The organism is Cuniculiplasma thermophilum, from assembly GCF_052315355.1.
GTDB lineage: Archaea > Thermoplasmatota > Thermoplasmata > Thermoplasmatales > Thermoplasmataceae > Cuniculiplasma.
Genome location: NZ_JBLSDF010000008.1, coordinates 1 through 48,413, shown reverse-complemented (window position 1 = coordinate 48,413; position 48,413 = coordinate 1). Strand labels below are relative to the sequence as shown.

The following is a 48,413-nucleotide window of genomic DNA, read 5'->3' as shown; positions in this document are numbered from 1 at the left end:
TGCTGATCCCATGAATAAAGCTTTACTTTCGCATAGCAGTCAATTCATGGCTGGAATGCGGATTCCGCATTACGTTTAATTGGAAATGTGAAAAGATCGGTCATAAAAAGAATTCTCATGGGAGGTTTATAGGAAAAGTCTGTAGTGTATTATATTCCCTATATCCATAACTTTTTCAGTTGTAAAAAATTAAGGATTTATACAACAAACTTAGCAAGGCTTTTTTGTAATTATCCTTCTATTGCTATATAAAAAAATAAGAGGACACAGACACACAAACTTTTAAATTCGCTAAGCGAAACATTTAATTCCAGAGTTTTTATAAGGGTTAGATTGCTAATTTACACTCAGAGGGATTAAATGGCTGGTGAACGAGGTCAAAAAAGAATAAAAGATAAGTGGAAAGAGAAAAAATGGTTTACCATAATGGCACCGAATCAACTTGGTGGTAAGGAAATAGGTATGACTCCAGGCAACAGTGGTGAAGAAATTAAGGGTAGGACCATAGAGATTCCGATTTCGGATTTTACTGGAAACTTCAAGAGATCTAATGCTAAAATAAATTTCAAAGTCGTTGATTGCACCGGCATGAAATGTAGTACATTATTCATAGGTCACACAGTAAACGACGATTATATTAGAAGAATGGTAAGAAGAAGAAAGGAAAAAATCGATATCGTTTTGGATGTTAAAACCACGGACAATTATACATTTACGTTGAAAATAGTTGCCATTATAGATGGTAAACTTACATCAGCCAAGAGGGTAGAGTTAAGAAACGCCATAATAAATATAGTTAAAGAAAGGACAAAGAATATGGATTATTTCGAGTTTGCCAGATATGTGATGGCCGATGAATCCATAAATGAGATACTTACGGGCGTCAAGGAAATTTACCCATTGAAGAAACTTGAATTCAGGAAGTCTGAATTGGTTGATACTGGTGAAAAATACAACTTCTCTGTTCCAGAAGAGGCTAAAGAAGAAGAGCCAGTACAAGAATAATATTTTTTGGGCCGGGGTGGCTTAGTAGGTGGAGCGCCGGACTCATAAGATTAATTTCTGAGAAATCCGGAGGTCTCGGGTTCGATCCCCGATCCCGGCATATATTCATCGCCTAACAAATAATGTTTGATGGCTTTTTATAAATTTTTAAATTGTTGCTGATAGTTGTTTTTTGTGAGACCTTTATTATATCCAATTCCAATTGCTATTTTATGTTTTTTTCCCATTAATATCTTCATTGAATTTTTTCCTGTACTTTTCAATCGTGCCTAATGATATTATTAGAAGAATACAAGAAATGAAGCCAGGCAATGTTGCCAATATCCATATCATAATAGATGATGAAAAATTGCTCAGTGCATATCCTCCAAGAAGAGGTCCAAATGCCCTTCCCATGGACATGAAGGCATTATAAATACCCATGTTGGTTCCAATTCTATCCTTTCTTGATATTTCAGCAACAATGGCGTATCCAGCTGGAAATGAAAGATCTTCACCAAATGTTAGAAGAATTGTAGATAGAATAAGTCCAAGAAAATTGCTGTCCAAACCGTAAGATAGGTACCCAGAAGTGTAAATGAATGATCCTACCAAAAGCGAAAAGTAGGATCCTATTTTGATTGAAACCTTGTACATTAAAGGCTGGAGTAATATCACAAAGATTCCATTTGTCATGTAAATTAAACCTATGTTAGTGAAGTTCCCATCCAGCATTCTGTCAGAAAATATGGATAGTGTAACGGTTTCCTGAGCCTGAACCATAAAAAGTAACAAAGCCGCTATCGAAAGTAAAATTAAGGAAAAATTACTCGTTTTAAAATTTAATTTCCTTTCTTCGGTTACCTTTACCTGGTTTACAAAAAAGGATATGAGGAAAGATATTAAACTCATATAGAAGCAGTAAATAAACAAAAAACCGAAACCAGTGGTATTGATAATGTAACCACCAATTGCAGGCCCCAGACCCCAGCCAAGGTTATTCCCTATCCTGATGATAGAAAAACCTTTCAATTTTACACTGCTGTCATTTGAAACCAACGCATTTGACGATGGGGACTGGAAAGAGTTCAATCCCATCAGAACAACAAAAAATATGGAGTAACTTTCAAAAGTTCCGCTTATTGATTTCAGGAGGGAAAGCATCAGCATCATAAATGCAATTAGAGTCATTGATGCAATGAAGGTTTTCCTGTATCCAAACCTATCCCCAGTTTTTCCTCCAACTATCTGACTTATGGAAGATATCACACCTCCAACAAAAAATATGAGAGAAGCAAAAAATATAGGCATACCTAAAATGAGTGTAACGTAAATTGAACTAAAAATCCAAATAGTGGAATATGAGAGAGAACGGAAAATTGAAGAGATTGTAACAACTTTTACGTTGTCCATTAAACGGAACCATAAAAAGTATATAGATAATACTTTTTGAACATGAAAAATAATCTAGTGCATAAAAGTCCAAGGGAAAATAATGGTTCAAGATATTGGTTTAAAATTTTGAATAATTTTTCTATTTAACAACTGAGAACACGCTAACTGTCTCGCTCTTTTCTACACCTTCTATTCCTCTCAACTTGTCTAGGACAAATTTCCCAACATCTTCATTGCTTGCAGCCCTTACCTTTACCAGGATATCCCACTGTCCTGCGATAATATATACTTCCTCAACTTCCCTGAACTGGGATATGGACTTTGCAACATCTCTTTGTGTGATTTTACCACTTGGTCTGAATGAGACAAAAATAAAAGCAACCACTGGAATCCCTATTTCTGCATAGTCAGGAACAACTGTAAATTTCTTAATAGTGCCCCTTGCTATCATACCCTGGATCCTCTCATGGACTGTAATTCTGGGGATATCAAGGTTTCTGGAAATATCTGCAATTTTATCTCTGCCCCTGTCCATAAGATAGGTTAATATTTTTCTATCCTTCTCATCCATGCACGATAATGTCAATATACATTATATATTTTTTGAATTTTGTCAAAATATCTAAAAGTTAACTAGAAAATATTAATCAAAATGTCTAAATTTTCAGACTAATTGTAATATATGCTGTATTACTTTTTGATTTATGGAAACTGAAATAGTAAGTTCAACGATTGAAAGGTTGAAAAGCGAGAAATTACGATATGCTCTAGAGGTAAACACATCGGTTAGAAGAATACTTGCCGAGACATTAATTAAAAAAGGATTTTTAGAGGCTCCCCCAGTAATTTTTTCCGTAGTGACAGATCCACTAAACCATCCCGTTTATGATCCATCTTTCCTGTATGGTGATTTCAAATATTCCTTAACAAAAAGTATGATTTTTCACAAACAGATACTTGTTCAGGAAATTCCAAAGTTTTTTATTTTTTCCCCAAACGTACGATTGGAGACTCCTGATAAAGCATCATCGGGAAGACATTTACTGGAGTTTACGCAATTAGACCTTGAAATTAAGGGAGCACACAGGGAAGAGTTGATGGATTTAGGGGAAGACTTGGTAATTGAGACATTCAAATATGTAAAGGAAAAGAACAGAGAAACTCTGGAAAAACTTGGCAGAAAACTGGATGTACCTAAAAAACCCTTTAAATCATTTAAATATCTAGATCTTTTGAGAGACTATGGGGAAGACTTTGAAGCCTTAAAGTCCAAGGAGGAGAAGGAGCCTTTCTGGATAATTGACATTCCTTTAGATAAAAGAGAATTTTATGATCGTGAGAAAGATGACGAGCCTGGTATATTAAGGGATATGGATCTGATCTACCCTGAGGGCTTTGGTGAGGCTTTAAGTGGCGGAGAAAGAGAATATGAAATTGAACGAATTCGAGAGAGGATAATAAAGAAAGGTCAGACCTTTGAGCAGTTCCACTGGTTCCTCGAGGTTGCGCAGGGAGGTCTGGAGTTATCCACGGGCTTCGGTATAGGAATTGAAAGACTCGTAAGATACATCTGCGGCTTTAAGAGAATAGAAGACGTGCACCCATTTCCAAAAATACCAGGAAAACTATCTTTGTAATTATCCTACATATTTTTTATTCAATTAGATGAAATCACGGGTGATACTGTTCTATATTTCTTCCATGTGGGCACTTCGTAGGTTTTCCTAGTTTTTCAAATATATCATCAATGCTTTTATGATCTATCAGGAAGTCTATATTTTCGCTTATGAGACAGGCCTTTTCAAGTTCCATTCCATTTTTAACCAACATAGTTTCAATGATTCTGTGGTTCTCAAGTATTTCTCTGTATCTTGAAATGCCCTTTTCTGTTAGCACGATCATACCCTTTTCCCTTTGAATGTAAGATTTAGTTTCAAGTCTCTTGATAAGATTCAATGTAGTAGGTGGCTTTAAAGACATTTCTGAAGAAATATCCACAAGTCTCATTGGAAACTCATCATTCATATGCTCTCCAAGTATTATCAATGTATCTCTCTCTTTCTTCGTTATATGAGTGTCGTTTGACATATTAGATATATACTAATGATATTAACGTATAATAAATTTGTCGAATATCTTAGGCTCAAAAATTATAAGTGGTTAATCAATCATATTTCAAAGATGATTTTATGGATGATATAGTTGAAATTGCTAAGAAAATAGGACTGCAAGATCATATAGAATTATACGGAAAGTATATGGCAAAGGTTGATTTTTTGAATTTTCTCAAAAATAAGCATCCAACGGGTAAATTAATCCTGGTAACTGCGATCAGTCCAACACCAGCTGGTGAGGGAAAAACCACAACTTCAATTGGACTCTCTATGGCCTTGTGGAAAATTGGAAAGAAGAATATTGTTTCTATCAGACAGCCCTCAATGGGTCCGGTATTTGGTATAAAGGGCGGGGCAACTGGTGGCGGGAAATCAAAGGTCGAGCCATCCGATAAGATCAATCTCTCTTTTACAGGGGATTTTTATGCAATTTCCCAGGCCCACAATCTTTTGAGTGCCTTAATCAATAATCATCTTTATCACGGAAATCATCTGAGAATTGATGTAAACACCATACAGTTTAACAGAACCATTGACATGAATGACAGATCATTGAGAAGCATAATAGTGGGAGTTGATGGAAGGGAGAGTGGAATATTGTCCAAAGATTCATTCCTTATAGTTCCCGCATCAGAGATTATGGCCATAGTGGGCCTTTCAAAGGATTACCAGGATCTTAAAATGAGGCTGGGCAACATATACATAGGGAAAGATTTTGATGGGAAGAATATTTATGCCCGCGATCTGAAAGCAGAAGGTGCAATGGCAGCTATTCTTTCTGACGCCCTGAAGCCAAATCTCGTACAAACCTCGGAATCAACACCAGCTTTTGTTCATACGGGCCCCTTCGGAAATATTGCTCACGGGACTTCCAGTATGGTGGCATTAAGGGTAGCTCTTTCTGCTGCTGACTATGTGGTGACTGAGGCGGGTTTTGGATCAGACCTTGGAGCCGAGAAGTTCTTCGATATTGTGTCCAGAACAAACGACCTTAAGATAGCCTCAGTGGTTTTGGTCGCCACCATAAGAAGTTTAAAGTATCATGGAGGGAGTTCCGATTACGAAAAAGAGGATTTGGAATCCCTAAGAAATGGTTTCGAAAATCTAAGGAAGCATATAGGAATCATCCGAGGTTTCGGGTTTGAACCTGTAGTTGCGATTAATCGTTTTTCAAATGACACACAGGGGGAAATAAATCTTCTAGAGAAACTTCTTGGAGAGGAAAATGTACAATATGCTATGTCCACAATATATAAAGATGGTTCATCAGGTGGAATTGATCTTGCCAATAAAGTAATAGAAGCGTGCGATAAGAATCCAAAGGCTCCCAATTTTGCATACGATCTTAAGGAAACATTGGAAGATAAAATACTTCAAGTGGCTAAAAAAGTATACGGAGCAAGTGATGTTGTGATTCCAAAGAATGTCGGCAAAAAAATACGTGATCTTGAAAAAAATGGTTACACCAATCTACCTATCTGCGTGGCTAAAACCCAGTATTCAATCACAGATAATCCGTCATTGCTGAAAATTCCGGAGCAATTTAATGTCACTGTTTCAGATATAAAATTATCATCAGGTGCCGGGTTCATTGTCGTCTACCTGGGTCAGATCATGACTATGCCCGGGCTTCCTTTGCATCCTGCATCAGAAAATATAGATATAGATGAAAATGGTAAAATCTCCGGTCTATTCTAATTGGACTGGAGCGAACGTAATTTTCTTTCCATTTTTTAAAGCCTTCTGTATATTCTGTCCATTTTCACTATCGATTTTGATTCTTATTATACCCTTGCTTGATGTCCTTCCCTGCAGAATCATCATATCATCAACATACACATTTACAAGTCTGTTTTCAAGGCCGCAATATAGGTAAAGTATCTTATTTTTCGTTTCCACGTGAACTTCCATTTTTCTATTATCGTCAAGTGTATCCACATCAATAGATATGCCAAGATTTTTTTCGATTTCATTGATATTGCTCCCCTTGCGTCCTATAAGTTTAGGTCTCAGGCTTTCAGGCACTGTAACTTTCGCCCTTCTTGTTCCGAACATCTGAACGTCGATCTGATCTGTTCTCAGGTGGTCTGCCAGATAGGTTTTTATCTTATTTACATCCACACTTTTTTTTGATTGATTTTCAGTTTCGACCGGAACAACTACGATCTGCTCGCCGAATGAATAAACCTCATACAGGGATCTTCTGGTTAACCAGTCACTTACCACAATAACCGGTCTAGCAAGATCCTCCTGTGTCATTCCTTCTGGAACCTTTACGTGCTGTTCTATCTTCAGGATGGTATCAACATTTCCATTCTTTATGAACAGAATTGTATCCACGACCTGAGGAATCATTCCCAGTTCAATTCTACCAATAAATCTCTGAAGAGCATCGATAGGTCTTGTGGCATGTACAACTCCTACCATTCCGACTCCGGCCAATCTGAGATCAGAATAGACTTTGAAGTCAGAAGTTATTCTCATTTCATCAAAAATCGTGTAGTCGTTTCTTACAAGAAGTAAAATGTCTCCGGTTCTTTCCATTGAGCCTTCAAGTCCTGTGTACTGGGTTATCTCCTGGTCAACCTGAAGGTCTCTGGGTCTTTCCATTGTCTTAACAATCATACCCTGTCTGTTCAAAAAATTTGCCATTGCCTGAACAAATGTGCTCTTACCAGCCCCCGGTGATCCTCCCACAAGAACGCCCGCAGATCCACTTTTTATATGCTCTATAATCTCATCATCAAGGTCATAATCTTCAAGTGATGTGATTTTTATTGGCCTTACTGCTGTAATTTCAGTTGATGTTGAAAATGGAGGCCTGGTTATGACAATTCTGAAATTTTTCAGCTGTACTACCGTTGCCCCTGATGAGTCCATCTCAATAAATGATCCTGTTTCATTACCTGCCCTTTTTATTATATTATTGGCGATCGCATCAGTTTCCTTTGAAGTCGTGAGGATATCAGTTGTTGTAAGAACCACAGAACCTGGAAAACCATCTTTCCTCCTCACTAAAGTGTCAGATTTAATATGAACAGAAATAGTATTTTCTTCAAAAAAATCTTCGATATTGGATGCCTTTTCTGTCTGAGCTGGTAAGTAAATGTTCCTTATGCCCTTTACTTCTGCCATATCCCTCTGTATAATATCTCCAGTAACCAGGGTGGCCTCATTTTCCCACGCAAGGTTTCTTATTAATTCATCAATTTCTCCACTTTTTCCATTTCTCATTTGCCAGTCGTTAGGTCTTTTGCCTGCGAATGAAATCTCAATATTGTTTTTTTCTGCAATTTTTCGAATTTTCTTAAGCTCATCAAGAGCTGCAAAGCCTGTTGCCCTATTTTCGTTAGCCTGATGCTCGACTTCAGCCAGCATGGCCTCCGAAAAAATAATTCTCCCCTCCTTTATTGTTTTCATAAACCTGGTAAAGCGACCATCTACAATTACCGAAGTATCTGGTATATAATCCACAGAGGAATAGGATTTAAGATTATTTATTAATTCCCATGGAATGTGGAAACGTGGAATATACAGATCTCCCAGATAAACTGATAGAAATTCTCAGGGCTGAGTCTAAAAAAATAGGCGAATCTGCATTGATGCTTTCAGGTGGTGTGGATAGTTCATTGATACTTGCCATATTTGGTGAAAAGGTTCATCCCTATACCATTTCATATAACGAATCTATTGATCTCAAGGAGTCAAGATATATTTCTTCATTTTTCAACATAGAATTAAGGGAACTGAACGTATCCAAGGAGGATATAATTGATGCTTCAAGAGAGATAGAGAAATTAGATCCAACGGTTTCAACAATGGAACTTTCCTTTGAAATTCCATTTTATATTGGGTGCAAGAACATTGAAGAAAGTAACATAGTCACAGGTCAGGGAGCAGATGAAATTTTTTATGGTTATTCAAAATTTCGTGACGGAAGGGAGCAAACCAACAAACTTAGTATGGAAACCCTGAAAAAAAGAACAATCCCAAGAGAAAACAAAATTTCAGATAAGTTTGGAAAGATACCCATAATGCCATACATGAACGTGGAAATAGAGTCATTTTTCGCTAATTTGCCACCGGAAATGCACATGAACAAGGAGAGGAACAAATTAATAATAAGGAAAGCATGCGAAAAGGTAGGAATTCCTGAAAGAATTTACAATAGACCAAAAAAGGCTGCTCAATATGGGTCAGGCATCATGAAGGTGGTGCGTGAGATGAGAGGTGTCACTAAAATTTGAAGAAACTGGGCATGGGTGGAAGTTTAGTACTGATGCTTATACTTCGTGCTCTCTACTCAATGAACTGGTATAACGTTTCACCACTTCTATTCAGAATTACGGATTTCTATGGAGTATCCGGTTCATTGACCGGTCTCATACTTTCCTCATTTCTAATAGGAACCGCGATATTTCAGGTCCCTTCAGGAATTGTTGCGGCAAGAATTGGTTCCAGGAATACAGCTCTTACTGGCATGGTTATAATGTCAGTTTCTGTCATTTTGTCCATATTTTCCCCCGATTTTCTTGTGTTCCTGATTTCAAGATTTTTCGTGGGTTTAGGTTCTGCGTTTTTCTTCTCGTCAGGAATCGGTGTATTAAATGATCTTGATAGGACGAATTATTCCAGAAATATAGCCGCTTTCAATACGGCTTTTTCAGTGGGTGGAGGTGTAGGTGTAATCTCATATTCTGTTGGAGTCATATATGTAAATTGGCAGCTACTCCTATTATGGGGAGGAATAGTGACACTAGTATTCACAATACTCGCCTTTATTTTTATACCCTCATCACCATTGGCAGATTACAGGTCCGATCTAATAAAAAATGTAAAGGGAAGGCTTACTTCAAAGCCACTTATATTCCTTTCTCTGTCACTGGCAGGTTACTGGGGCCTTAATTTTACCTTTGAAGAATATGAGAAGCCATTCGCAGGGATTCTGAATTTTTCATCATCCACTGCAGGTCTAATCGGAAGTTTAACACTCTTTGCAGGCATACTAGGATTAATAATCTTCAAAAAAATTTCATTGAGAAAGCCATCTCTGATTTTGCCAGTATTGCTTTTGGTGGTATCAATGTCAATTGCCTTTCAGGCCTCAGGAATTGCTCTCTATCTGTTTTATACGTCTATTATGGGAGGAACATTGAGTGTTATCCTCTTCTCACTGGAATATTCCTATGTGGTCAAATTGGAAATGGAACAAAGATTTGTGCCACTTGGAATATCAATAATGAATGCAATACAGATAGCGGTTGGATCAGTTATAACTTTTATTTTCGGCTATATTTTCGCTTCCAATCATTATATTTCCTGGATAATTCTGGGAGGAATCAGTCTTATTTTTTATGTCTTTGGAATTAAGACAATACGGAATTTATCCTAATTTGTGTGTTCTGCAAGCCTTATCTTGTTCCAGAGGGGTACAAAAATAATGAAGAATAGAGAACCTATAACCATGAAGGGAATCCACATCATTCTTAAGTCTTTGGAGTAAATAGTTAGAAATATTGTCCCTATAACAGGCGCAATTGGATAAATCAGACCAGTGAGAACCTGAAATGATGTGAAATACTGTCCTCTTTTTCCCGGAGGCGAAATTCTGCTGATAATTGTATTTATGGACGGGGACATCAGATTCTCTCCCAGAGTAATTATTATGGTGTCAAGGATCAGAAAAGAGAACCCGTTAAAGAAGGAGAGAAGGGAAAAAGCACCCAAGTATAATAGATACCCAAGATTCAATTTCACTATTTCACTCCTGGATTTTACCAGTCTGTTCATTGGAATCTGTCCTAAGGTCACAACTATACCATTTACTGAATAGAGTAAACCGATCTGAAAATTTGTCATTCCATCAGCCATCTTCCAGAAAAGACTCAGGGTGGTACCCCACTGTCCCAAAATCAGGTAGAACAGCGAAATAAGAATAGACGCTATGAAGAATGGCCTGTATCTGAATGCATTAAATAGATCACTACTTGTTGCATTTTCATTAGAGATGTATTTATTGCTATCTCTGGGAAGATACCTAACATATATTGATAGTTCAAAAATAGATGAGATTGCCGTAATGAGAAATATGTATCCGAAGCCCACTCCAGCTATGAATCCTCCTATGGATGGACCTATGGAGAATCCTAAGTTTTGAAAAATTCTCACAATGCTGAATGCAGAGTCCCTCTCTCTGAATGACGTTGAATTTGAAATGAGGACATTATCCGATGCACCAATAATGTTCATAAGTGGTTCACTGGCTATTAGAAGTAAATATATGATATACACCGAAAATGATAAAAAGACGCTTATGGTCAACAGGAACAGTAATATGGTCAAGAAAAAATTGCTGTAGGATATTACCTTTCTGGCACCTTTCTTATCTATTAAAACGCCAGATACAAGAGTTAGCGGCAATGATATAATAGCCATTAAGAAAATAACTATACCAATTGTAATGTAGGGTATGCCTCTCTTTTCAAGCAGGTAGAGTGGCAAAAAAATCCACATTTGGGACCTAGCCAAAACCCTGATGAACTGATTGAGGGAAACAACAATTATTCCCTTTCTCTTCATAAGACCAAGTGTGGAACTGCCTTCCAATATTCACCCGAATCAGCATATCAACCGAGGATATAATGGAAACCAAAGGTTCATTCATTTTAATATACTCAATCTTAAAGTAAGGTATCTTTATTTAAAGAATTTTGATGGGATTATACAGGCAAATTGGGTCACTTTCCAAAGGATCACTAGTATTTAAATAGGCCCTTGCTCTGGATCCTCCACAAATTTCAAAATATTCGCAATCTCTGCACTTGCCAATATAATTTTTTTGTTCTGAAAGTTTAGTGAGGATTGGATTTTCAATTATTTCCTTTAATTTATCATTTCTGACGTTTCCAAGAATGTAGGGAAATAATCCGGAGATCATGACATTTCCATCAGAAGATACAAACATTGTCCTTATCCTTTTACCATTTTCCGGTGTTTTATTTTTTCCTCTAATTTCAATTCCTGTAAGTTTCTGAGTAATTGATGACATTTGATCGAAGTATTTTCCCCCTGTAATGACGTCTTTATCATATAACTGTGCCCTTACTCTTCTGTACTCAGGGCCTTCAACAGTTCTAATATTAATGTTTGTATTTGATTCCACACCGTACAAAAACCTCAGAAAATCTTCAAATTGCTCTCCATTAATGGGTTTTTCAGAGATACCTCTACCAACATTTATAAGAAAGAATATTTCCCACACGTTCACATTAAGATCAAGAAGGGTCTTTAAGATAGATGGAAAATCAAGAAAGTTACGCAACATAACTGTTGAATTTACCTGAACATTTATACCAAGATCTTTTGCCATTCGAATTATTGTAGTTGTATCTTGAAAAGACCCCTTTTTTCTTCTAATGGAATCATGGACAGCAGGGGTACCATCTATGGACATGGATAATGAACCCATTCCATTTTCATTAAGGAAATCAAGAAGTTCAAAATTTAGCAATGGACTGGCAGGGGGACTTACTGAGTACCTGATTCTCTTCATGTTCAGGTATTTTATAACGGAAATGAAGTGGGGACTCAAAATGGGGTCCCCACCTGTCAATATAATGACACATTTATTATTAATTTCTTGAATCTGTTCGATGATATTCTTTATCTCCTCAAATTTGAGGTCATTGGAATCTGGGATATCAATTGAGCTGGCTCTGCAATGTGTACAGGAATATTCACATGCTCTTGTCATCTCAATGAAGAAGAGCTGAGGTATATATGCCATGGTTTTCCGATCCACAGTAATAAGATAATCATACAAGCTTACATGTCAGGAAATCAGAGTTAATATGGGAAAAATCTTTATTGGTCAGACACATGGCATACCAATGGTGCTGAGCAGTTTCACTTATGGCTTCATACTTGGTGCTGTCATATTTATACCGTTGGTTTATATTGCGTCACACAAGATCTTTGAGATATCAAACAGAAGAAATGTGAAATCTATAAAAAGCATTGCACTGGAAATCATCAAAGAGACTGGAATGGAAAACGAGAATATATCCAAACTGCTGGCTCAAAATGTGTCTTCTTCTACTGAAACCATTCTGGAGAAAAAACAGGCGGAAATTAATTCCGTCATAAAACCCCTAACGGAATCTATTTCACAATTTCAGAAAAAGGTTGAGGAGATTGAAAAATTAAGGATAGAAGATGCTACAAGCATAAGGGATATTCTAAAGGAAATGGCCGCAACAAATCAAAAGGTCTCAGATGAAACACAGCATTTAAACAATATTCTAAGAAATTCTGTGAACAGAGGTAGGTGGGGGGAATTAACTTTAAGGCGCATAGTTGAACTGACCGGATTAAGGTCAAGGATCGATTTCGAGGAACAGGTAATCATTTCAAACGATGCGCGACCAGATATGGTTGTTCATTTACCCGGGAATAGGGAAATTATAATTGATTCAAAGGCACCCTATAAGAAATACCTTGAATATATGGAAACCGATAATGATGAAGCATCTAAAAAATTGATCAAGGAATATGCAGATGATATAAGGGATCATATAAGGAATCTCGGAAGCAAGAAATACATGAATAAACTATCAGGTTCCGCTGATTTTGTTGTATTATTTCTACCTGAAGAATCTATGATATCAGCCGCTCTTGCGGGCGACCCAAATCTTTTTGAATATGGGGTATCTCAGAATGTAATAATTTCAACTCCAATGACTCTTATAGGTCTTCTCAGAATTGTGAGTTTAGGATGGCAGGAGAGGACTATCATGGAAAACAGTGAGAACATTTTGACACTGGCTAAAGAATTACATGAAAGATTGAAAATACTGACAGATAAAATCGGAAATCTGGGAAAGAGTATTGATAATGTTATGAAAAGTTATAACGGGATGATATCTACATTTGATTCCAGGGTTATACCTTCCATAAGAAAGCTGGAGTATCTTGGAGGAATGAAACAGATTAACGCCGATATGAAGACGCTTGATGAGGTCGAAACATTGAGGGAGAATTCCTAATCTAAGGGATAAATTGCCTTATTACAGTTAATTATTGATAAATTCAGTAGTATCTCCTCTTTTCTTCTAAAGGAGTTCAGGGAAAAAACCTATTTTTGTCCTTTCATGCACGTGACAGATAGTTTAAAATCAGGATATTGTAATATTCTTCTACATATTTGATCATACCATATTTTGACGGAGTATCATCTGATTTTTGAAATCAAATAGAAAACAATTTTAAACATTAATTCTATATCACATAGATGACAGGAGAACAAGATCCATCAAGAAGAGGTTTTCTCAAGGTTCTCGTCGGTCTTTCTGCAGTGGTTGCAGCAGGTGGTCTTGGAAAAGGCGTAGTGCAAAATCTTGTGACTCCATCTGTAGGTTTGACGAGCTTTCCTGAAACTCAACTTTACTGGGTAAACCCTAATTCAGGTAACACAGCACCGGTTCCTTTAAAATCAGAAGATTTTCCAGTGGAAAGTCCCCTTATTTGGATATATTACTACCCGTTGTCTGATGAGCCGAATTTCATTATAAAGTTCAGTACAAAGGTAGAACCGGTAACAGTAACAATTGATGCTACCGGTACAACTTTTCCCTCACCGGGCGGTGTGGGTAAGGATTCAAATATAGTATCATTCAGTGCAATATGCCAGCATTTGGGCTGTATCCCACCGGTAATTCATTACTATCCAAAATCAGAGTACAGCGCTTTACCAGCAAATGTGCAGGCGGCCATAACGGCCCAGAATACTAATGGAGACCTGGATCATGGAGTGATCCACTGCAACTGTCACGGTAGCACATATAATCCATTCATGGGCGCTGGTATAGTTACACACCCAACTTATAGACCATTGCCAAATGTTATACTGAAGTGGGATCCAGTCACTGATTATCTTTATGCCAAAAAATTGATTGGGCCAGTAGTTTTTGGGCATCCATCGGATCTAACGGGTGGTAATGCAATTTCTAATCTGAAGAAAGCAACAGTGTTTAAAATGAGTTCCAGCTGAGGTGAAAAGTTGAGCTTAAAAGAGACCATTGATAACGTTAAGAAGACAATTAGTATAAAAAATATACTTGGTGAGGACCCTCTAAAAATAGGTGAACTACCCCTAACGACAGTTCCAGACTATATGCGAAAGAAGGGAGGTTTCTGGTACTGGACAGGGGCTTTAATATCTATGGCGTTTGTTTATCAGGTAGTAACGGGGCTAATTCTTTTACTCTATTACGATCCTGCAAGTGCTTATAGCTCCACTGAGTATATTCTCCGGGATGTTCCATATGGTGAATTGATACTGACAACTCATCTTTATGGAGCTTATGCAATGATAGTCCTGATATATCTTCATATGTTCAGGAACTATTTCAATGGGGCATATAAGAGGCCAAGAGAATTACAGTGGGTTACTGGAGTTATTTTGCTTGCTCTCACTATTGGTGTAGGGTATTTTGGATATTCAATGACTGGAGATGTACTTTCTGCAGATGCCACAGATGTTGGGCGAGGTATAGCTCTATCAGTACCAATACTTGGAAAGATGTCCGAGGCGATCGTTTTCGGTAATGGAACCGACACTTCCTTATTTATAAGAATGCTGGGTTTCCATATAATACTGGCTGCTCTCGTCGGAGCACTCTTTGGTTTCCATTTCTACTTAGCAGAAGCCAACGGTATGATGCCAAGCCAGAGGAAGGTAAACTATACTGCCCCCGCAGTTGAAAAATCAAAACCAGAACACAAACCATGGTACCCATACAACATGCTTTTTATGATTCAACTGGCGGCATTTACTTTCGGTATACTCGTCCTGCTCCCAAGTATGATAGACGCAATGAGGGTAATCCACATGGCAATACCTCCAATATTTGATCCATTCCCGCAGGTATCTCCATCATCACCAGAGGCAGCATTTGTACCACCTTATCCACCGTGGTTTTTGCTATTTGTCTATAAGGCAGTTGACTTTAAAATGTTCAATGCTTTTGGTGCCTATTCGGCCCTAATGGCTTCAGTTGTATTCGGTGGAATACCATTGATATATTTCCTGTTGGTTCCATTTATTGACAGATCTAACAATCTACACCCACTATCAAGGCCCTTTTTCACTGCCTTTGGAGTTCTGGCCATAATATATCTGGTCCTGCTCTCAACATGGGGAATTTTAGCACCAGGTATCCCAATAGGAACAACTGACGTAATGATCGTTCTCGTGCCTCCGTTTATTCTTGTTATGGGTTTCTTCTATATGCTCAACAGGCTCTACAAAAGAGGTGCTTTCAAACCATCCTTAAACAAGTTAACTGCGTCCTTTATAATATTTCTGATACTGCTATCTCTTGCTGTGTTTGAATTTGCCATGCAGATCGGTAGTGTAATTCAAGGGGTTAACTCCACCAATGCCTTAAATCTAGGCGCATATGGTGTAGCAACTGCCTTTGCAGCCTTTGGAACTGTTAAATCTTCGGAGTACACTCATCTAGCAATGATGCAGCCTAAAGAGGTTAAGGGTCTGAGTATAAGTATAAGGGCAGCCCAGGCAATTATATCTGTTCTCTTTATCATTTCTGCCGAAATCCTATGGCTCATGATACAAGTGAATCCATTGAATATGGAACAGGAAGCAGCATTCGGTATTGGGTTAGGAGCGTTACTTATAATATTTGGTATAGGATTACGTGTCTATAGGTTGGTATATTACAATGAGTAAAGCTCCAAAAGTGGTTGGATATAAGGAGATAAGCTTCTGGCAAGAGGACGGGATTGGAGTCGTTGTCATACTCTCCAATGAGGAGGGTATGGTCACCCTTAACTTTTTTAACGAATTTCTTAAGGTTATGACGCTGGCAATTACTGACGACAAAGTAAACGCACTTGCAATAACGGGAACGGATAAGAACTTTCTAAATGGGATTAGAGATATTGAACTTGAAAATACAAGGGACTATCTGGACCTGACATCTGCTACAGTATCTTTCCTGACATCCATAGAAAAGCCAATATTTGCTCTTGTAAACGGTAAGGCCACAAATGTGGGAGTTGAATTCGCACTCCTATCAGATGTTATATTAGCCAGACCGGACGCAGAGTTCATAATAAATGAATCTTTTGAACCTGTGATGGGTTTTTCCCTTAGTGCAACGAAATATCCATTTTTTAAGCCAGGAGGTCCAAAGGAAGGTTTTAACTGCGACGAAATTCTTAATTCCGAGAATTTTCTTGAAGAATCCTCAAGTTTTATAATTAGTCATACAAATTCATCCCTGCCTTTGATCCGTAAAAACCGTTTTAAAAATATGCGAAATGCCATATCTCTTGAAAGAGAGTATTTCCTGATGAAATCTATGTCAAAGCGTTGAATTTTTTAACATCATTTTTCTCCATTTAATTACAATTTTAGAAATGAATCCATTTTGCCCTTTCTTTTATTAAATGACCAAAAAGAATGGCAGTGCAATAAGCACAGAAGAAAGGGAAGCAATAAAATTTACCTGGCCTTTGCTCAGCTTTCCTTTGTTTTCAAAAACAGCTCCAAGAATAGAGTCTATCTGGCAGCTCAGAAATCCGGCAATCGTTATAGAGATCAAATCATAAACTATTATTCTATTTACAGACATAAGTGAGTAACATATTGCTATTATAAGAGATCCAGTTAGGGCCGCAAGTTCTCCAAGTAGTGAGATTCCACCATTAATTCCAGTGGTTGTTCTTTTCAGGGTTGTAATCATGTATGTCTTTGAGTCTAAAGTCCCAATCTCAGAGCCAAAGGTATCTGCGGTTATGGCAGCGAACGCAGCAGCAAAAAGTAAAAAGTAAGGAAATTTGAATGGGGAAACAAAATTGGCTATGGCTATTACAATGCCTATAGATCCTGCATAAATTACATTGCTTATCTTTCTCTCTCCTCTTTCACCTTCCTGATATTTATGGCTCTTCTTATAATCGAATCTGTATTTCGTCACAAGGTGGGAGGAAATGGCAAAAACAATCAACAAAAGTAACCATGTTATATAGCCAAGAAAGGAAACTATGGCCCCCATTCCTATTGCGGCCAACGCTCCCTTAAAATCAAACATGTGTAATAACTGAGAAAGAATAAAAAGTAAAAGAAGAACTATAGCAACTGTAAAAATGTAGGTATATGAAAAAACATAAAGCATTTAAGATCTAGTCTATATTCCTCTTTCAGCAAGTCTCTGTTCCTTCGGAATATCCTCTATGTTTTTGCCATCCATGGACGGAAGGCCAATTGAGACATTTCCTATAAGTCTGTAATCCTCATAGTTCTCCACGGCATCTACAATTGCCTTTGCCATTCTTATTGGATCTGGTGATTTAAATATTCCACTACCTACGAAGACTCCATCCATTCCCATCTTCATCATGAGTGCCGCATCTGCCGGTGTCGCAACACCACCTGCTGCAAAGTTTACAACAGGCAGTCTTCCCATCCTCTTCACATCTTTGAGTATTGACAATATTTCATCATTTATCTTTGACAGGTCTGTTCCAAAGAACACATCAGTTGTCTCCGGAGATGTTTCCTTCTGTGTTAGTCCGACTATGGTTTCTCTCTTAAGTGTCATATAGGAATCGGAAATAGCATTTGCCACCTTTGACAGATCGCTGTTGCTCATAGTTTTAATCATTTTAATTCCCTCTGATACAGTTCTTATGTGCTTCACGGCCTCTATTATATTCCCAGTTCCAGCCTCTCCCTTTGTTCTTATCATCGCAGCTCCTTCAAATATTCTTCTTATGGCCTCAGGAAGATTTCTGGCCCCGCATACCGTCGGTATTTTTAGCTGTTTTTTATTTATGTGAAAATAGGGGTCAGCGGGCGTCAGGACTTCACTTTCATCAAGCATATCTACACCTACTGCCTCAAGGGTGAGTGCCTCTGTTATATGACCTATTCTTACCTTTGCCATTACCGGGATTGTAACAGAATCTATTATTTCTCTAATTTTGGCGGGATCAGCCATCCGGGCCACGCCACCCTGAGCTCGTATATCGGCCGGAACCTTTTCTAAGGCCATTACAGCAACGGCTCCTGAGGTCTCGGCAATTCTTGCCTGCTCTCCATTCGTGACGTCCATTATCACGCCACCTTTCGTCATCTTAGCAAATCCTGTCTTAAGTAATTCGTCCCCAAACCTTAAATCTGAAATATTAAGAGCCATATATAGTCATTATGCTATTGGAACAATATATTAAAGCTTTATTGCATAGAAACTAACATTGGAAATGTAATATATATATAAAAATTATAATTATCCAGTGATTATAGCAAATTGAAATATAAAGTAAATTCCAAAACCTAAAAGGATTATTGTACTCATGGTGTCAATCACAAGGGAAAATTTTTGTCCAAATTTAAGAAATGATCTGTTGATTATATAACATATGGAGTATGTGTAAATAACTATACCTGCGTAGAAAAAATAGAAGGGAGAGACACCGAATCCTTCCATTACACTGAGTCCAGCAGTTAACCACCAGCTGATCTGCATGGGATTAACCAATCCTGTCGAAAGCCCTTTATAATAATTTCCCTTAACTTCAACTGATGAATCTTCCATTAGACTCCCTCCTTTATTAAGGACTCTCAACATTTTGAAACCTAAATAGACAAAATATAGCCCCCCTAAAAGGAAAATTGGTGATTCAAATTTTTTAAGATCAATTACGGACCTAAAAAACAGGACAATTAGCATCAGGGTTATATCAGCTGTCATCGCTCCCATAGCCACTAGAAATCCAGATTTTACACTCACTTTTGATCGGGCAAACATCATGGCCATTACTGGACCGGGTGGTGCAGCCATGGAAATTCCAAGAAAAGCTCCGAATAGGATATCAAAGGCAGTTAACAATGACCCTCACATATAAAAGTAATAATTAAAATGTTACAAACTTTTAGTACTATTGTTAATTATTCCATTATGGTAAAAAATGTCGAGATGATATGGCAAGGACACGCCTGCTTTGAAATTAAAAAGGGTAAAAATGTAGTAATAGACCCATTTATTGAGGGAAATACTTCTGCAAAAATTAAGAAGGAGGATATTAAGGCTGATGTAGTGGTTGTCACACACGGGCACTCAGATCACGTTGGTGATGCGCTTTTCATTGCCAAGAACAGCAAAGCTCCAATAGTTACAATGGTTGAACTGGCATGGTTGCTTTCTGAAAAGGACAACAGTCTAACAGTTCACGATATCAATTTCAGTGGAAGTGTTCAAATAGACGGGATAAAGATATCCGCCGTTCCAGCTCTTCACTCATCGAGCTATGAAGGTAAGTATGCAGGCAATCCAGGGGGTATGGTAATTAATTTTGGTGATCTTACAGTTTACCACGCTGGTGATACTGGTCTTTTCAAGGATATGGAATTAATAGGAAGCTATTATAAACCGGATGTGGCTCTTTTACCAATTGGCGGGCATTACACGATGTCAGCTTATGAGGCAGCGGAGGCAGTTAAAATGATCAAACCGAAAGTGGCAATTCCTATGCATTATAACACTTTCCCTCTTATATCCCAGGATCCAAACATTTTCAAGAACCTCGTAGAAAAGGAAACAAAAACTAGGGTCATTGTACCAAAAATTTCTGAAAAATTCCAATTAGATATTAATTAATCTTAATCTTTTCATCTAACTTTGATTGCCTTATCTGGGTAATATTACCCAAAATTTTTAAATCACTATCTTCCAGGGCATACCTTTTCATGTCATTTTCTCTACCAGTTATCCTTATGAGCCTTGTCCTACCGTACCTGCCCAAACTCTTAAGAGTTGTAGAAATTAACCCAAAATCCTCCAGATCGCTAAGATAATCACTGATTCTCCTTTGTGTAAGGGGAGTTATTCCAACTTCCTTGCAGAGTCTGTTATAAATTGTTGAAACTTCACCGGTGGTGGCAGAGTTTGGATGAACTTCACTACAAAGAATTACAGAAAGGAGAACAATTTTGGAGTGGGTTGGCAGAGTCTTTATTGTCTCTCTCAAAATGTCTATCTCAAGGTTATCCCTAGCCTTGTATACATAATCATTGGTAACCTTCTTTGCTGAATCCTTTATGGCCAGTTCAATTGCTACACGCATCAAATCAATCGCCTTCCTGGCGTCTCCATGTTCCTGTGCGCCAATGGCTGCACACAGATTAACAGCTGATTCATCGTAATATTCATCGGGAAGCACTTCTTTTACTCTTGGAAGTAATATGTCCCTTAACTGTTCAGAATTGTATGGGGGAAACACAATAGACTCCTTATTTAACCTGCTTCTTACTCTTGGGTCCAGTTTTTCATAGAAAGATGTGTCGTTTGTTATCCCGATTATACTCCCTGAAATTCCGAGGCTTTCGTCTGTGATTTTTAATAATAGATAAAGAGAGTCCCCTCCGTTTTTCATAACTAGTTTATCAACTTCATCCAGTATTATTATGAGTTCCCTTTTGCATTCCTTGAGACCTTGGATCAAATCCTCGTAGATCCGGTCTAAAGTCCAGCCCATCTGTGGTATCCTTTCTGGCCCCAGCACAGATCGGGCTATATTTACCATTATGGAGTATGGCGAATCATAATTCTGGCAGTTTATATAGCAAATATTTACCTTGTTTGGTATTTTCTCCGCCAATTTGGTTGTTACATATCTTGTTACAGAAGTCTTACCTGTACCCGTTTTACCGTACAATATCATATGAGTCGATTTTAAACCCATTAGGAGAGAGCTCAAAGAATCCGCCATTTTTGAAATTTGCTCTTCCCTGTGAGGGAATTCATTTGGTTCATGAGTTGAGCTGAGTATGGAAATATCACCCTTCAGGGTAAATGTTTCAAACTGATATTTGTCAAATGGATTCACCTTTTTCACCGTTAAGTCTGTGTAATCTGTAAAGGGTAAAAAGCATTTTTAATAATAAATTGATCAAACATAGTGATCAAAATAGATTCAGTCCCAAAAAGGTTTCATACCTATTCCAAGTCTTGAAGAAATTTCACCTATAAGATACATGGATCCGGTTATGAGGATGAAATCATTTTTTTGAATCGCATATTCGTAAGCTTCCATGGGATCGGGAATGACTTTAACCTCTTTGAAAATGCCGTCTGCAATGGGTTTTAGATCATAAGGGTTTACGCTTCTCTTAGGCTCCACGGGAGTTGTAAGAACAATTGAATCTGCACATTTTGAAATATTATGAAGATAGGAATAATGATCCTTATCGGAAAGCATTCCAACAACCAAAAGTGGTTTCTTTTTGTATATTTCGTTTATTGAGTTCGCGAGAGTAAGGGCAGCCGAAGGATTGTGGCTCGAATCAATCATGACCTTTGGTGATTCTCCAATTATTTCCATCCGTCCAGGCCATCTGGCATTTTCAAGGCCTTTTTCAATTGTACTCCTGTCTGGCGGGTCGGGGAGATTTTCGATTGCACTTATGGCAGTTCTCACATTTTCCGCCTGAAATGAACCTGCAAGTCTCAAATTAATATGATAGAGATCTTTTTCAGTTTTTATTTCAATTTCAGAGCCAATTTCCGTAGGATGAAATGATTTTATGGATGCATACTTACTTGCCTCTACGAATTTGGCATTTTTCAGTTTAGCAATTTTTTTCATCTCTCTGAGAGGTTCTTCCTTTGTCTCACCAGTAATTATGGGGACATTTTCTTTTATGATACCACCCTTTTCCCTTGCAATTTCCATTAGTGTTGTCCCAAGTTTATCAGTATGCTCATAACTAATTCTGGTAATGACGGAAACTTTTGGTGTTATAATATTTGTCGCATCTAATCTACCTCCAAGACCCACTTCAATGGAGGCCCAATCCATTTTTCTGTCCTTGAAATATTGAAATGCCATTTCTGTAGTTACCTCAAAAAAGGTCGGATTTCTATTGAGTTTCATATTTCCGGTTATAAATTTTTTATATATTTCCAGGTATTGTTCTATTTCGCTATCACTTATTTCCCTGTCCTGTGCGAATATTCTTTCATTGAATCTAACTAGATGGGGTGAAGTGTAAAGACCGCAGGAACTTGTCTTTCTTAATACGTTAAATATCATATTGGCTACTGAGCCCTTGCCATTGGACCCTGTAATATGAACAGACTTAAAGTCCATGTGAGGAAATCCGAAAAATTGATCAAAGTCCTTCATAACGTTGAGGTCATATTTGATTCCTTCTCTCTTCAGATTATATATAAAGTTTAAAATATCTGTATTCAAGCAAGAAGGGAAGTTTAATCGAATATTTATTTTTTAAACTCCACTAAAATAGTTATTATGCATAAACTATAAGCAGGCGATGTTCCCAAGGTGTTACAGTAAAAGATAAATCTCATTTCCAATTATCCCCTAAATGGCAACAAAACATAGCTATCTGGACGATCACTATAAAAAAGAGGGGAAGGGAAAAGTTACTTTTGTGGAATTTACGGATATAATTGTTGACGATAGTATCCTGTTCCCAACATCTTACGGTCAGCCAAATGATAAAGGGAAGATTACCATAGAGGGAAAGGATTTCGAGATAGTAGACGTCTGGGATGATGGGGATGGTATCCATCTGATTTCCCATGACACTTATCCTCAGGATTGCAAAGGTAAAGAGATCTTAGAATTTGTTGATTGGGACATAAGGTACAATCATATGAAATTCAGAACTGCAATGAGGGTAATGGCAGGTTTGGCATTTCAAAAGTTTGGTGCAACACACAGGATAAACCAGACATATGAGGATTATGCGTGGATTGACCTTGAATTCAGTGATATAACCGAGGAAAAAATAAGGGAATTAGAAGAAGAAACAAATAAATATCTGGCTGAAGGAAAAAGGCCTGAATACTATTATATTTCGAAGCAAGACTTTATGAAAAGAGATGATCTCATGAAGATATCCAAGGCAAAGGTCCCTGATCTTCCACAATTGAGGATAGTTAAATTGGAAGGACTTCCGGAGCAGTTAGAAATGGGAACACTTGTGAAAGATACAAAGGAAGTTGGGAAGGTACGCCTCAAGACAAACCTGGTAAAAGGGAAGGTCGGAAGCAGAGTAAACGTCTATTTGGAATAAATTGCATTGGATTTTCTGGTAATTTCGATTGCCAGTCCAATGATCCCAAAAATCACCATTGGGATGCTAATATAGTTAAGAAATCCATATATTTCTATGTCTTTTGGAGACAAAACATTTACTATAACACTTACGTTCTGAGTTTTATTATTGTTGTTGACTACGTTCAGGTAATATGTTGAAAATGGGATTATTTGTAGATTACTGTCATTAAGAAACATTTCATAATTGGTTGAATTAGTATTGCCACTCCTGATGTTTATATTATATTTCACTTCCTGATCATTCAGATTAATGTATGTGCCCCTGGAATATAACGTCCAATGAATTTGGGAATATTTTGATTCAATGATAATTTGAGTAAAATACCCATACAGAAATCCGAATGAGGACGAATTTATATCTTGTCCAGAGGCCAGCGCGGTACTGGGTATATTCACGCTCTGATCCTGAGTTAATTCCAGTCTCTTATAATTATAAGCTATTGTGGACAGTGTGATACCTATTACTAAAATGGCAATGAAAAGAACCACTAACTTTGTAAACTCTTTATTGAATGACTTTTTCAATCTTCTTTTCAGGGTTTTATCCCTATCCACTACCGGGATCTGCCTCATATCAAAGTATCACTAACCCAATAAAATACTTGTTGTTAAATCAAGTTTTCCCTATGTTAGAGATAAAGTAAGGAAAAAATTAACTAATCTATTTATATACATGTTCAGAGTGAATAATGAATCCCGGGGATTTAATTTTGAGCCATTTAAATCAAGTTATTGATATGAACAGAATATTTTTACGCGGCTTAGGTAGATTTACATTTCAAAGGGGTGCACAAAATTTCCACTAATGTTAGGAATTTGATCAATAGGATAGATATTTTGATGGTAATTTCAGTGATAACTGGAACCATCATAATAGCTCTGCTTTCTCTTATGGATTTCATTATAGAGGGAAAAGGTATTGTAAGGCGCGAAGCATTATACAACTTCCCGCTGGGTATAAATGGTGTTTATGGGAATGTTGTTTTATCCGGCCTTATTTTTACAATTATCCTCATCATGTTTTTGGTTTACTTCATAGGAGAAAATAAAAATAGGGATGCAAATGAAGATAAAGGAAATGTATCAGAACTTTTCTTTTTTATATTTTTGTGGATAAGTGCAATCTCATCAATTACACCACCGGTAAAACACATAACTGATATTTTTGGAATTCTTGGTCTCACAACTTACTACGAGGAGAGTGCTCTATATTTTTCAATAATCATCCTTCTCTCTGCCTTAATTTCATTCATTGCATTAAACCTTCAAATTGGCGTTGAATTAAAGAGCGCCATAATTCGAGGGCATAGGTATAAGACATTATATTATCTATTTTCCATTGTACCTGCACTAATAAGTACAGGTCTATTTCTCATTCAGAATCAGGTAACTCTAATTTATGCTGCCATCTTATTTTTACTATTTTTGTCAGTTATGCTATTCATACAGCGATACGGATTTGTCCGGGGAATGGCTTCTGTCTTCATAATTTTTGGAAGTGAAATAATACCTAATTATTTTAGAATAATAACGGTACCATTATACGACTTATTCATATTTGCTTTCCTAACTCTTGGGTTCATTTCACTTATATACCCATATAAATCTTCAATCAAAAAATCAAAAAGTCAATCTGAAGGAAAAATCGAAAATAATAATTCGAACGAGACAAAAGATGAAGGCTCAGGAAATAGTGTGTTTAATTCAGAAGCCCATAAAAATTCTCTGGAAACACGAAGCAAGGATTCCAGGGAAATGGCCGACGACCTGTTTATCAGAGGAACCTGTCTTTATTGTGATTCTGTAGAATTTTATTACAACTCAGATGGTACGCTGACATGTAAAAAGTGCAAGGCAATTCTCACAGGAAAGGAGACTAATTTCAATTCATTCAACGTTATGAAGGGTGGTCGGAGGCTTTAAATTCCCCCCATTCATTGCAAATATAATCGCATAAGCGAGGGACGGAAAAAATATTAAAAGACTGAGTTTTAATCCGAGATAACTGAGAAGGGCCCCTCCAGCAAGGGATCCGGTAACATATCCTACAGAAAAAAGTGTTTCGTAGTAAAATACTCCTGTCCGGGGACCCTCAGAATCTCCTATGTAGGCAAGTATTTTTGAAAATCCTAAGCTTCCACCAAAACCACCTAGGAATAGACACATGGAAAGTATTACAACATTAAAATCTATAAGCAAAAGTAAGAAAGAAGAGGCCAGAAGAGATGCAGAAACTGAAAATAATTTGTAATTTTGTCTTTTAATCTTTCCAGCAAAGATAGAACCGAAAGCGAAGGAAACCCCAGAAATGGCAAGTAAAATCCCTATTTCAAGATAGGAATAGGATGAATTTTTTAAATATGGAACAAGAACATATGTTGAATAACCAAGAAAAATCCCAACGAAGGTCATGGGAAGCAAAAACACCTTTCTCAATGGATTTCTCTTGTTGCTCCTCCTTTCAATTTTTTCTAAGGGTTGTATAAAAAAACCTATAATGGAAATAATTGCAACAATAGCGTACAGGAATCTATAACCAGTGTATTGAAGAAGAACACCTGAGAATAGGGGAAAAAGTCCAGATGGGATTGACCAGGCTGCTGAGTATTTTTCTGCGTTTCCTTCCTTCCCAATTAGACCCGTTTCTATTTCCACAGAAATCCACCACATGCTCTGGAAAAACCCAGTAACTGCTATAATCAATATGTAAAATGGGAGATCTACATTTAAGATAATTAAAATTAGAGAGGCGGCTGATATTATTAAAAATGGCACTTTAAGGGCTATATTGATAAATCTCTTTCCAAGATACCTGAACGAAAATGAGACTATTATAAAGGGAAAAGAAGTGAGAGTTCCAATCAGGCCGATTTCATTATACGGAAGTCCAAAAATTGCTAGTTTCAATGGGAAGGTAAAGCTTAGCCATAGCCAGCTGATGGAAAAAAACACCGTTGAAATTGAAAGATATCCTATGTTCTCTATGTTCCTACTGGAAAATGCCAAGTGATGCCTGATTATTGCCACGTATTAAAAGTATCACTTCATATATTCAATTGGGATCAATAAGTGTGCTGTTTCTCGGGAACTTTTTTGTTATGTTGTTTTTATCTTCATTTGCCATAGGCGAATCAAGGGCGTGTAGTTGAGTTTTTATATGCCTTAGTATTCACCATGTGATTACGATGGTAACGAAACCAGCGAGAATGTATACAAAAATTACAGGTCCTGCATATACAAGAAGAGAGTTCATGGGAGGAGTCCCATATCCTAAGATTACGACCTTTACACACGGAAATCAAAAGAAGGATTTCCCAATTGAAATGAAAATGATTGCCAGAGAGAGCTGTCAGGTCAGGCATTCTGCTCTCGAAGCTGCAAGAATTTCAATTAACAGAAAGCTTTCAGAATCACTTGGTATAGAGAATTTCTATTTCCAAATCAGACCATACCCGCACCATGTTATAAGGGAACATAAGATGGCCACAGGAGCTGGAGCGGATAGGATTTCCAGTGGAATGAGAGCTGCCTTTGGAAGGCCTGTTGGAACCGCAGCAAGAGTTCACGCTGGGGATATTGTAATACTAGCGAGGGTCACTGTGGAAGGAGCAAAACAAATGAAAGAAGCGCTCCATAAAGCCTCCATAAAACTTCCAACTCCCTGCGATATAGAAATAAGCAAGGGAAAAGAAATCGCCGGTAAAATAGGAATTTAAACAATTTTTTAAAATATTTTCTCTGTTTCTTTCGAGCCTATAAAATCCTGAATGAGTTTTGCTGCAATCATTGATGTGTTCCCGTTGTCAAAGTCTGGTGTGAATTCAACAATGTCAAAACCATTTATATTTTTAGCAGTTTTTCTGATAAGATATCTGACATCAGTATCCATTAACCCGTAAGGCTCAGGAGTCCCAACCCCGGGTGCATATGCAGGGTCAATTCCATCCATGTCTATGGAAAAATATATTTCCTTACCAAGTTTTTTCTCATATTTTTCAAAGGTTTTTTCAATACCGTCTTGCTTTATAATTTCAGATCTGATGAATTCCACCTTCCTGTAATCAGGGTCCTCATACTCTTCTCTTGATGTGGACCTTGTTCCAAAGGAGAATATTTTTCCTTCACCGAGAACTTCCAAGGACCTGCGTGTTGCACATGCATGATTATTTTTATGCCCCATGTAAGAAAAACGAAAATCTGAATGTGCATCAATTATGATCATACTGTGACCTTTGAAATTTCGAATAGATCCTCCTGTTATGGAATGCTCTCCCCCAATCATGATTGGAATTTTCTTATCTTCTCTTATTATTCTGACTACCTCTGCTACCGAATCAACAGTTTCATCAGGATCTTCATTTACAGAGACATCTCCCAGGTCACATATAGGAACCTCTGTAAAATCTATCTCATATGTAACGTCATAAGATTCCAGATTATCGTATGCTCTTCTTACCTCTATAGGTCCCCTGGAGGATCCTCTCCTGAAGGATGAAGTATAATCGAAGGGAACTCCAAAAATGACGTACCTGGAATCTTCGTAATCGAAATTCGCATCTGCTATTCTTTTCAGCGAACAATAGGCTGAAAGTTCTATAGCATGATCTTTCTGACTCCCATTGCTTCCCAATAGGATACCTCTGTTCCAGCTTTAACTTTATCTACTTCCTCAGGGCTGAGGGGCATTACAAATGTTTCGAAAGTTTCGCTGTCCATAAGCTGAGCCTCATTATTGCTAACACTTAGAACCTGTGCGTTTTTCTTCTCTATTATTGGAACCTTAACCTTGTGTTTTACAGGATACACAACGCTCCTTTTTTGATTGTCAAAAATCCCAATGGCCACAATTCTGCCCTTTGCCTCACCGTGCTTCCCTGGCTTAGACATATTTATCTCCATAATCTTGCATGGAGCATCATCAATTAGCATATACCTTCCAACTTTCAACTCTCTGACTTCTGCCTCTTGCCAACTCATTTACATCATCGCCCTATTTATTTTTATATTATAATTTTGTCTATAAATGTTAAATGCTTTTCTTATATACAGAGTTACTATATAATCAATTTGGAAAAGGTGGTCATCGTTAAAATAAATCTAGGCCTGTTTTTGATATCCATATTTTTTATACTGATGGCAGTTTTAATATCCTTTATTTTTTATTTTGATTTATCCTATTATGGCTTGCCGAAGAACGAAGTATACTCATTCTATTACTATTCTGCAATGTATACTATACTCGGATTAATCTTATCATTCGCAATCAACAAAATAGCTTCCAAAGGCTCAATTGCTACTCAATTGCCATACAATCTAAATCTAATACTTGGAGGCCTATGGATCTTGGATGGCATTCTTCAATTTCAACCTCAAATGCCTTACGGCTTTCTGACATTCGTCATAGAACCAGCAATAACCTCCATTCCAAATATGCAAATTGAGCAGTTTTTGTATTTGGGATATAATACCTGGGCAATTCATCCTATACAGTTTGATGCTCTGTCTGGCGCACTTCAAATATTCATCGGTTTCTCTTTCTTAACTTATCGTTCAAAACGAGCGCTAAAGCTAGTTTCTGCAATTTCCATATTTTGGGCCATAATTATTTGGATATTTGGAGAAGGTTTTGGGAGTATCCCAGAATCCGGTGTTTCCATTTTAACCGGTTTCCCTGGTTCCGCTTTACTATATATGATTTTAGCATTACCATTTCTGAATCATAATTTGGAGAAAAAAGAGAATTTTTTAAGTTTTTACAGAATATCAATTGTTATAATTTTGTTAGTATCTATTATTCTACAGTTGGTTCCCCTAAATATTTACTGGAATAATGGAATTTTCTCGCAAATCATCTATGATAACACTTTCAATCAAGGCGAATCTCCATGGATTTACCGCATTATGGAGTCCATATGGCCCTTATTAATCTATCACACTGAATACTTAAATATTTTATTCACCTTAATTGTTCTATCAGTTTTATTATTATTGATTTCTAAGTACAATTATGGAGAAATGATAGGAATGATTTCATTTTTCGTATTCTGGTTGCTTTTTCAAAATATGGGAATATACGATAATCCTGCTACAGACTTTAATTCCGGAATACTACTGGTATTCATAATTTCAATATTGGTTTTAAAAGATAAAATCTACGAGATTCAATTCAGGACTTTTCAAGCAGTTAACCAAAAATAAAATTAGATAGAAGCCATTACCCAGTTAAGGGTCTGTGGGGTAGCCTGGTATCCTTCCAGCTTCGGGAGTTGGAGACCCCGGTCCAAATCCGGGCAGACCCATTATCAAATATGTCAATTTTGTTTCATTCAACCTGAATAGTAATTAATAAAACTCACCTTTTTTGGACACAACATCCTACGATCTTTGTAGTTATGAAAGTGAATAAAGGATCAGTTTTCAGGTTTTGTGAGGTCATGGTGGAATGAATGGTCTGTTGGAATGACTTATAACTTAACATGGTATGATTTCCATCGCCTTAAATCGTTTATAATCTATTCCGAATGCCTGAGTTAATTAGGCTTTATTTCTAATTGATAAGATCATAACTTACATTTGCCGTCTATTGTTCAGAAATATTAAATTATAGCGTATTCAACTGAATAAAGTGCAATAATATATAGAGAATGGATACGAGGAGTACCAATTACTGTCTTTGCAATTATTTCATTTTTCTCGCAAAGTGTTATGTTTAAATTTTGGGTGTCTTCCTAGGTGAATTATTTCAAATACAACTCTAGGGGGATTTTCTTTTTGTTTTATATTATATTTCGGTTTATTTTCAAAGATTAATTGATGCTCTATTTTGAAAGCCTGATTTTTTCTTACTTTAGCAATATAAACAGATCTGTGAGTACCTTCCATGCTTGCATCTAAAACCGTCCAATCATGAAAATAACGTGCTCTTAGGCCTCCTTCCCATAAATTTCCATTTATCCTTCTTAACTTTTGAGTGGTGGCACCAATGTAAAGTGGAGTCCCATCTTTATCGCCTACTACATATACACAGGGAAAGCCATAATCATCAGTATCGATTACATTTTTCCACTTTGAAAATTTTAGCCATTCTAATTCAACACGAACTGCCATTGAATATCACACGAATTGTAAAAAGATAAAATTATCGGTCTGTCCCAGATTGCGTACTGAATTTTTTAAATTTGAGGATAACCTCTCTGGAACTCACAAAAAATTCTGGATACTTCTCAATGTTAATTTAGTCCCCATCAGTTCGCATTTCAATATATACCTTAAATTATTGCTTTAAAATACATGGGTTTCAGAAAATATGACCTGATCAATGAACAATGCCCTTAAGTTTGTTTTTGCTAACATGAAGTATAGTTCAAATTCATAAGCAATAACAAGAAATTCTCACTACACTATCAAAAATAGGCTAGTTTAGATGATGATAAATAAGATATTTTTGTTTCATATTTTCATTTATTATATCTCTATTACAAATTCTCTGAGTTTTTCTCTAAGGTCAGAAGGGATTTCGATTTTATTCCCTTTTTTATCTATATAGACAATTACAATCTTTCCTTGAGCATACAAAATATTACTTTCTTGTTCAAAAATTCTGTGAGAAAAAACACTACTTGTATTTCCTATTTTTGAAATCCAGGTCTCAACAACTGGATTATCATTAAAATGGATCGGTCTTTTATATTCAATCTCTGCATTCTTCACAACGAAGCTCAAGTCGTTAATGTCTTGAACCTTTAATGTATTCATAAAATAATCTACCCTACCAATTTCGAAAAATGTAAGATAATTTGCATTATTCACATGATTTAAGCCGTCTATATCGCCTATTCTTAACTGTACTTTGACTCTACTTATGGGTTTATCCATGAACCAGTTAGTTTAAGGGAATATAATTAGATTTTTTTCAACATCTCTTAAATCTTTCTAAAAAATGAAACTGATAAAAATTTTTATAGCTCTATGACCTAATCTTTCTATGAAGAATTCGTATACAGCCAAAATTGAGTTTCCAATGCCTCCTCCTGTTGTTTCCGAATATGTATCAAATCCTTGGCTTTTCTTTAATCCGATGTCGCATGTAGTGATTTTAAAGAAGATAACTGATGACAAATGGGACATAATTTTTGCGCCAGATGTTGATCAGACAAAGGGAAATTCTTTTTATGGAATAATGAACGGTCCAACATTGAAGGGGAAAGAGATTAATTATAACTGCGAGAGTCTCGGAAAGGAAATAAGAATGAACATCAGATTGAACCTTTCAACAGTCTCAACCGGAACGAGTCTAACTATTGATTGGGATGCAGAAACAACTCTGCCTTTCTTTGAGAAATTCAAGGGTGAGAATTTCTGTCTTTCTCCTGAACACATGATTAAGAGGCACTTGTTGTTAAGGGTCCCTGAAATGTTGAGTCTGATTAACTATAGAGAACAGGGAAGAGAATATTTGCTTGAAACCGTCACCCTTTCTGGAGCTAAAGCTATACCCTATATTAAAACCAAAGCACAGGAAATAAAAAACTGCATTGTAATAGGAACATCAAAGACGATGAAATTTACAATAAATGTTCAGGATGAACAGTTAGCCTCAATAAACGCAGAAAGTGGAAACAGGGAAACATTTGGTGGTGAAGCCATTCTTGATATACTCAACAATACAGAATTAATAGATATTGGTATTTATGATACTTCCGCAGAGAATCAAATAAAAGAACTAGTGGAAAAACAATACGAGAAAACTTTGTCTGTTGCATAAAAATATAACTTATTTGATAACCAAATCTACTTTTTATATTGATGTTTAAGTGCTAAATATTTTATAGCAATAAGTTATCTCTTCTTGGATCCTTTAGACGCTAAAAGGAATGAGTAAAATGGTCAACGAAAAGCAGTGTAATCCCGAGCTATATACAAAGATATGGCGAAATCTAATTTCATTGTACAAGATATTATACAAAAAGGTAGAGAGCAAGTTCAACGAAAACAATATTAGTGTTCTGGAATACAGAATTTTAAGAATTTTAAAGGAAAATGGCAAAATGACAATGGCTAACTTGGCCGATGAGAATTATGTAACCCAGGCGTGGATCACTGGAATGATAGATAAGATGGAAACCAAAGGCCTAGTTTCACGGAACAGGTCGGACACAGATAGAAGAGTTATCTATATCAGTGCAACAGAAAAGGGGGAAAAATTCATAGATGAAATGCGAATCATACACGATGAAATACTAGCTGAGGCATTTTCCTTTATGAATGAAGAGGAGGCCAGGAAAGTTCTGAAAATTCTCGAAGAACTGAAAGGAAATTTAGAAGAGGAAAATAAGGTTAAGATCGAAAAAAAGATCGCAGAAAATTAATGAGAAGAATTATGAAAAATAGTATAGAAATCGATCTGAAGTATTTATGATCATTATCTTCCTTGGAGGGCATTTCTAAACTGCATCCTATTTTGGGCATAAATTTTCAATGCTCTCATAAATTAAATATGTTATGCCTTAATATTTCAGTTTAGGGAATGGCATTGAGCAAAAATAATAAATGCTACAATGGAATGCCTGTTCCAGTAAGCTCCGGTAGTGTAGCCAGGCCAAGCATTAGGGACTCTCAATCCCCCGACTCGGGTCCAAATCCCGACCGGAGCATGTTACCAAAAGGTACATATTAATCCTTCTTATATTATGGGCATTGAATAGATATATAATTTGAAATTATTATGAAAAAATTTACAAAAAAAGTGATGATTGTAACAATAGATGCTTGTTTTAACACCTCGACTTTTTGCTTGATTGCAGTCTTCGGTGAGGAATTTCTAGTAGCATTCGGAATTAAAAGAGCATTTGCAATTCTACTGTGATTTCTTCGGGAATAGGCATAATTAAGGTCTTAATTATCTCAGGATGTATTTCAGATAAGGTGGGCAGGAAACCTGTTTTTTTAGTGACACTCTCAAAATCTTTATTTGTATCCCCAGTTGTATTGATGATGACTTTTCATTATTTGTTATCAGGAGTTCTATTTCAAGTGATTTTATTGTTCTTCGAATATGAATTAGGCAATGGTGCGTTCTCTCCTTATTTGAGTGAAAGTTTTCCGGCCAGATTTAGATATTCAGGTGCTGCGCTCGTTTATAATATGGGAGCCCCTTTAGTAGTTGGAGTTGTTCCAGTGGTTGCGGCAGTTATTTTAGGTATATCTGGTAAAAATGATTTTCTTGCTTGGTCACATATTGTATTAGTTTTACTCGTATATGACTTAGCATCATAAATTGCTGCTCTGTTTACCAAAGAGACAATGAATGGGAATATAAGTGAGGATGTGTAAACATTTATATAATGACCCGATAAGTAACTAAGCAATCAATCGTTATCTGATTCTATAATCAGATAGATTAATTCCTTTAGGAATTAATAACGCAATCTAACTCTGAAATTATTGAGACATATTCCATCAAATCTTATAGGGTGTCTCACAATTTAACAACTGACGATTTTTTATTTCCCGTGGCCTGTCTGCCATTTTCATATATGGTGTGACCGTGAGATTGTATGCAATGGTCTTCAGGAAGGTTGCAGTGTCATATGATCTTTTTCTTATGTACCAGACATTTTCAAACTGCATTATCTCCTCATAGTCATTAACCAATTATCCCCCTATATATTCCATCAACCTCTCTCCCAGCATCCTTGGACCCTTGGGCCGATAGCCTAAAGGTAAGGATGCAAGGTAGAATCTCAGAAAGGATTCATTAGCAGAACCCGTGATACGATGTTATAACAGATCCTCTTTCCTTGCAATTTAGTTCAAATAAACGCTGAAGTCAAACAATGTCACGCAGAAGCTCATAAGGCAGCATACACCCTAAAAAAGGGCATCGTAGAGAGATCCAACAAGATTAAGATGGAGTTACTTGCACCCATCATCCTGGTGGATTACGAACAGGCCAAATCAGAGATATCCGCAATAATCAATGGACACTCATCACTGAACTATCTCACACCGATTCAGTATAAAAATGCGTTTCTATGTTCTGCTTCCTATCAGGGAGGCAAAGATTGAGAAGGCTAAGCTAATAAGTAAGGAAAGCAATATGGTGAAAAGGAAAGGATGCGTAACGGCGGTAATTGACTCTTAATTGTTTGGAAGGGTTGTCTCAAAGTGTGAGAAACAGTAATTCGCTATCCCTGTAATTCTTCCTTGTTTTCCTTCTTGCGGTTATGGATGATGAAGGAATCAATTGCAGCAATTGATTCCATTGTACAAAGAAATTTAATTTCTCTGTTTATGCCATGAACATCAAATGTTCCTGCCCTCCTGGACAATGTTTGGAGTGATGGTCTATGAATGATTTCGATCATTTCCATAATCTGTCCATCTTTGAATTTTCTCCTTCTTTTATCCTACGAAACTTTATTCTCTATGAATTCCATAATAAAAGGAATATTCTGTTCGGGCATATCCAAATATTATAATTCTGTTACTAGTGTTAGATATTTGTAGGACTATTCATGAAAAGTGAGACAACTCCTTATTGCTGTGTAAGTGATAAAAAGGGCATGTCATCCTTCATCAGGCTGATCCCACAATAATAATAGATGTTAACTTTCCCTAAACTCCGATCTTGTGCAAAACACCAGAATTTTGTCTGTCTAAATGATGTGAATAAAAATTTCAGTCAGTCTGAAAAAAGAGATAATCATTAAATTATTGAGATAAATAGATTCGAAAATGCCGATAACATGGAAAATCTAATTAAGAAGGCGAAATATTTTTAAGTTCAATAGGGAATCTATAATATCAATTTCAAACTGATGGTATAGTAAAAATTAAAATATTGGGAGTTGAGATAAAGGCTTATATTTACGGGTTGTGACAGGGTATCAATAGAGATAGACGCCTTGAAAGGCTTGCGAACAACTTCTCATGATACGCAAGGTCGGTATTCTAAGAATTCAATATGGTGAGAAAATATGAGCGCAGAAGTCAAGAAAGCAGATGAAAAGTTAGGCAAATTGATGTTCCAGCAGCTGGAGAGTATACGGGATGTCATGATGGATTCCCTCATGAAGAACTATGTGCCTTTTCCCATAGACAGGTCAATATGCAGCGCATGGACAGATACACTCAGGAAGGGTGGTGAAACCATTATATATACTTCCTTCATGTATCAGCTTTCCAGCCTGTTCAGGGCTTACGAGAAGCATCTCTCAACATTCGCAAGGATGGGTGGTTCAGCACGACTTGCTTCCTTAGGAAAATTTTTCATAAAGCCTGACAAGGACGATCTAAGGAGAGGCTACAGGATTCTTTCAAACATTTCGACTCTCCTCCTGAAAAATGGCATAGACCATGGATACCTGTACGATGACGAGCCTTACAGCGGGGGTTTGCTGCTCGAACTGGGCATGCTTGACCAGTTCTGGGAATACGGTGCAAGGGTGCTGAAGCTCATGAAGGATCATGGCGTAAGGCGTGTCATAACCGTGGACCCGCACACGACAAATGCCATGAACAGGCTCAAAGAGCATTTCGGCGCGGACATTGAGGTTCACAACTACCTGACTCTGATCCAGAAATATTCCGGCAGGGGAGAGTTCGTCTTCCATGATCCATGCCTGTATTCCAGATACGACACCATGGGGAACAGGATAAGGGAGATTGCCAGTACCGCTGGCGTCCAGTTCATAGAGGACAGGATGGTCACAAGCCGGGATCTGGGAACATGCTGCGGCGGGCCGTTGGGGCCCGTCAATATGGATATCAGTGAAAGCATAGCGAAATACAGGGCCGGTAAACTCCTCTCCCTATCCCAGAATGTCATGGTTGCCTGCCCCCTATGCTACCAGAACCTAAAACCGTACGTGAGCAACATTAAGGATGTTGCGGAGGTGATTGAATGAGCAACTGGAACATAGCCATTGAAAGGGCCCTGGAGAACAACGTTCCCAAGGTTGATTCCATCCTTGAGAAATATCCGTACCTCTCCAGGATGGCGGAGGAGATAAGGGAAGCTAAACTCAATGTCATAGCCCATCTTGATACATACGTAAAGCAAACCATAGAATCCGTGGAAGCAACAGGGGGAAAGGCATACTTTGCAAGGACAACTGACGAGGCCAGGGACATACTGAAGAAGATTGTTGGCACAGGCAAGAAGATTGTTATGGCAAAGTCAAATGTCGCCCACGAGATTGACATCATCAACACCTTGGAGAAATCAGGGAATTCTATATCTGAAACGGATCTTGGTGCTTACCTGATCCAGCTTTCCGGTGACGACTCATCACACATTGTATTCCCGTCCCTGCACATGACCAGGGAGGATATAGGAAGGATGCTTCATAAGGAGCTGGGGCTGCAGCTTTCAGACAAGTCCACCACTGAGGAGATTGTGGCTGCCGTGAGGCAGTTGCTTCGCAGGAAATACATGGAGGCTGACATCGGCATATCTGGCGCCAACGCAATATCTGCCGACACGGGATCCGTCATACTGGTGGAAAATGAGGGGAACATACGCATAGATACAGTCCTGCCGCCTGTCCATATAGTTATAACTGGAATAGACAAAATCGTGCCCACACTGTATGATGCTATGAAGGAAGCAATGGTCCAGTCGGCATACGCAGGGCTGTATCCGCCCACTTATGTAAACATAACATCAGGACCTAGCTCAACCGCTGATATTGAGCTCAAGAGAGTCACTCCTGCAACAGGTCCCAAGGAGGTTCACGTTATACTGCTGGACAACGGGAGAATGGATGCCAGCAGGGATGAATCCATGAAGGAGGCCTTACTGTGCGTAAAGTGTGGAAGGTGTTATTTTGCATGCCCTGTGTACAGGGTCATGGGCAAAGACTGGGGACAGCAGCCATATGGGGGGCCTACGGGGGCTATGTGGACTGCAATCGTGAACAAGGACTATGCAACGGCCGAATATTGCACGCACTCAGGAGGATGCAGGGAAGTTTGTCCAATGAGGATCAATATTCCAAAAGTTCTGGAATATATAAAATGGGTTGGAATTGGAGAAATGAAAGTGAAGTAATCATGTTTTTGTAACGAAATATGATTTTAAGTTCAATTGCATTTTTGTATTTCAATTCAACATGACTCTGATGGTATGTTTAAGTCCACGAAATAGGGAAAATTAACATCCATATATTGTTATTATGAGATAACCCTAATGAAGAGGATGTTTCATTCTTCACATGTAATGAATACAACATTGAGAAGAGTGAGGTTGAAGTTCATGTTTGAATGTTTTATTTGCAATTTACATACATTGAAGATCATCAATGGATAGTGTGAGTCAGCAATCTTTTAAAGAAAATTTCATTGAAAGTAGAGAAAAAAGGTGATAATACTGGAAGTGAAAGGAAGAAATTATTATATTTTCTGGGGGAGTTATAAGGCTGTGGAATTCGTGTAGCAAATAAAGAGGAATTCAGAAAACCTCTTTGGATGAAGCGCTTATGAGCTTAATGAGGAGAACAATAAATTCAGTATCAAATCCAATCGTATCATAACAAACCTGCCTTTATTATGATAGTTCTTTATCTTAACTAGTAAATGTCCAATACACTGCGCCTTGCACAGATTTATTTTAAATATAGAATGTTATTATTCCATCTTTTGAAAGGTCCACTATGGTATTATTGTATTGATTAAGTCGTTCCAAACACTTTTATAAGTTTATAATTGTATTTGGAAATCAGTTATTGGACTTTTTTTCTTCTCTCAATACTATGATGAATTCACTTATAATTACAACAAGGGGCGCTACTACATTTAAGTAAGGAACGATATAAAGAGGGGCTACAATGGCAAGAATTCCTATCTCCGTCTTTTTAGCTAAATTGAACAAATTAAAGGTCAAAGCAATCGTAGATACAGCCATTAGGAAAATGCCAACAAAATATAGGACTGTCAGATATATGTACTCGACTGGTGAAATGTAAGGTATGCTTCCCGGCAGTTCATTACAAACATATGTTCCTATTATAAGACTGGAAACAGTTATTACAAATATGAAAAACACTATTAATCCTAAAAGTAGATATAAGGTAGCCTGTCTAAATAAGGGTAATTTCCCGAGAGATTTTTTCACCGCATAATCATAATAACGAAAGCCAATCACGCTGATTATTAATCCAATAATGAGAAGTATAGTTCTTACGGGATAGTAAATAGGTATATCCTCAATGCCCTGATATCCGGTTTGTTGATTGTAATTAAGAAATGATGTCAACAAGAAAAAATTTTCCAAAACAATTAGTGAGCCTAATAAAGTGATTACAGAGGCAGTTATGAGAGTCTTGTTAACGACATTGCTATTAATGTCATCATTTTTCCTTCCAAATAGAAAATCGACCAAGTTACTGTTATCCATTTACTCACTATAAATACAATATATATTAATTTTGTTTTATTTTATAAAACAATCAATCATTCTTTTCCCTTAGTACGGCACGACATGGTGCGCCGTCTTGACTCATATTTAAAGGAAGGCAAATAAATTCATATTTTCCCGGAGCTATGTTTTTAAAAATAAGTCCCTCAACAATTATAATATCTTTACTCATCAATGTTTTATGAACCACCGGTTCCGGAGATCCAAATTTTTCTATTGACAAATAGTCTATTCCAATTAATTTTACTCGCTTTGTAATTATTTTTTTTGCCGCGGCAAGACTAAGATATGTGAAATCCTTATGAAATGTATCATACAGTTCTGAATTCTTAGTTTTAAAGAGAAGTATTTCTGTTGGATCATCCGGTATGTGTTCAGGTTCAATTATATCACCCTTAACTTCTATCAAAGTAGCCTCCCCTAAAAAATTCTCCAGTGGAATTTCATTTGCCTTTTTTCCGGTTGGTATCATATGATAGGGAGCATCAAAATGTGTACCGGAGTGGGTTTCCATAAGAACCCTCATTATATGAACATGATTCAATTCGTGTGTAAAGTATTCAAATTCTTCATAATCCGCATCGCCAGGGTAATTTATTATTCCTCTTTTTAGGGGTAAGCTTATGTCCATCATACTTCCATATTTCCATATAATACTTACAGGTTTTCAATATTCCATTTACACTTTACAGTACTTCTAAAAAAATCACAATTAAAGATATGACCACAGGACTTTAAGTTAACACTTAATTTTTTAAGTAAACAAATTTGGAGTCATTTCTGTACATGTGACGATACAAAGTAAAAATTAGCTATTTTACTAAACCTATTTTTCCGATTTAAGGCGAGACCTTTTTATTCGTTTCCTATATAAATTAGTATAAGTTTAATATCATTAGAATCTAATTATCTTTTGGTTAATATGGGAAAATTAGAACGTGAGGTGTACATGATTTCGGGAGGAGTAACGAAATTCAGCAAAGCCTCTCCGGACATGGATTTCAGATTGAGAGTAAAGAAGGCTTTTGACTATGCAATGGCAGATGCTGGACTTGAGCTCAAGGATATAGATGGTTCGGTTGCGTCATATTTTTCTGACCATTTTCAGAGACAACTGATGGCTGGAATTATGGCTCAGGATTACCTTGGATTAACACCAAAACCAAGCAAAAGAGTGGAAGGGGGAGGAGCAACTGGTGGACTCGCTTTTCAGACAGGTGTGAGCGAGATTGCATCGGGGAGAATGGATACGTGTGTGGTTTATGGCTTTGAGACCATGTCGCACGTCAATACATGGAAAGGAAACGAATTTATAGCTCTGGCAAGTGATACAAATTTTGATTATCCTCTAGGGGGATTTTACACAGGATACTATGCAATGATGGCCGTTAGATATATGCACGAATTTGGGGCTACCCCAGAACAACTGGCAATGGTGTCCGTTAAAAATCATAAGAATGCGCTTCATAACCCATATGCACAAAGCCCAATGAATCTAACTGTTGAAGACGTGAGAAATTCTCCTATGGTTTCTTACCCACTGACCAGATTGGACGTATGTACAATGTCTGACGGGGCCGCTGTGGCAATTCTCGCATCTAAGGAAAAGGCATTTGAGCTATGTGACAATCCAGTTCTCATTAAAGGGATCGGAACCGGTACAGATACTATGAGACTTTCTGACAGACCATTTGGAAAAGTCCCATTATTGCCGCACGAGAAGGAATCTGACTATAAGAATTTAAAGTACCCTGGAGTTCATTCATATAGAGCTGGAAGGAGTGCCGCCATTGAGGCCTATAAGAGTGCAGGCATAACTGACCCATTAAAGCAAATAGATGTGGTAGAACTTCACGACGCTTACACCTCATCAGAGATACAGACCTATGAGGATCTGGGTCTGTGCAAATATGGTGAAGGAGCGAAGTTTGTGGAATCTGGTAGAGCTGACTTGAATGGTGACGTATCTGTAAATCCTTCTGGCGGTCTACTTGCATGTGGTCATCCAATCGGCGCTACTGGAATAATGCAGAGTGTTTTTATGTTCTGGCAATTACAGAACAAGATCCATAAGCACTTTAAAGATGGAACTCAACAGGTTAAAAACGCAAAGACTGGTTTAATTCATAGTCACGCTGGTACAGGAACATATGTTACGGTATCAGTAATGGAGGCGGTTTAAAATGACAATCGATTATAATGCAAAGATGGAAGAAAAAGATGATGTAACTCAGGTGTATAACACAGATCCACTTATCGTAAAATCTCATTACGAGATAGATTATATACACAGCTATGCACAGGATTCTGAATTTTTCAGAGCCCTTGGAAAGAAGAAGCTAATGGGGTCTAAGTGCAAAAAATGTGGTTACACATATGCAACTCCAAGAGGACATTGTATGATGTGTGGAAGTGAAACAGAATGGTACGAACTTCCCCAAGTTGGTAAAATCCATACTTTCACAACATGCTACTTTGGCAGTGAAGCGTTTCTCGATCAGACTCCGTTCCATTTAATAATGGTGGAATTTGAAGGTGTAGATTCGCTCTTCATGTCAAGAATCATTGGTGTTTCAGCCGAGGATTTAAAGATTGGAATGAAGGTAAGGGCAAAATTTAAGAGAAATTTGGAATTTAGCCCAACGGACGTATATTTCGTACCGGTAAAAGAAAATGAGTGAAGACAAACAAAAAACAACTATTTTTTCAAATTTTGACAAACAGGTATTTTTAATTAATTTTCCAAGGCAAATTGATATGGGCGCTCTTCTATCAAGATATAGCCGAACGGCAAAACTGGATATAAGAGAAGTTTATGAAAAGGAGTTTGAAAAGAATGAGAGTCGAGGCAAGGAATTCTATGAAAGGGTTTTTCTTGAATATGGGGATGAATCGGTCGCAGAGCTTGTAAATGTACATATTGCAATTCAGGATATTTCCAATCTTTTGGTTAAGGAGATAGAGGAAACTAGAATTGGAGCATCCTACATCGAAAAGTCATCAAGATATGTAAGATATGATATAAAACATAATGGCAGATATTTGTATCTACCCTTTGTAAAAACTGGAATAGAAGGAAAATTCGAAAAAGAATATGAGGAATTGATGAATTGGATGTTTTCATATTATTCAAAATCCCTGCCATCATTAATAGAAATGATACGGGAATCAAATCCGTTCAGTAGTGTATCGGAGGATTTCTCGGAACAGAATAAGAAAGCCTATGAAACCGCACTAAGGTCAAGGGCTTTGGATGATATAAGAGCCATACTTCCGGTTTCAACTTTAACCAATGTAGGGATTTCATCAAATGCAAGGGCATTGGCCGGAATCATTCAGAAATTAGACTCCGCAGGATACAAGGAGGCTAAAGACATCTCTAATACTATATATTCCGAATTGGGCTCTGAATATGGTGAAATAATAAAGTCAGCAAGGAATGACCACGGAAAAGCACATACTTTGTTCATTTCAAAACTTAAATCTATAGAAGGATCGGATATTCATAGTCATTCCTATGATAGGGATGTTGAGTTATTGAATTATAATGCGGAAGGTCTTAAGTTAATTTCAGGTTTTGTTTCAGATAAAAGATTAAATAAGAATAATGAGGAAAATTATATAAAAGAAATCGCAAGGCAGAGAATGAATAGAAGAGATAAGTTACCAAGGCAGTTTGAATTTATTGATTATGTTTTTTCACTCAGGATGAACTACGGGGCATTCAGAGAATTTCAGAGGCACAGAATGCTTTCAATCTTAAGAGGATTATTAACGCCAGATAACGGTTTCCAGATCCCAGAATACATAGGAAAAAATGAAGAATTGGTTCATGAATTCAATGCAATATGCAATAGATCAGCAGAACTTTACAAGAAGATAAAGGAGGCTGGGCAGAAAGTGGAGGCACAGTACGTTCTACCCTTTGCCTCAATGTATAACATAAAAGTCAAAGGGAACCTAAGAGAGTTTGTATATTTTACTGAGTTAAGAAGTACGCCACAAGCTCACCCCGATCTTCGGAAATTATCAATATCCATAGCTGATGAGATCATTGCAAGGGAAAAATCCTTTGAAATTCTTTTCAAATTTTTGGATAGAAGTTCATATCCTTTGGGTAGATTTAGCCAGGAATCAAAAAAGGAGAAGAAACTGGATGAACTTAGCAGGAAATAGATTGTTTCATATTGGTTATAACTTATGAAAAGTTTATATTGAAGAACAAATTTACCTGTTGATTAGGAGGAAATAAATATGTTAGGAGGACAAATGCCCATATTCATATTAAAAGAGGGTACTAGCAGAGAACAGGGAAAGAATGCACAGAGGTCTAATATAGAGGCTGCAAAGGCTATAGCAGCTGCAGTCAGAACAACACTTGGTCCCAAAGGGATGGATAAAATGCTCGTCGATTCCATCGGAGATATTATAATCTCAAACGACGGAGCAACAATTCTGAAGGAGATGGATGTTGAACACCCTACCGCAAAGATGATTGTGGAGGTTGCTAAATCTCAGGACACTGCCGTGGGTGATGGTACTACAACATCTGTTGTTTTGGCTGGAGAATTCCTAAAGCAGGCCGAGGAACTTCTTGATCAGGGAGTTCATCCAACCGTTATAGCAAACGGATACAGACTTGCGGTGAACGAGGCAAAGAAGCAACTCGAAAAGATAGCAAAAGACGCTTCTGACGATGAAACACTCGAAAAGATAGCAAGAACGGCCTTATCTGGAAAGAATATTGGTCTCGGTGGCGATCTTCTTTACAAGTTGATTGTTAAGGCCATAAATGCAGTGGCAGAAAGCAGAGACGGCTCGGTAAAAGTTGATCCCTCAAACATTAAAATAGACAAGAAAAACGGTGGTAGTGTTAATGAGACAGAGTTTATAGAGGGAATAGTAGTAGATAAGGAAAAAGTACATTCAAAGATGCCAGACACTGTAAAAAATGCAAAGATTGCACTCATAGATTCCGCTCTGGAGATAAAAAAGACTGAAATTGAAGCCAAGGTTCAGATTTCAGATCCTTCTAAGATACAGGATTTCCTGGATCAGGAAGTGGACACCTTTAAAGAAATGGTGTCAAAGATCAAAAAGAGCGGAGCAAATGTTGTCCTATGCCAGAAGGGAATAGATGACATAGCACAGCACTATCTTGCTAAGGAAGGCATATATGCAGTAAGAAGAGTCAAGAAGAGTGATATGGAAAAACTGGCTAAAGCAACAGGAGCAAGAATAGTTACAAATCTCGATGATTTAACTGCCGATGCTCTCGGAACCGCAAAGAATGTGGAAGAGAGAAAAATCGGAGAAGACAGGATGACCTTTGTTACAGGATGCAAGAATCCAAAGGCCGTTAGCATATTGATTAGGGGAGGAACAGAACACGTGGTTTCAGAGATCGAGAGGGCTCTGAACGATGCTATACGTGTTGTAGCAATAACAAAGGAAGATGGGAAAGTCCTTCCCGGAGGAGGAGCAGTTGAAGCTGAGCTTTCTTTAAGAATAAGGGAATATGCTACAACCGTCGGTGGAAGAGAACAACTGGCTATTGAATCCTTCGCAAGAGCTCTTGAAATTATACCCAGAACACTCGCCGAGAATGCTGGTATGGACCCTATCAACACGCTGATACAGTTAAAGGCAGAACACGAGCATTCAAAGAAGACATATGGAATTAATTTCAATGACAACAGTGTATCGGATATGTTTGAACTGGGCGTGTATGAGCCACTGAAGGTAAAGAAGCACGCACTTGAGAGTGCGGTAGAAGTTGCAACCATGATTCTAAGAATAGATGATGTAGTTGCATCAAAGAAAAGCGCTCCATCCCCCAATCCTGAGGGCGGAATGGGAGGCATGGGCGGTATGGGTGGAATGCCCCCGTACTGATCTTTTTTTTAATCCTTTTTATACTGTAAAACACTATTTATTTATTGACGCCATTATGGTGTCGGTGAAATATTGAATCTTTATGAATATATGGGAAAGCAGATATTCAGGAACCACGGAATTCCGGTTCCTAATGGATATGTTGTTGAAGATGTGACGCAGATTAAACCCTTTGAGAGGCCTGTAGTTGTAAAATCTCAGATCCTTTTAGGAGGAAGGGGTAAATCTGGTGGAATTAAATTTGCAAAATCTCAGGAAGAATTAAACAACTCTGTTAAGGAACTTCTGGGAACAAGAATTAGGGATCTCAAGGTTACTAAGGTCCTAATCGAAGATATGATAAATATCAAAAAGGAAATGTATGTTAGTATAGCCCTTGATAGAACTGCAAGGGCTCCTGTCATCATAGCAACAACAGAAGGTGGAGTGGAGATAGAATCGGTCCCACACGACAAAATATTCACAAGGCATATAGATCCACTCCTAGGATATTCTGATTTCATAGGAAGAGAAGCTGTAAAATTCATGAAGTTGGACCAGGATATAGGAAAACAATTCATGCAGATATTGGGCGTTCTTTACGAAATATTCAATGAAGAGGATTGCGAACTCGTGGAAATAAATCCCCTGGTAATAACTGGTGAAGGAAAACTCGTGGCTGCGGATTCAAAGGTCATTATAGACAGTGATTCCCTGTACCGTCACAAGGACTTCTCAGTTACCGATCCTGAAAAGACCCCTCTTGAGCTGGAGGCTCAGTCAAAGGGTTATGCCTTCATTGAACTGGATGGTAACATAGGTGTAATCGCTAATGGTGCGGGTTTAACAATGGCCACACTGGACGCACTGACACTTCACAAGGGAAAGCCAAGAAATTTCTTGGACCTTGGTGGAACTGACAATTCGGATATAGTGGCAAACGCGTTCGATCTTGTGCTTAAAGCAAAGCCGACAGCTATACTGGTGAATATATTCGGAGGAGTTACAAAATGTGATACAGTGGCCAATGGTATTGTAATGGCAAAGAATAAATTTTCAATAAAACAGCCAATAGTGGTGAGACTTAGTGGGGTCAGAGATGAAGAGGGGAGAAAAATTTTGAAAGATAACGGAATCGATTCATTCCCAACCATGATGGAAGCCATAGAAAGAGTGGTAAAACTAGCAGGAGGTAATTAAAATGAGTGTATATGTGAATGAGAATACAAAGGTAATAGTTCAGGGAATAACAGGTCATCAGGGATCATTTCATACTGGGGAAATGCTGGCCTACGGAACAAAGGTAGTTGCTGGAATTTCTCCCACAAAGGATGGAACAAAATTCATGGATAAGGTTCCAATTGTAGCATCCGTAAGGGATTCTCTACAGTTCGAGCCAGATGCCACAATGATAAGTGTACCGGCACCCTTTGTTAAGGATGCTGCATTTGAGGCCATAGATGCGGGTTTAAAAATAATATACATTCTTACGGAGCACGTTCCTTTCCACGATTCTCTTGAAATAGTTTTGAATGCAAAGAGAAAGGGTGCAGTTGTTTTTGGCCCGAACGGACCTGGAATAACTTCTGTTGGAAAGTGTAAAATCGGTATAATGCCCAATAAAATATTCAGGAAAGGGAATGTTGCAATTGCATCAAGAAGCGGAACCCTAACTTATGAAATCGTAGATGCAGTTACAAAGAGCGGCAGAGGTGAGAGCACAGTTATAGGACTGGGTGGAGACCCTGTTGTTGGCCTTAATTACATAGACGTACTCGAGCAGTTTGAAAAGGATCCTGACACCGAGCAAATTGTTTTGGTGGGAGAGATAGGGGGAAGCAATGAGGAACTTGCCGCGCAGTACATTAAGAAACACGTGACGAAGAAGGTAGTTGCTTACATAACCGGAAGAAGTGCCCCACCAGGAAAGAGGATGGGTCACGCAGGTGCAATTATAGAAAAGGGTGTCGGAACAGCCGAATCCAAGATAAAGGCATTCAACGAGGCTGGAGTAAAGGTTGCAGATTATCCGGATGATGTACCTTCTCTACTGGATTAGGTGTAAACATGTTCAAGAAAGATCTAATTTCAATTCGTGATCTTGGGGATGATTTCCCTGAGGTTATAAATCTCGCAATGAGATTGAAGAGAGATCGCTACACTCAAAGAGAATCAGTAAGGGGAAGAACAATTGGGATGATCTTTGAAAAATCCTCCACAAGGACCAGGGTCTCATTGGAAACTGCAATATTCCAATTGGGAGGACATGGAATATTTCTGAATCCAAATGACATGCAGATGGGTAGAGGGGAAACCGTGTCGGATACAGCTCATGTTTTATCGGGGATGCTGGATCTCATCACTTACCGCGCCTTTAGTCATCAAAACGTTCTGGATCTGGCAAGAAACTCATCCGTACCTGTTATTAACGCTCTGGACGATCAGGAACATCCATTACAACTTATAGCAGATTATCTTACCATAGCAGAGAAAAAGAATAGAATTTCAGGACTCAAATTCGCTTATGTCGGTGATGGAAATAACATGGCCAATTCCATCATGCTGGCTTCAGCAATGGCAGGAAGCGATGTGTCAATTGCAACTCCAAAAGGATATGAACCAAAGAAGGAATATGTGGAATCGGCAAGGGAAATATCCAAAAAGAACGGAACAAAAGTGGAAATAACAAATGATCCCATAACTGCTGTCACAGATGCAGACATAGTTTATACGGATGTATGGGTCTCAATGGGAGAAGAAAAGCAGAAAGAAGAGAAGGAGAAGGTTTTCAGGTCATTTCAGGTCAATTCCGATCTGGTTTCACATGCAAAGAAGGATTACATATTTATGCACTGTCTTCCGGCGCATAGGGGTCTTGAAGTGACCGATGAAGTTGCGGACAGTATAAACAGTGTAATATTCCAGGAAGCTGAAAACAGGTTGCATAGCGCAAAGGCTGCAATTGTATATCTTCTGGAGAATTGAGAGATATACAATTTTTATTTATTCAATTAAAAACTTTTAAATTTCAAGGTTTTAACTTCAAAATTTATTTTCTGGTGTTTTGAAAGATCCCTTAATTAAATTTTCAAGTTAGTTAAGAATATAGAAATGAAGATAAATTATATAATACTTTACTTCTAATAAAAAGTATTGAAACTCCGAGCAAACAATACTTCTTCACTGCCGACCAGGTTATTAGGTATTACGCAGATTCATGGTGTCGAAAATCGCCTTCACAAAAATATGATGAATCTAAAAAATAGCGTAGCCCGGTTGCTTACCTCATTAAAATTTATAGTTCATTAAACTTTATTAGATAGTATCCCGAATTTTGTGTAAGAACAAATGAAATGACTCCATCAACAATGGATAAATTTCATGAAACATAAAAGGATGCCTCCTAAGAACAACCCAAGGAGGCAATGAATAATGGAAGAGTTTGATAAAAAGATATC

48 protein-coding genes and 3 tRNA genes are annotated in these 48,413 nt (G+C 37.6%); 30 read left to right on the top strand and 21 right to left on the bottom strand.

Annotation, left to right across the window (positions count from 1 at the left end; all coding sequences use genetic code 11):
• Nucleotides 1-360: 360 nt before the first annotated feature.
• Together ACNF42_RS02400 and ACNF42_RS02395 are read left to right on the top strand one after the other, a co-directional pair.
• Nucleotides 361-1,005 carry a 30S ribosomal protein S3ae gene (locus ACNF42_RS02400; protein WP_443338549.1) on the top strand — a complete coding sequence of 215 codons (645 nt, stop codon included), beginning with the start codon at nt 361-363 and terminating at the stop codon, nt 1,003-1,005.
• 10 nt (nt 1,006-1,015) lie between these two features.
• Nucleotides 1,016-1,105: transfer RNA gene (locus ACNF42_RS02395), tRNA-Met, on the top strand.
• Between the two features lie 110 nt (nt 1,106-1,215).
• Here ACNF42_RS02395 and ACNF42_RS02390 read toward each other — a convergent pair.
• Together ACNF42_RS02390 and ACNF42_RS02385 are read right to left on the bottom strand one after the other, a co-directional pair.
• Nucleotides 1,216-2,397 carry an MFS transporter gene (locus ACNF42_RS02390; protein ID WP_443338547.1) on the bottom strand — a complete coding sequence of 394 codons (1,182 nt, stop codon included), beginning with the start codon at nt 2,395-2,397 and terminating at the stop codon, nt 1,216-1,218.
• Nucleotides 2,398-2,518: 121 nt separating this feature from the next.
• Entirely contained in the window at nt 2,519-2,950 is a 432-nt protein-coding gene (locus ACNF42_RS02385; protein ID WP_443338545.1) for an Lrp/AsnC family transcriptional regulator, read from the bottom strand.
• Between the two features lie 133 nt (nt 2,951-3,083).
• Here ACNF42_RS02385 and ACNF42_RS02380 point away from each other — a divergent pair, with 133 nt between their 5' ends.
• A complete protein-coding gene (locus ACNF42_RS02380) occupies nt 3,084-4,016 on the top strand; it encodes an asparagine synthetase A (RefSeq protein ID WP_443338543.1) in 933 nt (310 codons plus the stop codon).
• Between the two features lie 34 nt (nt 4,017-4,050).
• Here ACNF42_RS02380 and ACNF42_RS02375 read toward each other — a convergent pair whose 3' ends face one another.
• On the bottom strand, nt 4,051-4,467 hold the full coding sequence (locus tag ACNF42_RS02375) for a metal-dependent transcriptional regulator (RefSeq protein ID WP_443338541.1): 417 nt from the start codon (nt 4,465-4,467) through the stop codon (nt 4,051-4,053).
• Between the two features lie 101 nt (nt 4,468-4,568).
• On the opposite strand from ACNF42_RS02375, the gene ACNF42_RS02370 reads away from it, so the two are divergent.
• The gene (locus ACNF42_RS02370) at nt 4,569-6,191 is read left to right on the top strand and encodes a formate--tetrahydrofolate ligase (protein WP_443338539.1); all 1,623 of its coding nucleotides are present in this window, start codon (nt 4,569-4,571) and stop codon (nt 6,189-6,191) included.
• Here ACNF42_RS02370 and ACNF42_RS02365 read toward each other — a convergent pair.
• Nucleotides 6,183-7,967 carry a PINc/VapC family ATPase gene (locus ACNF42_RS02365; protein ID WP_443338536.1) on the bottom strand — a complete coding sequence of 595 codons (1,785 nt, stop codon included), beginning with the start codon at nt 7,965-7,967 and terminating at the stop codon, nt 6,183-6,185. The two genes, ACNF42_RS02370 and ACNF42_RS02365, sit on opposite strands and share 9 nt — an antisense overlap.
• Nucleotides 7,968-8,017: 50 nt before the next feature.
• Between ACNF42_RS02365 and ACNF42_RS02360 the strand changes: the two genes are divergently transcribed.
• Both ACNF42_RS02360 and ACNF42_RS02355 read left to right on the top strand, forming a co-directional pair.
• On the top strand, nt 8,018-8,740 hold the full coding sequence (locus ACNF42_RS02360; RefSeq protein WP_443338534.1) for an asparagine synthase C-terminal domain-containing protein: 723 nt from the start codon (nt 8,018-8,020) through the stop codon (nt 8,738-8,740).
• Nucleotides 8,737-9,885 carry an MFS transporter gene (locus tag ACNF42_RS02355; protein WP_443338531.1) on the top strand — a complete coding sequence of 383 codons (1,149 nt, stop codon included), beginning with the start codon at nt 8,737-8,739 and terminating at the stop codon, nt 9,883-9,885. Before ACNF42_RS02360 ends, ACNF42_RS02355 begins: the two co-directional genes overlap by 4 nt.
• Here ACNF42_RS02355 and ACNF42_RS02350 read toward each other — a convergent pair.
• Both ACNF42_RS02350 and ACNF42_RS02345 read right to left on the bottom strand, forming a co-directional pair.
• Nucleotides 9,882-11,099 carry an MFS transporter gene (locus ACNF42_RS02350; RefSeq protein ID WP_443338528.1) on the bottom strand — a complete coding sequence of 406 codons (1,218 nt, stop codon included), beginning with the start codon at nt 11,097-11,099 and terminating at the stop codon, nt 9,882-9,884. The genes ACNF42_RS02355 and ACNF42_RS02350 overlap by 4 nt on opposite strands.
• A 94-nt stretch (nt 11,100-11,193) precedes the next feature.
• On the bottom strand, nt 11,194-12,279 hold the full coding sequence (locus tag ACNF42_RS02345; RefSeq protein WP_443338526.1) for a radical SAM protein: 1,086 nt from the start codon (nt 12,277-12,279) through the stop codon (nt 11,194-11,196).
• 64 nt (nt 12,280-12,343) lie between these two features.
• Between ACNF42_RS02345 and ACNF42_RS02340 the strand changes: the two genes are divergently transcribed.
• The 4 genes from ACNF42_RS02340 to ACNF42_RS02325 all read left to right on the top strand — a co-directional run bounded on the left by ACNF42_RS02340 (nt 12,344) and on the right by ACNF42_RS02325 (nt 16,891).
• Nucleotides 12,344-13,537: a DNA recombination protein RmuC gene (locus tag ACNF42_RS02340; protein WP_443338524.1), complete on the top strand. Its 1,194-nt coding sequence runs from the start codon at nt 12,344-12,346 to the stop codon at nt 13,535-13,537.
• Between the two features lie 245 nt (nt 13,538-13,782).
• Nucleotides 13,783-14,541, top strand: a complete 759-nt coding sequence (locus ACNF42_RS02335) for a Rieske 2Fe-2S domain-containing protein (protein WP_443338522.1) — start codon at nt 13,783-13,785, stop codon at nt 14,539-14,541.
• A gap of 9 nt (nt 14,542-14,550) precedes the next feature.
• Entirely contained in the window at nt 14,551-16,242 is a 1,692-nt protein-coding gene (locus tag ACNF42_RS02330) for a cytochrome b (protein WP_443338519.1), read from the top strand.
• The gene (locus ACNF42_RS02325; protein ID WP_443338516.1) at nt 16,235-16,891 is read left to right on the top strand and encodes an enoyl-CoA hydratase/isomerase family protein; all 657 of its coding nucleotides are present in this window, start codon (nt 16,235-16,237) and stop codon (nt 16,889-16,891) included. The genes ACNF42_RS02330 and ACNF42_RS02325 overlap by 8 nt, the downstream gene beginning before the upstream one ends.
• 69 nt (nt 16,892-16,960) lie before the next feature.
• Here ACNF42_RS02325 and ACNF42_RS02320 read toward each other — a convergent pair whose 3' ends face one another.
• The 3 genes from ACNF42_RS02320 to ACNF42_RS02310 form a co-directional block, all read right to left on the bottom strand.
• Nucleotides 16,961-17,692, bottom strand: coding sequence for a DUF92 domain-containing protein (locus tag ACNF42_RS02320; RefSeq protein ID WP_443338514.1), 732 nt, complete (start codon nt 17,690-17,692; stop codon nt 16,961-16,963).
• Between the two features lie 12 nt (nt 17,693-17,704).
• Entirely contained in the window at nt 17,705-18,715 is a 1,011-nt protein-coding gene (gene pdxS / locus ACNF42_RS02315) for a pyridoxal 5'-phosphate synthase lyase subunit PdxS (RefSeq protein WP_443338511.1), read from the bottom strand.
• Between the two features lie 90 nt (nt 18,716-18,805).
• The gene (locus tag ACNF42_RS02310) at nt 18,806-19,408 is read right to left on the bottom strand and encodes a LysE family translocator (protein WP_443338508.1); all 603 of its coding nucleotides are present in this window, start codon (nt 19,406-19,408) and stop codon (nt 18,806-18,808) included.
• Between the two features lie 69 nt (nt 19,409-19,477).
• Between ACNF42_RS02310 and ACNF42_RS02305 the strand changes: the two genes are divergently transcribed.
• The gene (locus ACNF42_RS02305) at nt 19,478-20,176 is read left to right on the top strand and encodes a metal-dependent hydrolase (RefSeq protein WP_443338505.1); all 699 of its coding nucleotides are present in this window, start codon (nt 19,478-19,480) and stop codon (nt 20,174-20,176) included.
• On the opposite strand, the gene ACNF42_RS02300 is transcribed toward ACNF42_RS02305, so the two are convergent.
• Both ACNF42_RS02300 and ACNF42_RS02295 read right to left on the bottom strand, forming a co-directional pair.
• Nucleotides 20,169-21,404 carry a Cdc6/Cdc18 family protein gene (locus ACNF42_RS02300; protein ID WP_443338503.1) on the bottom strand — a complete coding sequence of 412 codons (1,236 nt, stop codon included), beginning with the start codon at nt 21,402-21,404 and terminating at the stop codon, nt 20,169-20,171. The two genes, ACNF42_RS02305 and ACNF42_RS02300, sit on opposite strands and share 8 nt — an antisense overlap.
• Before the next feature lie 87 nt (nt 21,405-21,491).
• The gene (locus ACNF42_RS02295; protein ID WP_443338501.1) at nt 21,492-22,772 is read right to left on the bottom strand and encodes a bifunctional folylpolyglutamate synthase/dihydrofolate synthase; all 1,281 of its coding nucleotides are present in this window, start codon (nt 22,770-22,772) and stop codon (nt 21,492-21,494) included.
• A gap of 133 nt (nt 22,773-22,905) precedes the next feature.
• On the opposite strand from ACNF42_RS02295, the gene ACNF42_RS02290 reads away from it, so the two are divergent.
• Nucleotides 22,906-23,619, top strand: coding sequence for an alanyl-tRNA editing protein (locus tag ACNF42_RS02290; RefSeq protein ID WP_443338499.1), 714 nt, complete (start codon nt 22,906-22,908; stop codon nt 23,617-23,619).
• Here ACNF42_RS02290 and ACNF42_RS02285 read toward each other — a convergent pair.
• Nucleotides 23,607-24,236 carry a hypothetical protein gene (locus ACNF42_RS02285; protein ID WP_443338495.1) on the bottom strand — a complete coding sequence of 210 codons (630 nt, stop codon included), beginning with the start codon at nt 24,234-24,236 and terminating at the stop codon, nt 23,607-23,609. The two genes, ACNF42_RS02290 and ACNF42_RS02285, sit on opposite strands and share 13 nt — an antisense overlap.
• Before the next feature lie 267 nt (nt 24,237-24,503).
• Here ACNF42_RS02285 and ACNF42_RS02280 point away from each other — a divergent pair, with 267 nt between their 5' ends.
• A complete protein-coding gene (locus ACNF42_RS02280; RefSeq protein WP_443338492.1) occupies nt 24,504-25,586 on the top strand; it encodes a hypothetical protein in 1,083 nt (360 codons plus the stop codon).
• On the opposite strand, the gene ACNF42_RS02275 is transcribed toward ACNF42_RS02280, so the two are convergent.
• Nucleotides 25,551-26,669, bottom strand: a complete 1,119-nt coding sequence (locus ACNF42_RS02275; protein ID WP_443338489.1) for an MFS transporter — start codon at nt 26,667-26,669, stop codon at nt 25,551-25,553. The two genes, ACNF42_RS02280 and ACNF42_RS02275, sit on opposite strands and share 36 nt — an antisense overlap.
• A gap of 179 nt (nt 26,670-26,848) precedes the next feature.
• On the opposite strand from ACNF42_RS02275, the gene ACNF42_RS02270 reads away from it, so the two are divergent.
• Nucleotides 26,849-27,379 (top strand): 50S ribosomal protein L16, encoded by a 531-nt coding sequence (locus ACNF42_RS02270; protein WP_443338486.1) that lies wholly within the window; start codon nt 26,849-26,851, stop codon nt 27,377-27,379.
• Between the two features lie 8 nt (nt 27,380-27,387).
• Here ACNF42_RS02270 and speB read toward each other — a convergent pair whose 3' ends face one another.
• Entirely contained in the window at nt 27,388-28,293 is a 906-nt protein-coding gene (gene speB, locus ACNF42_RS02265; protein ID WP_443338483.1) for an agmatinase, read from the bottom strand.
• Nucleotides 28,257-28,640: a translation initiation factor IF-5A gene (locus ACNF42_RS02260; RefSeq protein ID WP_443338480.1), complete on the bottom strand. Its 384-nt coding sequence runs from the start codon at nt 28,638-28,640 to the stop codon at nt 28,257-28,259. The genes speB and ACNF42_RS02260 overlap by 37 nt, the downstream gene beginning before the upstream one ends.
• A 207-nt stretch (nt 28,641-28,847) precedes the next feature.
• Between ACNF42_RS02260 and ACNF42_RS02255 the strand changes: the two genes are divergently transcribed.
• Both ACNF42_RS02255 and ACNF42_RS02250 read left to right on the top strand, forming a co-directional pair.
• Complete coding sequence (locus ACNF42_RS02255; RefSeq protein WP_443338477.1) at nt 28,848-29,861, top strand: hypothetical protein; 1,014 nt, start codon at nt 28,848-28,850, stop codon at nt 29,859-29,861.
• A gap of 28 nt (nt 29,862-29,889) precedes the next feature.
• Nucleotides 29,890-29,962: transfer RNA gene (locus tag ACNF42_RS02250), tRNA-Pro, on the top strand.
• A 385-nt stretch (nt 29,963-30,347) separates the two neighbouring features.
• On the opposite strand, the gene ACNF42_RS02245 is transcribed toward ACNF42_RS02250, so the two are convergent.
• Together ACNF42_RS02245 and ACNF42_RS02240 are read right to left on the bottom strand one after the other, a co-directional pair.
• Nucleotides 30,348-30,770, bottom strand: coding sequence for a hypothetical protein (locus ACNF42_RS02245; RefSeq protein WP_443338475.1), 423 nt, complete (start codon nt 30,768-30,770; stop codon nt 30,348-30,350).
• A gap of 357 nt (nt 30,771-31,127) precedes the next feature.
• Entirely contained in the window at nt 31,128-31,538 is a 411-nt protein-coding gene (locus ACNF42_RS02240) for an acyl-CoA thioesterase (protein ID WP_443338472.1), read from the bottom strand.
• A gap of 109 nt (nt 31,539-31,647) precedes the next feature.
• Here ACNF42_RS02240 and ACNF42_RS02235 point away from each other — a divergent pair, with 109 nt between their 5' ends.
• The 4 genes from ACNF42_RS02235 to ACNF42_RS02220 all read left to right on the top strand — a co-directional run bounded on the left by ACNF42_RS02235 (nt 31,648) and on the right by ACNF42_RS02220 (nt 33,938).
• Nucleotides 31,648-32,427 carry a hypothetical protein gene (locus ACNF42_RS02235; protein ID WP_443338469.1) on the top strand — a complete coding sequence of 260 codons (780 nt, stop codon included), beginning with the start codon at nt 31,648-31,650 and terminating at the stop codon, nt 32,425-32,427.
• A gap of 118 nt (nt 32,428-32,545) precedes the next feature.
• Entirely contained in the window at nt 32,546-33,031 is a 486-nt protein-coding gene (locus ACNF42_RS02230) for a MarR family winged helix-turn-helix transcriptional regulator (protein ID WP_443338466.1), read from the top strand.
• 210 nt (nt 33,032-33,241) lie between these two features.
• Nucleotides 33,242-33,316 (top strand) — tRNA-Glu (locus ACNF42_RS02225).
• A gap of 271 nt (nt 33,317-33,587) precedes the next feature.
• Nucleotides 33,588-33,938, top strand: a complete 351-nt coding sequence (locus ACNF42_RS02220) for a hypothetical protein (protein WP_443338463.1) — start codon at nt 33,588-33,590, stop codon at nt 33,936-33,938.
• 183 nt (nt 33,939-34,121) lie between these two features.
• On the opposite strand, the gene ACNF42_RS02215 is transcribed toward ACNF42_RS02220, so the two are convergent.
• The gene (locus tag ACNF42_RS02215; RefSeq protein WP_443338460.1) at nt 34,122-34,316 is read right to left on the bottom strand and encodes a hypothetical protein; all 195 of its coding nucleotides are present in this window, start codon (nt 34,314-34,316) and stop codon (nt 34,122-34,124) included.
• A 255-nt stretch (nt 34,317-34,571) separates the two neighbouring features.
• On the opposite strand from ACNF42_RS02215, the gene ACNF42_RS02210 reads away from it, so the two are divergent.
• Nucleotides 34,572-34,730, top strand: coding sequence for a hypothetical protein (locus tag ACNF42_RS02210; protein ID WP_443338457.1), 159 nt, complete (start codon nt 34,572-34,574; stop codon nt 34,728-34,730).
• 119 nt (nt 34,731-34,849) lie between these two features.
• On the opposite strand, the gene ACNF42_RS02205 is transcribed toward ACNF42_RS02210, so the two are convergent.
• Nucleotides 34,850-35,035 carry a hypothetical protein gene (locus tag ACNF42_RS02205; RefSeq protein WP_443338454.1) on the bottom strand — a complete coding sequence of 62 codons (186 nt, stop codon included), beginning with the start codon at nt 35,033-35,035 and terminating at the stop codon, nt 34,850-34,852.
• Nucleotides 35,036-35,641: 606 nt separating this feature from the next.
• On the opposite strand from ACNF42_RS02205, the gene ACNF42_RS02200 reads away from it, so the two are divergent.
• Entirely contained in the window at nt 35,642-36,571 is a 930-nt protein-coding gene (locus ACNF42_RS02200; protein WP_443338451.1) for a heterodisulfide reductase-related iron-sulfur binding cluster, read from the top strand.
• Nucleotides 36,568-37,716 (top strand): LUD domain-containing protein, encoded by a 1,149-nt coding sequence (locus ACNF42_RS02195; protein ID WP_443338448.1) that lies wholly within the window; start codon nt 36,568-36,570, stop codon nt 37,714-37,716. Before ACNF42_RS02200 ends, ACNF42_RS02195 begins: the two co-directional genes overlap by 4 nt.
• A gap of 666 nt (nt 37,717-38,382) precedes the next feature.
• Here ACNF42_RS02195 and ACNF42_RS02190 read toward each other — a convergent pair.
• Together ACNF42_RS02190 and ACNF42_RS02185 are read right to left on the bottom strand one after the other, a co-directional pair.
• On the bottom strand, nt 38,383-39,060 hold the full coding sequence (locus ACNF42_RS02190; protein WP_443338445.1) for a hypothetical protein: 678 nt from the start codon (nt 39,058-39,060) through the stop codon (nt 38,383-38,385).
• Nucleotides 39,061-39,112: 52 nt separating this feature from the next.
• Nucleotides 39,113-39,715 carry a cyclase family protein gene (locus ACNF42_RS02185; RefSeq protein WP_443338442.1) on the bottom strand — a complete coding sequence of 201 codons (603 nt, stop codon included), beginning with the start codon at nt 39,713-39,715 and terminating at the stop codon, nt 39,113-39,115.
• 288 nt (nt 39,716-40,003) lie between these two features.
• Between ACNF42_RS02185 and ACNF42_RS02180 the strand changes: the two genes are divergently transcribed.
• The 7 genes from ACNF42_RS02180 to argF all read left to right on the top strand — a co-directional run bounded on the left by ACNF42_RS02180 (nt 40,004) and on the right by argF (nt 47,940).
• Nucleotides 40,004-41,263 (top strand): thiolase domain-containing protein, encoded by a 1,260-nt coding sequence (locus ACNF42_RS02180; protein ID WP_443338439.1) that lies wholly within the window; start codon nt 40,004-40,006, stop codon nt 41,261-41,263.
• A gap of 1 nt (nt 41,264) precedes the next feature.
• Nucleotides 41,265-41,762 (top strand): Zn-ribbon domain-containing OB-fold protein, encoded by a 498-nt coding sequence (locus tag ACNF42_RS02175; RefSeq protein ID WP_443338436.1) that lies wholly within the window; start codon nt 41,265-41,267, stop codon nt 41,760-41,762.
• Nucleotides 41,755-43,257, top strand: coding sequence for an FAD-dependent thymidylate synthase (locus ACNF42_RS02170; protein WP_443338433.1), 1,503 nt, complete (start codon nt 41,755-41,757; stop codon nt 43,255-43,257). Before ACNF42_RS02175 ends, ACNF42_RS02170 begins: the two co-directional genes overlap by 8 nt.
• A gap of 78 nt (nt 43,258-43,335) precedes the next feature.
• Complete coding sequence (thsB, locus tag ACNF42_RS02165; protein WP_443338430.1) at nt 43,336-44,976, top strand: thermosome subunit beta; 1,641 nt, start codon at nt 43,336-43,338, stop codon at nt 44,974-44,976.
• A gap of 72 nt (nt 44,977-45,048) precedes the next feature.
• Nucleotides 45,049-46,155 carry an ADP-forming succinate--CoA ligase subunit beta gene (gene sucC, locus ACNF42_RS02160; protein WP_443338427.1) on the top strand — a complete coding sequence of 369 codons (1,107 nt, stop codon included), beginning with the start codon at nt 45,049-45,051 and terminating at the stop codon, nt 46,153-46,155.
• A gap of 1 nt (nt 46,156) precedes the next feature.
• Complete coding sequence (sucD, locus tag ACNF42_RS02155) at nt 46,157-47,014, top strand: succinate--CoA ligase subunit alpha (RefSeq protein WP_443338424.1); 858 nt, start codon at nt 46,157-46,159, stop codon at nt 47,012-47,014.
• 8 nt (nt 47,015-47,022) lie between these two features.
• Nucleotides 47,023-47,940 carry an ornithine carbamoyltransferase gene (gene argF, locus ACNF42_RS02150; protein WP_443338421.1) on the top strand — a complete coding sequence of 306 codons (918 nt, stop codon included), beginning with the start codon at nt 47,023-47,025 and terminating at the stop codon, nt 47,938-47,940.
• The last annotated feature ends 473 nt before the right edge of the window (nt 47,941-48,413 follow it).

Coding starts and splice junctions, on each gene's coding strand:
- ACNF42_RS02400 (WP_443338549.1), top strand. CDS start 361: ATGGCTGGTGAACGAGGTCAAAAAAGAATAAAAGATAAGTGGAAAGAG.
- ACNF42_RS02390 (WP_443338547.1), bottom strand. CDS start 2,397: ATGGACAACGTAAAAGTTGTTACAATCTCTTCAATTTTCCGTTCTCTC.
- ACNF42_RS02385 (WP_443338545.1), bottom strand. CDS start 2,950: ATGGATGAGAAGGATAGAAAAATATTAACCTATCTTATGGACAGGGGC.
- ACNF42_RS02380 (WP_443338543.1), top strand. CDS start 3,084: ATGGAAACTGAAATAGTAAGTTCAACGATTGAAAGGTTGAAAAGCGAG.
- ACNF42_RS02375 (WP_443338541.1), bottom strand. CDS start 4,467: ATGTCAAACGACACTCATATAACGAAGAAAGAGAGAGATACATTGATA.
- ACNF42_RS02370 (WP_443338539.1), top strand. CDS start 4,569: ATGGATGATATAGTTGAAATTGCTAAGAAAATAGGACTGCAAGATCAT.
- ACNF42_RS02345 (WP_443338526.1), bottom strand. CDS start 12,279: ATGGCATATATACCTCAGCTCTTCTTCATTGAGATGACAAGAGCATGT.
- ACNF42_RS02340 (WP_443338524.1), top strand. CDS start 12,344: ATGGGAAAAATCTTTATTGGTCAGACACATGGCATACCAATGGTGCTG.
- ACNF42_RS02335 (WP_443338522.1), top strand. CDS start 13,783: ATGACAGGAGAACAAGATCCATCAAGAAGAGGTTTTCTCAAGGTTCTC.
- ACNF42_RS02325 (WP_443338516.1), top strand. CDS start 16,235: ATGAGTAAAGCTCCAAAAGTGGTTGGATATAAGGAGATAAGCTTCTGG.
- ACNF42_RS02320 (WP_443338514.1), bottom strand. CDS start 17,692: ATGCTTTATGTTTTTTCATATACCTACATTTTTACAGTTGCTATAGTT.
- pdxS (WP_443338511.1), bottom strand. CDS start 18,715: ATGGCTCTTAATATTTCAGATTTAAGGTTTGGGGACGAATTACTTAAG.
- ACNF42_RS02305 (WP_443338505.1), top strand. CDS start 19,478: ATGGTAAAAAATGTCGAGATGATATGGCAAGGACACGCCTGCTTTGAA.
- ACNF42_RS02290 (WP_443338499.1), top strand. CDS start 22,906: ATGGCAACAAAACATAGCTATCTGGACGATCACTATAAAAAAGAGGGG.
- ACNF42_RS02285 (WP_443338495.1), bottom strand. CDS start 24,236: ATGAGGCAGATCCCGGTAGTGGATAGGGATAAAACCCTGAAAAGAAGA.
- ACNF42_RS02280 (WP_443338492.1), top strand. CDS start 24,504: ATGGTAATTTCAGTGATAACTGGAACCATCATAATAGCTCTGCTTTCT.
- ACNF42_RS02270 (WP_443338486.1), top strand. CDS start 26,849: ATGGTAACGAAACCAGCGAGAATGTATACAAAAATTACAGGTCCTGCA.
- ACNF42_RS02260 (WP_443338480.1), bottom strand. CDS start 28,640: ATGAGTTGGCAAGAGGCAGAAGTCAGAGAGTTGAAAGTTGGAAGGTAT.
- ACNF42_RS02245 (WP_443338475.1), bottom strand. CDS start 30,770: ATGGCAGTTCGTGTTGAATTAGAATGGCTAAAATTTTCAAAGTGGAAA.
- ACNF42_RS02240 (WP_443338472.1), bottom strand. CDS start 31,538: ATGGATAAACCCATAAGTAGAGTCAAAGTACAGTTAAGAATAGGCGAT.
- ACNF42_RS02235 (WP_443338469.1), top strand. CDS start 31,648: ATGAAGAATTCGTATACAGCCAAAATTGAGTTTCCAATGCCTCCTCCT.
- ACNF42_RS02230 (WP_443338466.1), top strand. CDS start 32,546: ATGGTCAACGAAAAGCAGTGTAATCCCGAGCTATATACAAAGATATGG.
- ACNF42_RS02210 (WP_443338457.1), top strand. CDS start 34,572: ATGGAGTTACTTGCACCCATCATCCTGGTGGATTACGAACAGGCCAAA.
- ACNF42_RS02205 (WP_443338454.1), bottom strand. CDS start 35,035: ATGGAAATGATCGAAATCATTCATAGACCATCACTCCAAACATTGTCC.
- ACNF42_RS02200 (WP_443338451.1), top strand. CDS start 35,642: ATGAGCGCAGAAGTCAAGAAAGCAGATGAAAAGTTAGGCAAATTGATG.
- ACNF42_RS02195 (WP_443338448.1), top strand. CDS start 36,568: ATGAGCAACTGGAACATAGCCATTGAAAGGGCCCTGGAGAACAACGTT.
- ACNF42_RS02190 (WP_443338445.1), bottom strand. CDS start 39,060: ATGGATAACAGTAACTTGGTCGATTTTCTATTTGGAAGGAAAAATGAT.
- ACNF42_RS02185 (WP_443338442.1), bottom strand. CDS start 39,715: ATGATGGACATAAGCTTACCCCTAAAAAGAGGAATAATAAATTACCCT.
- ACNF42_RS02180 (WP_443338439.1), top strand. CDS start 40,004: ATGGGAAAATTAGAACGTGAGGTGTACATGATTTCGGGAGGAGTAACG.
- ACNF42_RS02175 (WP_443338436.1), top strand. CDS start 41,265: ATGACAATCGATTATAATGCAAAGATGGAAGAAAAAGATGATGTAACT.
- ACNF42_RS02170 (WP_443338433.1), top strand. CDS start 41,755: ATGAGTGAAGACAAACAAAAAACAACTATTTTTTCAAATTTTGACAAA.
- thsB (WP_443338430.1), top strand. CDS start 43,336: ATGTTAGGAGGACAAATGCCCATATTCATATTAAAAGAGGGTACTAGC.
- sucD (WP_443338424.1), top strand. CDS start 46,157: ATGAGTGTATATGTGAATGAGAATACAAAGGTAATAGTTCAGGGAATA.
- argF (WP_443338421.1), top strand. CDS start 47,023: ATGTTCAAGAAAGATCTAATTTCAATTCGTGATCTTGGGGATGATTTC.